The sequence below is a fragment of the Agromyces solani genome (assembly GCF_058349925.1).
In genome coordinates, this window is sequence record NZ_JBYRER010000002.1 from 506643 (window position 1) to 563208 (window position 56566).

The following is a 56566-nucleotide window of genomic DNA, read 5'->3' on the forward strand; positions in this document are numbered from 1 at the left end:
GATTCTCGACCCAGTGGCCTTCGCCCTCGGCCCAGCCGACGTCGAGCGCACCCCGGCCGAACGGGACGTCGACCGCGACGAGCCGGCGGATGCCGCTGGGGAGCGCCGGCCGCGTGGTGATCGAGCGCGAGGCGGCATCGGGTTCGAGACCGAGCAGGCCCGCGACGATCTGGCCGACGAGCGTGAAGGCGACCTCGGGGTAGCCTCCGTTCGCGCCCTGCTGCGCCACTTCGTGCGGTTCGTCGCGCCGAGCGTGGATGTCGCGCATCCAGGCGTACGCGGCATCGGGGCGTCCGTGCCGCAGGAAGACGTCGGGGAGGTAGGTCAGCGCCTCGACGTTCGCCGGAGCGCGCTCGGCATCGCGGCACGCGAGGTCGATCTCGTCGAGCACGACGGTGCACCGCGGATCGTCGTCCGACAGGAGGCCCTTCATGGGCAGGAACCAGGTCGCCTCCCTGAGCCAGTCGGCGACGGGCCGGCCGTCGGCCAGCCAGCCTGAGACGAGACCGCCGAAGGCGCCGTCGGCGGGCGTGCCCGGCGCGTCGCCGCGGCTCCACCGCTCGGTGAACTCCGCCATCAGGCCGGCGGCGGCCGTGTCGAACCGTCGGGATGCCGCGTGCTCGCCGAGCGCACCCTCGAGCGCCGCGGCGTGCCGGAGCGCGGCGTACTGCGCGGCGATGCCGTCCCCCGCCTCGAGCAGGTGCTCGCCGGGCCGCTCGTTGTAACTGGCGGCGCCGTCGAAGATGCCGGGGCCGGCCGCCTCGGCGACCCCGTTCGGGCGGACGCGGTCCCGCTCGGCGACGAATCCGTCGAGCGTCCGGCGCCAGTGGTCGCGGTGGCCGAGGAGTCCCCGGTCGCCCGACCACCGGTACAGCACGTGGATGAGCTCGACGAGTTCGAACACCGCCGGCAGCTCGCGGACGAACCGCTCCGGCCCGGCGTAGTCGATCGCGAGCGGCGTGAGGAGATCGAAGTTGAGTGCCCACACCGGCCAGCCGCCGTGCTCGGGCGTCGCGGTGCGGACGAACGAGTCGAGCATTCCGCGGTTCTCGCGTTCGAGTCCGAGCAGGTGCGCGCCGACCGCCTGATGCGCGAAGTCTCGGAGGTAGTACCCGCTGCGGAAGGCGTAACCGGCGTGATAGCACGCGCCGTACACGGCGCGGCGGTACGGCGGAGGCGTCGCCTCCGAGACGTCGAGCGGCCCGGAGACGCCGTCGGCGACGACGAAGCGCCGGGCCCTGGTGGAAGCCCACTCGAAGATCTCGGCGAGCGTCGCGTCATCGGTCTCGATGCGCACGCCGTTCACCGGATCGCTCCGGAGCCGACGGCGACGAGTTCGACGAGCCCGGCCTCCTGCGGACGGAGGACCGGGGTGGGCAGGCCCGCCGACATGAGGACGACGCCGGGGAGGACCGCACCGTCGGTCCACCACTCCGGCTGCGCGCGTCGCTCCGTCGGATCGGGCGAACCATCGGGGCGCACCCGGTGCACGCGGTAGTGCGCGGCCGGGTCGAGGCCCCGCAGGCGAATCGGTGATCCGGGAAGGTGGGTCGGCGTGTCGATCGACGCGATCGTGACGATCGCCCGGCTCCGGTCGTCGGACACGACGGCCTGTGCGACGATCGCCGGCTGCGCCTCCAGCCGCAGGAGCGTGCCGCGCTCGATGAGCGGGCGCAGGCGACGGAACTCGGCGATCCATCCGGCGAGTTCCGCGAGCTCGGGCGGGGCGGCTTCGCGCAGGTCCCATTCGATGCCGAAGCTGCCGATCATCGCGGTGATGGCGCGATAGGCGAGCGAGCTCGTTCGGCCCGACGTGTGCGCCGCCGCCGGCCCGACGTGCGCGCCGAGCAACTCCGGCGGCATCAGGAGGCTCGTCCACCGCTGGATGCGCTGCCGCTCGAGCGGGTCGTTCGAATCGCTCGTCCAGAACCGGTCGGTGTGCATGACCACTCCGAGGTCGATCCGGCCGCCGCCGGCGGAGCACGATTCGATCTCGAGCCACGGGCACGCGGTGCGGACCTCGTCCATGAGCCGGTACACGGCTCGGGTCTGCGCGTGCACGCCGGCGCGACCGTTCGTGCGATCGAGCGGCTCGACGAGGTCGCGGTTGTGGTCCCACTTGATGTAGTCGATGCGGTGCTCGGCCACCACGGCGACGATGCGCTCGAGCAGGTGGGCGAAGGCGTCGGGGTGGGCGACGTTGACGACGAGCTGCTGGCGGGCCAGCGGCGCGTCGCGGTGACGCGGGCCGAGGATCCAGTCGGGGTGCTCGCGGGCGAGGTCGGAGTCGGGGTTCACCATCTCGGGTTCGAACCAGATGCCGAACTGCATGCCCAGTCCGCGCACGAGTTCCACGAGCGGGCCGAGGCCGTCGGGCCAGGCCTCGGGCGAGACCGTCCAGTCGCCGAGCCCCGCGCGGTCGTGGCGGCGCGCCCCGAACCAACCGTCGTCGAGGACGAAGCGCTCGACGCCGACGCCCGCGGCGAGCTCGGCGAGCTCGGCCAGCGGCTCGAGGCGGTGGTCGAAGTACACGGCCTCCCACGTGTTGAGGGTGACCGGCCGTCCGACGGACGGGTGCTGCGGCCGCGAGCGCAGGGTGCGGTGGATGCGGGCGGATGCCTCGTCGAGCCCCGCGCCGTAGCTCGCGTAGAGCCACGGCGACCGGTAGTCGTCGCCGGGGCCGAGCTCGAGCTCGCCCGGCAGCAGCAGTTCGCCGCCGCCCAGCGCGGTCCGGCCGCCGTTCGAGCGGTGCGCCCACATGCGCTGGTTGCCCGACCACGCGACGTGGATCGCCCAGGCCTCGCCGCGCTCGTGGTCGAAGCCCGGCGTGCCGGCGGCGAGGAGCGTGGCGGCATCCTGCCCGGTGCGGCCGCGCCTGGCCTCGCGCAGGTGGGTGCCGTCGACGATGCCGACGCGCTGCGGCCGGCGCTCGCCGTTGTGCCGGCCGGAGAAGTCGACGAGCTCGGTCGCCCGCCCCGGCACGGGGAGGGCGAGATCGAGTCCGTCGAGCCGGTACGGCTCGGCACCGTCGTTGCGCACGAGCGCGGCCACCCGCACGAGGCCGGAGGCGAGGAGCTCGATCTCGATGCGGACGGCGAGGGCGCCCGAGGCATCCGTCGCCGTGGACACGAGTCGTTCGGCGACCGTCGCCGTGCCCACCTGCTCGTGGACCGTCTCGACCCCGACGAAGTCGGGGAACGCGCCGGTGCCGTCGCGGTGGTGGCCGGTGAGGCCCTGCGGTCCCATCCACGCCTGTCGTGGCTCGGCGAGGAGCCCGACCGGCGGGGGAGCGTCGAGCTCGTTGCCGACGCGCACGCCCCGGGCGAGCTCGGCGATCGCCGCGAGCCCGTCGTCGTCGAGCCGGTCGAGGGCGGGCCCCCAGTAGTGCACGACCGGCAGCGTGGCCGACGTGGTCTCGACGACCACGCTCACTCCGGCCGCCCTCAGGTGGAATCGTTCCGCGTCCATGTTTCCTCCATTGCAAACTTGCAAAGACATACTGCATATATACGAGTGGTATGTTACTGTCGCTTTCGTCGCGGATGACGCGATGCACCCGAGCACCACCGAGAAAGGACTGCGAACAATGAGGTTCACCCCCACGAGTCGGACTGTGCGCGTCGTCGCCGCGGCAGCAGCGGTCACGACCGCCGCGGCGCTGGCCGGCTGTTCGAGCGCGAGCGACGGAGACGCCGCGAACGGCGGCGAGGTCGGCGGCAAGATCACCGTCTGGACCTGGAACGCTCCGGGCGACGGCCTCGAGGCCGCGATCCCCGCCTTCCAGGAGCTGCACCCCGACGTCGAGATCGACGTGCAGGACGTCGGCAACCCGGCGATCTGGGAGAAGATCACGACCGGCATGGCCGCCGGCGGCCAGGGCCTGCCCGACGTGCTGAACATCGGCATCGACTACATGGGCAACTACGTCGAGAAGTTCCCCGGGCAGCTCGTCGACCTGCGTGAGTTCGGAGCCGACTCGCTCGAGTCCGACTTCCCGTCGGGCGCCTGGAAGAGCGGCTCGGGAGCCGACGGCGCCGTGTACGGCATCCCGTACGAGGTCAACGCCACGGGCTTCTTCTACCGCAGCGACATCTTCGAGCAGGCCGGCGTCGACATCGACTCCATCGAGACCTGGGACGACCTCATCGAGGCGGGCGTCGTCATCAAGGAGAAGACCGGCGTGCCGCTCTACAACCAGGACAAGGCGGCCACCGAGGCCGACTCGGCCGGTCTCTGGCAGCTGCAGACGGCGTTGCAGGACTCGTTCTACTTCGACGAGAACGGCGACATCACGATGAACGGCGACGCCGGCGTGCACTCGCTCGAGCTCATCAAGAAGGCCAACGACCTCGGCATCGTCGGCGACGTGCAGGGCAGCTGGGACAACCTGCTCGCGCAGCTGCGCGGTGAGAAGCCCACGGCGATCATGCCCGCCGGCGGCTGGATGGCCGGCGTCATGGAGAACGAAGCGCCCGAGATGTCGGGCAAGTGGGGTGTGCGGCTCCCTCCGGCCGTCGAGGAAGGCGGCATCACCGCGGCCGTCAACGGCGGCACCTACCTGTCGATCCCGACGGCGAGCAAGAACCAGAAGACGGCGTGGGAGTTCGTGAACTTCGCGCTCGGCACCCTCGAGGGCCAGAAGCTCGTCTACGAGGGCGGCGGCATGTTCCCCGGCTACAAGCCGATGCTCGAGTCCGAGGGCTTCGCGGCCCCGAGCGAGTACTTCGGCGGCCAGTCGCCGAACGCGATCTTCATCGCCGAGCTCGCCCAGGACACCCCGGTCCTCAACTACACGAGCGACTACGCCCGCGCGCTCAAGGCGTACACCGACGCCCAGACCCGGGTGCTGCTGTCGGGTGCCGACCCGCAGGAGGCGCTCGACGAGGCCGCCGACCAGGTGGCGCAGCAGACCGGCCGCAAGCTGGCCGACTGATCGAGCGGATGCCTCGGCCGGCCGCACCCGGCCGGCCGAGGCATCCCCGATGGAACGGATCGACGTGAACGCGCTGCTCGCGACCAAGACCGCCGCCCCGCCGGTGGAACCCGACACCCGCAGACCCGTGGATCGCCGCCGCAGGCGGCGCTCCTCGATCGGCCATCCACGGCTGACGCCCTACCTCTTCCTCCTGCCGACGATCCTGCTGTTCCTCGGCTTCAAGCTGTACCCGTACCTGTCGGCCTTCTGGACGAGCCTCACGTCGAACATCGGCGGCGTGATCACGTTCGTCGGCGTCGACAACTACGTCCGGCTGCTGCAGGACCCGCTCTTCTACACGGCGCTCGGCAACACCGCGCTCATCCTCGTCGTGCAGGTGCCCATCATGCTGTGCCTCGCGGTCGTGCTCGCCGTCGCGTTCAACTCCCTGCTGCTCAAGGCCCGCGCCTTCTTCCGCATGGCGTACTTCGTGCCGATCGTCATGGGACTCGTGGCCTACGGCATCCTGTTCAGCGCGCTGTTCGACTCGAGCGACGGCATCGTGAACGAGCTGCTCGGCGCCGTCGGCATCGGGCCGATCCCGTGGCTCGTCGACCCCTTCTGGGCCAAGATCTCCATCGTCATCGCGATGACCTGGCACTACACGGGACAGAGCGCGATCATCTACATCGCCCAGCTGCAGTCCATTCCCGGGGAGCTGTACGAGGCGGCCCAGGTCGACGGCGCCAACGCCTGGCAGCGGTTCCGCAGCGTGACGCTGCCCGGGCTGCGCCCGGCCCTGCTGCTGACGGTGATCCTGTCGACCATCGGCACCCTCCAGCTCTTCGACGAGCCCTACGTGCTCACGAACGGCGGGCCCGACAACGCGACCCTCACCGTCGGCATGTACCTGTACCAGAACGGCTTCAAGTACTTCGACTTCGGTTACGCCTCGGCCATCGGCTACGCGCTGACCGTCATCATCGCCGTCATCTCGCTCATCCAGTTCCGCCTGTTCCGCGAGAAGTCACCCAAGGAGAAGACCCGATGACCGACACCCTCGTTGGCGTGCGCGCGCGGCGCACGAAGTCGCTCCTGCTCACGACGGCGATCGCCGCGGGGGCGGTGCTCATGCTGCTCCCGTTCTACTGGCTGATCATCGCGACCACCTACCCGTCGCGGGAGATCTTCGCCTCGCCGCCGAACGTGCTGCCCGGCCCGGCGTTCTTCGACAACCTCTCGGGGCTCCTGAGCGACACGCTCTTCGGCCGTGCGATCGCGAACTCGGTCGTCGTGGCCTCCGTGTACACGGTGCTCGGGCTCGTGGTCTGCACGGCCGCCGGCTACGCCTTCGCGAAGTTCGAGTTCCCCGGCCGGAACGTCATCTTCGGCGCCGTGCTCGTCACGCTCGCCCTGCCGTCGCAGGTCACCCTGGTGCCGCTGTTCCAGATCATGGTGACCCTCGGCTGGCTCGACACGTACCAGGCGCTCATCCTGCCGAGCCTCGCCATGCCGTTCGGGATCTTCCTGATGCGGCAGACGATGCAGGCGGTTCCCGAGGAGCTGCTCCAGGCGGCCCGCGTCGACGGCGCGGGCGAGTTCCGGGTTTTCGCCCGCATCGTGCTGCCGACCGTCCGGCCGGCGATCGCCGCGCTCGCGATCTTCCTCTTCCTCGCGCAGTGGAACGAGTTCGTCTACCCGCTCGTCGTGCTGCGCACGCCCGAATCGTTCACCATCCCCGTCTCGCTCGCCTCGCTGCAGGGCATCGGCACGACCGACTACGGCCAGCTCATGACGGGCACGCTCCTGTCGGTGCTGCCCATCCTCGTGCTGTTCCTGTTCCTGCAGCGCCACTTCGTCGCCGGCATCCTCGCCGGTGCAGTCAAGCAATAGGAGTCCAAGCACGTGCTACTCGAAGACCACCAGCTCGCCCTCGTCGAGTGGATCGACCTGCCGCGAGGCATCCGGCTCGGCACCGGCGGCGGATGCCGCGTCATCGACACCGTCGTGGACGGCCGGTCGCAGCGCATCCGCGTGGAGGCCGTCGCCGGCGGCCAGGTGATCCTCCAGGCTCCGCTCGGCGACGCCGCGGGCTACTGGCATCCCGGACTCGATGCCGAACGCGGCCTGCCCGCGGACTGGGCGGGCGTCGACCGCTTCAGCGCCATCCGCTCCGCGCCGCTGGGCGCCCTCTACGACATCGACGGCACGAGCCGGCTCGCGTTCGGCGTCGGCTGGACGGCGGGCGAGGGCGAGCTGCAGTTCGGCGTCTCCGAGGAGGAGAAGAACTTCGTCGTGCGCCTGCCCGTCGACGCGCGAATGGCGGCGGCGTCGCCCGAGCTCGACCTGGTCGTCGTGCGCGAGGCCGCGCCGTACGAGCAGGCGGTGCGCGTCGTCGCCGACGCGCTCTACGAGGGCGTCGCCGTGCGCCCTGCTGCGCCCGCGGCGCTCGAGCCGGTCTACTCCACCTGGTACGCGTACTCGCAGGGCATCTCCGACGAGATCGTCTCGCGCGACCTGCCCGTCGCGCGAGAGCTCGGCTTCCGTTCGGTGTTCCTCGACGACGGCTGGCAGCGCTTCGGCGACGGCCGCTGGTACGCCGGATGCGGCGACTGGGTGCCCGACACGGCGAAGTTCCCCGATCTCGCCGGGTTCTCGCGCCGCGCGCACGAGCAGGGCCTCGACGTCGTCCTCTGGCTCGCGCCGTTGCTCATCGGCGAGCAGAGCGAGGCGTACGCGCGGCTCGCGGGCTTCGCGACCGAGTACTCGAGCGGGCTCCGCGCCTGGGTGCTCGACCCGCGCCATCGCGAGGTGCGCGAGCACGTCGTCGACACGTGCGCCCGCCTCGTGCGGGACTACGACCTCGACGGGCTGAAGATCGACTTCCTCAACAACGCGATGGCCTACGCGGGAGCACCGAGCCGGGGCGACCTCGACGACGTCGGCTTCGCGATGACGGAGCTCGCGCGCGGCGTGGCCGACGCGGTCGACCTCGTGCGGCCCGGCGCGCTCATCGAGTTCCGCCAGCCGTACGTCTCGCCGACCGTCGCGGCGTATGCCGATGTCGTGCGGGCGAACGACTGCCCGGCCGACGCCGACCAGAACCGGCGGTCGGTGCTCGACCTCCGGCTGCTCGCCCGCGAGCAGGTCGTGCACGCCGACCCCATCATGTGGGCGGGCGAGGCCGACGCAGCGGCGGTGAGTCGTCAGCTGCTCGGCGGGCTGTTCGGGGTTCCGCAGGTGTCGATGCCGCTCGCCGACCTGACCGACGAGCAGCGGCGCACGGTCGCCGAGCGGCTCGCGCAGTGGCGGGAGCTCCGCGACGTGCTGCTCGGCGGCGAACTCGCGCTGGGGCTCCCGAGCCGCGGATTCCCGACGGCGCAGGCGCGGCGCGACGGCGTGCTCGTCGTCGTCGACTACGAGTCGGCGATCGTCGAACTCGATCTCGAGGGGGTGCGCGAGCTCGTCGTGGTCAACGCATCCGCGATCGACGGCGTGCCGTATCGGGTCGTCGGCGGTCGGCGGACGGCGCTCGGCGAGGAGGCGGGAATGCTCGACGTGCCCGCTTGGGGGACGGCTCGCCACCGACTCGCCTGAGCCGGACCACCGCTCCCGGATGCCTCGGGCGCCGCGTCGCCCGACGTATTGGGTGCCGTGCGGCGCGGTGCCCGAGGCATCCGGCCCTGCGAGGTGGATCGCGCCGCCGACGCGAAGGGGCGCCGCAGCACGAGCTGCGGCGCCCCTTCGGCACGATGCCGGGAACTACAGCGTGTTGCCGAGCTTGAAGCCGTGCTCCTCGTCGCCCTTGCGGGTGTACGAGAAGCCGTCGGCGCCGATCGTCACGGCCATCTCCGACGAGTCGGTGCGCGCGACGACGGGCTGCGGGTTGCCGTCGAGGTCGAGCACGAGGGATGCCTCGGTGTACCACGAGGGCACGACCGGGTTGCCCCACCAGTCGCGCCGCTGGTTGTCGTGCACGTCCCACGTGACGACGGGGTTGTCGGGGTCGCCCGTGTAGTAGTCCTGCGTGTAGATCTCGACGCGGTGGCCGTCGGGGTCGCGCAGGTACAGGTAGAACGCGTTCGAGACGCCGTGGCGGCCCGGGCCGCGCTCGATCGAGTCCGACCGGCGCAGCGCGCCGAGCTTGTCGCAGATCGCGAGGATGTTGTGCTTCTCGTGGGTCGCGAACGCGACGTGGTGCATGCGGGGGCCGTCGCCACCGGTCATGGCGGTGTCGTGCACGGTCGGCTTGCGGCGCATCCAGGCGGCGTAGACCACGCCCTCCTCGTCCTGGATGTCCTCGGTGACGCGGAACCCGAGCGACTGCATGAAGTTCACGGCGCGCGGCACGTCGGGGGTGACCTGGTTGAAGTGGTCGAGACGCACGAGCTCGCCCGGCGTGTGCAGGTCGTAGCGCCACGAGAGGCGCTCGACGTGGGTGGTCTCGTAGAAGAACTCGTACGGGAACCCGAGCGGGTCCTCGACCCGTACCGAGTCGCCGATGCCCTTCGTGAAGCCCTCCGGGCGGCGCTCGACGCGGCATCCCAGCTCGGTGTAGAACGCGACCGCCTTGTCGAGGTCGTCGTTCGAGCGCACCCGGTACGAGAACGCGGCGACGGCCGCGAGCTCGCCGCGGCGCAGCACGAGGTTGTGGTGGATGAACTCCTCGGTCGAGCGGAGGTAGATCGTGTCCTCGTCCTCCTCGGTCACGTAGAGGCCGAGCACGTCGACGTAGAACTCGCGCGAGGCGGCGAGGTCGGTCACGACGAGCTCCATGTACGCGCAGCGCAGGATGTCGGGGGCGGGCACCGACGGGGTCGGCACCGGGTTGTCGGTGTGGATCGGGGCTTCCTGGGAGACGTAGAAGCCCGACGAGGTGAGGGTCATGTCGTCGCGGTTGGTCATTTCAGCGTCCTTGCGTGGGTGGTGCGGCGGGTCGGCGGTTCAGCGGGGGTCCGGGTCGTCGAGGTCGGATGCCTCGGGCGCGGCCTGCTTGCCGAAGGTGGGGTTGTGGGGGGCGCCGAGCGTGATGTGCACGCTCTGCTGGTCGGTGTAGAAGTCGATCGAGCGGTAACCGCCCTCGTGCCCGAGGCCCGATGCCTTGACGCCGCCGAACGGGGTGCGGAGGTCCCGCACGTTGTTCGAGTTGAGCCACACCATGCCGGCCTCGACCGACTGCGCGAAGTTGTGCGCGCGCTTGAGGTCGTTCGTCCAGATGTAGGCGGCGAGGCCGTACTTCGTGTTGTTCGCGAGCGCGAGCGCCTCCTCCTCGGTGTCGAAGGGAGTGATCGCGACGACCGGGCCGAAGATCTCCTCCTGGAAGATGCGGGCGTCGGGCGCGACGTCGGCGAACACGGTCGGGGCGACGTAGTTGCCGGTCGGGAAACCCTCGGGGCGCCCGCCGCCCGCGACGAGCCGGCCTTCGGTCTTGCCGAGCTCGACGTAGCTCATGACCTTCTCGTAGTGCTCGGGGTGCACGAGGGCGCCGACCTCGGTCGCCGGGTCGTGGGGGTGGCCGACCTTGACGCGCTTCGCCTGTGCGGCGTAGCGCTCGACGAACTCGTCGTAGACGTCGCGCTGCACGAGGATCCGCGAGCCGGCGGTGCAGCGCTCGCCGTTCAGGGAGAACACGCCGAAGATGCAGGCGTCGATCGCGAGGTCGAGGTCGGCGTCGGCGAACACCACGGCGGGGCTCTTGCCGCCGAGCTCCATCGAGAGGCCCTTGAGGTACGGGGCGGCGTTGCCGAAGATCAGCTGGCCGGTGCTCGACTCGCCCGTGAACGAGATGAGCGGCACGTCGGGGTGCTTCACGAGCGCGTCGCCCGCGTCTTCGCCGAGGCCGTTGACGAGGTTGAAGACGCCCTTGGGCAGGCCAGCCTCCTCGAAGATGCCGGCCCAGAGCGAGGCCGAGAGCGGGGTGAACTCGGCCGGCTTCAGCACGACCGTGTTGCCCGTCGCGAGCGCGGGGCCGAGCTTCCACGACTCGAGCATGAAGGGGGTGTTCCACGGCGTGATGAGGCCCGCGACGCCGATCGGCTTGCGGTTCACGTAGTTCATCTGCTTGCCGGGCACCTTGAAGGCGTCGTCGGACTGGGCGACGATCAGGTCGGCGAAGAAGCGGAAGTTCTCGGCCGCGCGGCGCGCCTGGCCGAGCGCCTGCGTGATCGGCAGGCCGGAGTCGAACGACTCGAGCTCGGCGAGGCGGGCATCGCGCGACTCGACGATGTCGGCGATGCGGTGCAGCACGCGCGAGCGCTCCCGGGGGAGCATCTTCGGCCACGGGCCCTCGGCGAACGCCCGGCGGGCGGCGGCCACGGCGCGCTCGATGTCGGCCTTCTTGCCGGCGGCGGCGTGGACGTAGGTCTCGTTCGTGACGGGGTTCAGCACCTCGAAGGTGTCGCCGTCGATCGAGTCGACGAACTCGCCGTCGATGTAGTGGCGGATGCGGTCGGGCAGGCCCTCGGGCGTGTAGTCGGTCATCTCATCTGCTTTCGGTGGGAGCGGTCGGTGGGTCTCAGCGAGCGGGTGCCGGTGCGGGATGCCGCAGCTCGGCCTGGTGCTCGAGCACGGCGTCGAGCGTGGCGTTGCGGTGGTTCCTCGCCGCGAGTTCGATCTCGAGCGGGTCGGCGCCCGCCTCGATCAGGGCGACGATGCGCTCGTGCTCGTCGACGGACTCGTGGGCCCGGCCCGGCACGAAGCTGAACGACGAGTCGCGCAGCACCTTCATGCGGTTCCAGCCTCGGTGGACGAGGTCGAGGATGTGCGGGTTCGGGCACTCCTCGTAGAGCACGGCGTGGAACTCGAGGTTGAGCTCGGTGAAGCGGTGCGGGTCGAAGTCGTCGAGCGAGCGGCGCATGCGCTCGTTGATCTCGCGGGCGCGGCGCAGGTGCTCGGGAGTGAGCGCCGGGGCCGACAGCGCGGTGGCGGCGCCCTCGACGAGCGCGAGCGTCTGCATCGTGTGCAGGTACTCGGTCTCCTTGATCAACGCGACCTGCGCGCCGACGTTGCGCTCGAAGCTCACGAGCCCCTCGGCCTCGAGCCGGCGGATCGCCTCGCGGACCGGCACGACGCTCACGTCGAGCTCGGCGGCGATCGGGCCGAGCACGAGCCGGTAGCCCGGCACGTAGCGCCCGTCGTCGATGCGCTCGCGGATGAAGCGGTACGCCCGCTGCGACTTCGACTCGGCGCTCATCGCGACGCCTCGCCGGATGCCGTCGCCCGCTCGGCCTCGTAGCGGGCGCGCCACTCGGCGTTCATGGGGAACAGCCCGTCGACGGAGGCCCCGGCGGCGACCTGCTCGGCCACCCAGGCGTCCTCCGCCTCCTGCGCGGCCGCCTCGGCCGCGACCTCGGCGGCGATCGCGGCGGGGATGACGAGCACCCCGTCGCCGTCGCCGACGATGACGTCGCCGGGCTGCACGGCCGCGCCGCCGCAGGCGATCGTGATATCGGTCTCCCACGGCACGTGCCGGCGGCCGAGCACGCTGGGGTGCGGCCCCTTGCTGAACACGGGGATGTCGAACTCGGCGACCGCGTCGAAGTCGCGCACCCCGCCGTCGGTCACGATGCCGGCGGCGCCCCGCACCTGGGCGCGGAGCGCGAGCACGTCGCCGACGGTGCCGGTGCCGCGCTCGCCGCGGGCCTCGACGACGAGCACCTCGCCCGCCTCGACGGTGTCGAACGCGCGCTTCTGCGCGTTGAATCCGCCGCCGAACTCCTTGAACAGGTCGGGGCGGAACGGAATGAACCGCAGCGTCTTCGCGGTGCCGACGATGCGATCGCCGGGGTGGTTCGCGAACACGCCCTCGATGAACACGTCGTGGTACCCGCGCTTGCGCAGCGCCGCCGAGATCGTCGCGACCGCGGCGCTCGAGAGGAGCGCTCGCACCTCGTCGGTGAGCACGCCGGTCGGTCGAGTAGCCGACGGAGCCTGCGGAGTCGGCGTATCGAGACCACCACGAGCGGCGCTCGCCGAGGCATCCCCGTCGTTCGCGGCGGGCGCGTCGAGCGGGCTGGCCGTGCCGGCGGCCACCGCCGCGGCGTGCTCGGACTCGCTGCCCCACGCCTCGATGCGCTGGGCGTCGTCGATCGCGGGCTTCGTGCCGAAGTCGCCGAACGGCACGTCGCCCTGCGTGACGGTCGTGACGAGGCGGCCGGTCGTGGGGGCGCCCGGAGCGAGCGGGGCGTCGACCTCGACCTCGACGACGTCGCCCGGCACGACGACCGACGAGCCCGCGGGCGTGCCCGTCAGGATGACGTCGCCCGTCTGGAGGGTCATGTGCTGCGAGAGGTCGGCGACGAGGCGCCCGAACGGGAACAGCAGGGTGTCGCTGGTGTCGAGCTGCACGAGCTCGCCGTTGACCCAGGTGCGCACGCGCCAGCCGTCTTCGCCGGCGACGGAGGCGGGGATGGCGGCGGGCCCGATGGGCGTGAAGCCGTCGCCGCCCTTGTTGCGCACGTTCGAGCCCTTGTCGGCGGCGCGGAGGTCGTAGAGGCCGAAGTCGTTGGCGGCGGTGACCTGGGCGACGTGCTTCCAGCCGTCTTCGGGCGACACCCAGCGGGCGGGCTCGCCGATGACGATCGCGATCTCGCCTTCGAAGGCGAGCAGCTCGGTGCCCGCGGGGCGCTCGATCGTGCCGCCGGTCGGCGCGAGGGAGGAGGCCGGCTTGAAGAAGTAGCTCGGCTGCGCGGGAGTGCGGCCCCGCTGCGCGGCCCTCGACGGGTAGTTGAGGTGCACGGCGATGATCTTGCCGGGGGTCGGGATACCGAAGGTCATTGACGTCCTCGTCTCGTGATATCAGAAATCATATACGATCTGGCCGGTTCTGGGAAGGTGCGTGATGGCGGCGAGTGCGCGGGTTCGCGACGAGCGGGCGGGGTGCGTGCGAGTGCGCGCGGGTTCGCGACGAGCGAGCGGGGTGCGTGCGAGTGCGCGCGGGTTCGCGACGAGCGAGCGGGTTGCGTGCGAGTGCGCGCGGCTTCGCGACGAGCGAGCGGGTTGGACGCCGCTCGCTCGTCGCGAACTCGCTCACCCATGCGTCGGTGCACCTCAGTAGCTCGCGCGCGGGGGCGTGCCCGAGGCATCCGAGTCAGGAGCCGGTCGGGTGATGAAGCGATCGGCGAGCGCCTCGGAGGCGCGCGCGAGGATCGCGACGTCGGCGCCGACCGCGGCGAACGACGCGCCGGCGGCGAGGTAGCGGTCGGCGTCCTCGGCGACGAACGCGTTGATGCCGACGGGCTTGCCGGCCGCGCGCGCGGCGCGGATCGCCGTGAGCGCCGCCTCGACCACGTCGGGGTGCGACGGCTGGCCGAGCAGGCCCATGGACCCCGCGAGGTCGGCGGGGCCGACGAAGATCGCGTCGACGCCGTCGACCGCGAGGATCTCGTCGACGTTCGCGACGGCGGTCGCCGACTCGACCTGCACGGTGAGGCTGATGGTCGCCGAGGCACGGTCGAGGTAGCCCTCGACGCGGTTCCAGCGCGATGAGCGGGCGAGCGAGGCGCCGACGCCGCGCACGCCGTGGTCGGTCGGGCCGGGGCGATGGCCCGAGGCATCCGGTTCGGAGGCGTGGGCGGCGGTGCCGGGATACCGGACCGCGCGCACGAGCTCGCGTGCGTGCTCGGCCGTGTCGACCATCGGCACGAGCAGGTTCTGCACGCCGAGGTCGAGGTACTGCTTGACGACGACCGTGTCGCCGATCGGCGGCCGCACGACCGGGGCGACGGGGTAGGCCGAGACGGCGTAGAGCTGGTTCAGGATCGTCTGCAGGTCGTTGGGCGAGTGCTCGGCGTCGATGAGCAGCCAGTCGACGCCGCTGCCCGCCGCGATCTCGGCGACGAGCGGGCTCGCGGAGCACACCCACATGCCGATCTGCGGCCGGTCTGCGGCCGCGACCCGGTCGATGAAGGTCTCGGGCAGGTTCAGGCGAATCGGCACGTGATCGCCCCCAGCTGTCCGTAGTCGGCGTGCACGGTGTCGCCGCGCTCGACCCACATGGGCCGGGTGAACGAGCCGGCGAGGATGATCTCGCCCGCCTCGAGCGACTGCCCGTGCTGGGCGAGCTTGTTCGCGAGCCAGGCGACGCCCATCGCAGGGTGGCCGAGCACGGCGGCGGCGACGCCCGACTCCTCGATCGTCTGGTTGCGGTACAGGAGCGCCCCGATCCAGCGCAGGTCGACCTCGTCGACCTTCACCGGGCGGCCGCCGACGACCATCGCGCCCATCGCCGCGTTGTCGCTGATGGTGTCGACGATCGTGCGGCCCTGCAGTTCGATGTGGGAGTTGAGGACCTCGAGGGCCGGCACGACGTAGGCGGTCGCGTCGAGCACGTCGAAGATCGTCGTGTTCGGGCCGGTGAGCGGCTTCGCGAGCACGAACGCCAGCTCGACCTCGATGCGCACGTTCGAGAACCGGTCGAACTCGATCTCGGCGCCCGATTCGAACACCATGTCGTCGAGGATGACGCCGTAGTCGGGCTCGGTGATGCCGGTCGCGACCTGCATGACCTTCGAGGTGAGGCCGATCTTGCGGCCGACGAGACGGGCGCCGTCGGCGATGCGCCGGTCGGCCCACACCCGCTGTACCGCGTAGGCGTCGTCGACGGTCATCTCGGGGTGCCTGGCGGTGAGCCGGGGGACGGTGGTGCGATCGCGATCGGCGGCGACCAGTTCGTCGGCGATCGAGTCGATGGCGGTTCGGTCAAGCACGCGGGCTCCACTTCGTCGTCGGGGCGTTCATCACAGATCGTATACGATCCGCCGCTCGCTGCACAGTGCCACGGCGCCCGCGTACACGCGGGTGTGTCGGGGCGGGATGCCTCAGCGGGAGTTCACCCGGATGATCTCGTGCTGGTACGGGGCGATGACCGAGCCCGAGATGCGGCAGTCGAGCAGCAGGAACGGGCGCTCGGCCACCGGACGCGCCGTCCACTCGGGGAGGGCGTCGAGGTCGGCGAGGGTGCGCACGACGACGCCCTGCGCGCCGAAGGCGGCCGCGGCCGCCGCGAAGTCGGCCTCGGGGATGCGCATCGGCGCCTCGGCGAGGCCCTTGAGCCCGTAGAGGTTCACCTCGGCGCCGTAGGCGGCGTCGTTCCAGATGACGGCGATGCCGCGCCCGCCCGCGGTGCGCACGGCAGTCTCGAGGTCGGCGAGGGCCATGAGTCCGCCGCCGTCGCCCGACGTGAGCACGATGGTCGAGTCGGGCTTGGCCGCCGCGGCGCCCGCGACGCTCGGAAAGCCCTGGCCGATCGACTGGAACGCCGTGCCGACCATCATCATGCGGTCGGGCGAGGCCACCGGCCAGTACATGTTCGCCCAGCCGATGAAGTGGCCGCCGTCGGAGACGACGACGCGGTCCTCGGGCAGCAGTTCGGCGATGCGGCGCGCGGTCGAGCGCGGGTCGAGCCGGCCGTCGGCGGCGAGGTCGTCGCCCTCGTCGTAGCGGCGCAGGGCCGCGGCGTCGACCGTCTCGCGCCAGCCGCTCGGCTCCGCGCCGAGCGCGTCGAGCTCGGCGACGATCGCCCGGGCGGCGAGCGCCGCGTCGCCGCGCACGTAGCCGCCGACGTGGGGGTGCGTCGCGGCGGGCGCGACGTCGACCTGGTACACGCGCGTGCCGGGTGCGAAGAGCTCGCCGAAGCGCATCGTGAACTGGTTGAGCGAGGCGCCGAACACGACCGCGACGTCGGCCTCGTGGACGAGCGCCATCGCCCCGTCGGCGCCGAATCCGCCGGTCACGCCGAGGTCGTACCGGGTGTCGGGGAACACGCCGCGTCCGAGTGCGGTCGACGCGGTCACCGCACCCGTCGCCGCGGCGAGCTCGCCGAGCGCCTCGCCCGCATCGGCGAGCCAGGCACCGCGGCCCGCGAGCAGGAACGGGCGCTTCGCGCCGGCGAGGGCGTCCGCGATGTCGGAGATCGTGCCGAGTGCGTACTCGCCCGCGGCCGCGAGCGGTGCGGGATGCTTCGGGGCCGGCGCCTCGACGAGGGGGCCCGCCTCGGCGGCGGCGACGTCGTAGGGGATCGCGAGCACGACGGGCACCCGGTAGTTGAGGGCGTGCTCGACGGCGATGACGGTCGTCGCTGCGGCGTCGGTGCGGCCGACGGTGTAGGTGCGCGCCCCCACGGCGGAGGCGAGCGCGATCTGGTCGACGTCCCACGGGCGCGGGCCCGAGGTCGGCTCGTCGCCGACGACGAGCACGAGGGGTACGCGGGCCTGCGCGGCCTCGGCGAGCGAGGTGAGCGTGTTGGTGAAGCCCGCGCCGTATGTCGAGGTCGCCGCCGCGAGCCGCTTCGAGGCGCGATAGTGCGCGTCGGCGGCCACGACGCCGCCCGCCTCGTGGCGGACCGCCGTGAACGCGGCACCCGTCTCCTTCTCGAGGGCGTCGAGGAACCAGGCGTTGCCGTTGCCCATCACGCCGAAGACGTGGTCGACGTGGGCGGCGAGGGCGTGGGCGACGTGCGCGGAGACGGTGGTGGACGAGGTCGCGGGCATGGCGAAGCCTTTCGAGACGGTGACGGAGGTGATCGATTCCGTATGTGTCTCGCGGCAGGGGCCCGCTTCGTGCCCATTTTTCGAGCACCGGCGCCGATCGCGAACTGCGTCGCGCGGCGCCTGGACGTGTCGAGTATACGGCGGGTCGGGGCTGACGGGCGGCGCGAGGTCGAATCGCCGCGGCTGCTCGGCGTCGTCCGCAGGACGGAGCGCCGGTGCCCTCAGGGGGCACCGGCGCTCCGAGGCATCCGCGCTCAGCCGTTGACGACCTGCGGCACCGACACTGCCTTCAGGCCCTCGACGCCGAACTCGAGGCCGTACCCCGACTGCTTCACGCCGCCGAACGGGACCATCGGGTGCACGCCGCCGTGCGAGTTGATCCACACGGTGCCGGCCTCGAGCCTCGCCGCGATCTCGCGGGCCCGGTCGCGGTCGGCCGACCACACCGAGGCGCCCAGGCCGACCTCGACGTCGTTCGCGAGCCGCACGGCCTCGTCGACGTCGGAGTACCGGATGATCGGCAGGGCCGGGCCGAACTGCTCCTCGAGGACGAGCGGGTTCTGCGGGTCGATATCGGCCACGAGCGTCGTCGGGTAGAAGTGTCCCGGCTGCTCGCGGTCGGGCTCGCCGCCGACGAGCACGCGGGCGCCCGAGGCCTTGGCCGCCTCGACCAGACGGTCGACGACGCCGAACTGCATGCCGTTCTGCAGCGGGCCGAGCACGTTCTGCTCGTCGAGCCCGACGCCCATCGGCATCTGCGCGGCCACCGCGGCGAGGGCCTCGCAGACCGCGTCGTAGACGTCGTCGTGCACGTAGAGGCGCTTCATGGCGGCGCAGGTCTGCCCCGTGTTGATGAACGCGCCCCAGAAGAGCCCCTCGGCGATCGCCGCCGGGTCGACGTCGGGCAGCACGATGCCCGCGTCGTTGCCGCCGAGCTCGAGCGTGAGCCGCGTGAGGTTGCCGGCCGAGGCCTCGATGATGCGCTTGCCGGTCGCGGTCGAGCCCGTGAACATGATCTTGCCGAACTCGGGGCGGGCGACCATCTCGGCGCCGACCGCGCCGTCGCCGGCGACGACCTCGAGCACGCCCTCGGGGAGCGCCTCGTTCATGACCGCCGCGAGGGCGAGGCCCGAGATCGTGGTGTACTCGCTCGGCTTCGCGACGACGGTGTTGCCCATGCGCAGCGCCGGTGCGATCTGCCAGATCGCGATCATCATGGGCCAGTTCCACGGGGTGATCGCCGCGACCGTGCCGACGGGGCGGTAGTGCAGCTCGGCGTAGGTCTCGCCGTCGTCGACGACGACCTCGCCCGGCAGCGGCGTCTCGGCCGTCGCGCGCAGCCAGCCGACGCACGCGCCGACCTCGAAGCGGGCGTTCGGGCCGTTGAGCGGCTTGCCCTGCTCGCGCGACAGCATGCGGGCGAGCGGTTCGGCGGCGGCCTCGATCGCATCGGCGACGCGGTGCAGGGTCGCACGGCGTTCGTCGTCGCCGAGCGCCGCCCAGCCGCGCTGGGCGGCGGTCGCACGGGCGATCGCGCGGTCGAGGTCGGCGGTGCCGTGAACGGGCACCGTGCCGATCACCTCGCCGGTGGCGGGGTCGTGCACCTCACGGCTCGGGCCGTCGGTCGGGGCGATCGCGGCGAGCAGCCCTGCTTCGCTGTCCATGGGTGTCTCCTTCTCGGGTTCGGTGGGGTCGGTTCGATCGGTGGTCGTGGTCAGTGCCCGCAGGCGCAGGCGTCGCCCGTGCCGCAGCAGCCCGAGGCATCCGCCCGGCTCGCATCGGGCAGGTCGAGCGCCGGGTTGCGGTCGAGGAAGCCGTGCGGCTTGAACAGGAAGCCCGAGTAGTCGACGGGCATGATCGGCCAGTCCTCGGGGCGGGGGAGGTGGGTCGGCCCGAACACGTGCCACAGCACGAGGTCGGTGCCGTCGAGGTCGCGGTCGGCCTGCTGCCACGCCGGGATTCCGGCGCCGCCCGCGTGCGCGTTCGGGTAGTCGCCCGCGGGGAACCGCTCGTCGGGCGAGTACGCGGTCGCCCAGAGGTGCTTCGTCGCGAAGTTCGCCCGGCCCCAGACGGTCGAGTCGGGCTGCGCGAGCAGCGTCGACTTGCCCTCGGGCACGAGCCAGAACGCGGTGGGACGGCCGACCGCGTTGCGCCGCGACGCGCTCGCGACCTGCCACACCCGCGATGTCGCGCCGTTGGCGAGGCGACCCGCCTCGGACTCGCGCGTGATCGGGGTGACCCGCCAGGTGAAGGCGTTGCCGTACGGGTTCTGCGGGCCGGTGGGCACGCCGACCGCGTCGATCTCGGCGAGCGTGTTGTCGTCGCCGTCGATCGAGACGTCGAGACGGGCGCAGAACAGGTGCTGGTGCACGGGGGCGAACAGGCCCGGCGCGATCTCGTTCGCGTGCGGATCGTCGTGCCCGGGTTCGCCGGCGCCCGCGAACACGATCCCGGTGGCCTTCGCCTCCATCTGGATCGTGCCGTCGAGGTAGAGGTACCAGAAGAAGCCGTAGTCGTAGTTGCCGATCGTCGCGAAGTAGCTGATCACGAGGCGGCGGCTCCGCCGCACCTCGGGCCGCTCGCCCATCTCGTTGTGCTTCCAGAGGATGCCGTAGTCCTCCTCGTGCATGCAGACGACGTTCGGCATGCGCACGGGGTTGCCGTGGTCGTCGGCGACGTGGGCGTCGAAGTAGTGGATGACGCCCAGGCAGTCGCAGCCGAGCTGCAGCGCGTTCGCGTTCTTGCCGAGGAGGTACTCGCCGGCGTCGAAGTAGCTGATCCAGAAGCGGGTGGGCGTGGTGTCGCCGTACGGGACGACCATCTCGGGCACGCTCGCGCGGGCGAGCACGGGGCGATGCTCGTCGCCGTCGCGGAAGGAGACCCGGTGGAGCACGAGCCCCTCGCGGGCGTTGAAGCCGACCCGGAACCGCCAGTTCTCCCACTCGACCGCGTTGCCGTCGACGTGGAAGCTCGGGCCCTCGGGCTGGGTGATCTCGATGGGCTTGAGGCTCGTGCGGGGGGCGCCGACCGACGCGGCGTCGTAGCGGCCGTCGAGGTCGGGCACCGGGGCGCCGTCGTGGTCCTCGACGCGGATGACCCGGCGCTCGGTGAGGTCGATGTGCACGACGAGACCCTCGACGGGGTGCGACCAGTGGTTGTCGCCGGGGGAGTCCTTGAGGAACGTGAGCGAGCGGATGACCCGCCGGCCGACCTCGTCGGCGCGGTTGAAGAAGCCCGGGGCGAGGGGGCCGCAGAACGCGAGCTCGATCTTGGCGCCGAGGCCGCGACGCTCCATCGCGGCGCGCCACTCGGGCGAGGTCTTCACGATCTCGGCGGCGAGCTCGTACTCCTCGAACAGGTACTGGGGCTGCCCGTACGGCGGATGCTGCGGGTCGAGCTCGCGCCACTCGTCGATGCCGCCCGTGGTGAGGTTCACCACCGCTTCGGCCGCGCGGCCGCTGTCGAGCTCGAGGAGCGTGTAGCGCAGCCGCCGCTCGACGGGGTCGCCCTCGGCGAAGCCCGCGACGAGCGCCTTGTCGGGCTCCTCGGGCATGACGTTCGGGAACCGGGTCTGCTCGCCGACTCGGCCGGCCTCGACGAGGATCTCGCGACCGCGCTCGAACTCCTCGGCGGTCGTCAGGTCGAGCGGATGCCGCACCTCGGCGGGGGCGACGGTGAGCAGTTCGTGGTGGTGCATGGATCCTCCAGGGTCGTGATCAGTCTTCGCGCAGGGGGCACGGGCGTCTTGTCGCTCCGGGCGCGGTGGTGTTCCATGCGCGCACGGTCGGCCGTGCGGAGCGGGCTCGGGGTTCGCCGGTGCGGGCTACCGCTCGCTGCGGACCGCGCTCGGCGAGCGGTCGAACTCGGCCCGGAACACGCGGCTGAAGTGCGCCGCGTCGGCGAAGCCCCACTCGCTCGCGATGCTCGAGATGGACCGGTCGTCGAAGGCGGGGTCGGCGAGGCGGCGGCGGCACTCCTCGAGACGACGGCGACGAACCCAGCCCGAGACGGTCGCCCCGTGCTCGTGGAACAGCGCGTGCAGGTGGCGCGGCGAGATAAAATGCGTCGCGGCGAGGCTGCCGGGGTCGAGCTCGGCCGAGCGTAGGTGGTCGTCGATGAAGCGCGTGATCTCCCCGAAGAGGCGCTGGCGGGGGCTCGTCGACACGCGCGACGCGGCCAGCTCGTTCGAGAGCAGCGCGGCGACGAGGTCGACGCTCGTCCGGGCGAGTCGGTGGCCACCCAGCCCCGTGACGAGGTCGAGGTTGCCGGCGAGGTTCGCGAGGTGGGGCACGACGACGTCGCCGAGCCCGCCCGCGCCGGCGAGCGAGGTCGCCGTGAGCTGGCCGACGGCGTCGTGCGGCAGGTCGAGCGCGTGCGCGGGGAACATGAGCACGAACGTGCTCGACCGCTCTTCGAAGGCGAGCGAGTACGGGTGATCGGTGTCGTAGATCACGAGCGATCCGGGCCGGAGCACCGTCTCGCGTCCGTGCTGCACGAGGAGGCCGGTGCCCTCGAGCTGCAGTCCGACCTTGTAGCAGCGACGCGGCGAGGACGCGATGAGCTTCGGGGTGCGTTCGACGAGGTGCTCGTCGGCGGAGACGATCGAGCAGTGGACGTCGCCCGCCGCAACGTGGCGGATGCCGCCGCCGAACGGATCGGGACGGTCGGTCGACACCCGGAGCGGCACGAAGGACTCGCTCACTGCCGTGCGGAATCGCGGGAAGTCCAGGCTTCCCGTCGTCGTCGTCGTCGCTCGACCCATCGCCACATTCCTCCTCGAACCGCCTCGATGGTTGCGAACACCATAGGACTATCCATTTGGATAGTCAAGGTCGGGTGGTGCCGTGGAGGCTGGCGATCGGTGCGATTCGGGCCGGTCGTCCGGTCAGGCTCGGCCGGCCGTCGCATGCTCCTCGACGAGGCGGCGGATGCGCGCGAGCACACGCTCGGCGTCGGCGTCGACGCCGAGGACGAGGCTCTTGAACACGAGTCCGTCGAGGGCGAACCAGATCACCTCGATGAGCTCGTCGTCGTCGATGCCGAGCTCGAGGAGACGATCGCGGGTGGCCCGACGATAGGTCTCGTAGTACTGCTCGACCGCGGGGCGCAACTCGGGCCGCCGGCGCGATTCGAGCAGCAGCTCGTACTGGAACGCCTGCACCGCCGTGCTGCGCGACGCGAGCGAGGCGAGCCCCTCGGCGAAGTGCGCCGTGTCGCCGGGGGCGCCCCGGCCGGCCATGTTCGTCTCGCGCAGGCTCTCGTCGACCGCGTACGACAGCGCCTCCGCGATCAGCTGGTCGCGGGTGCCGAAATGGTGGCGCACCAGGCCGTGCGAGACGCCCGCCTCGGCAGCCACCGAGCGATAGGTCAACGCCCGGAGGCCCGACTCGGCGACCACCGTGATCGTCGCTGCGAGCAGCGCCTGGCGCCCCGGCGTCGGCGACGCCGTCGGCGGAGCGGCCGGCTCGGAAGCGGGCGACGGGGGAGAGGGGCGTTCAGTGCTCACAGCGAGCACGATAGCGGGCCGGCGCGGTCGCGGGGCCGCCGTGCCGGGGCGGTCAAGCACCGTGCGCCGCCGGTCAAGACGGGGTGCCGGCGGCGGGGGAGTATTGCGTCTGCCCCGTCCCCCGTCGAACACTGGAGTTCACATGAGTGCGAGCACGCTCCCCGAGACGATCGACCCCGAGCGCCGTACCCGCGGCCGGCTCGGCGTGCCGGCGATCGTCGTGCTGATCATCGCCGCGTCCGCCCCGCTGACCGTCATCGCCGGCGGTGCGACCACCGCCTACTCCGTCACCGGCTCGATCGCGGTGCCCGTCGGGTACCTCGTGCTCGCCGCGGTCCTCGCCGTCTTCTCGATCGGCTACGCGGCGATGAGCCGGTTCATCACCAACGCGGGAGCGTTCTACGCCTACGCGGCCCAGGGCCTCGGTCGCCCGGTCGGCGTCGGCGTCGCGCTCATCGCGCTCGTGGCCTACAACTGCATGCAGATCGGCATCTGGGGCATGTTCGGTTTCCAGGTCTCGGTGTTCGTCGGCGAGAAGCTCGGCCTCGACGTGCCGTGGTGGGTCGGCGTCGTCGTGTTCATCCTCGTCGTCGGCCTCCTCGGCGTGAACCGGGTCGACCTCTCGGCCAAGGTGCTCGGCGTCATCGTCGTGCTCGAATTCGTCGTCGTGACCGTGTTCGACCTCGTCGCCTTCGCCGATCCCGCCGACGGGTTCACGGCGGCGCCCATCTCGCCGGCCTCGCTCCTGCTGCCCGGTATCGGCGCCGTGCTCGTCTTCGGCATCGCCGCGTTCATGGGCTTCGAGTCGGCCGCGATCTACGGCGAGGAGGCGAAGGACCCGAAGCGCACCGTCGCCCGAGCCACCTTCGCCGCCGTCATCATCATCGGCGTCTTCTACGCGATCTCGTCGTGGGCGCTCGCGCTCGCCGTCGGCACCGACAAGATCTCGACGGGTGGCATCACCCCGGAGGAGGCCGGCCCGCCGCTGTTCTTCGCGTTCGTCGCCGAGCGCCTCGGCCCGGTCATGGTCGACTTCATGTCGCTGCTGTTCATCACGAGCCTCTTCGCTGCGCTCGTGAGCTTCCACAACGCCGTCGCCCGCTACGGCTTCGCGCTCGGCCGCGAGGGCGTGCTGCCTGCCTGGTTCGCGAAGGTGCGCGAGCGCAGCGGGTCGCCGTGGGCCGGCTCGATCGCGCAGTCGATCGTCGCCCTCGCCGTCGTCGCGGTGTTCGCGATCGCGGGGGCCGGCAGCGAGCTCGGGCCGTTGTTCCCCGTCGTGACCCTCTTCAACTGGCTCACCAATACGGGTGCCCTCGGGCTCGTGCTCCTCATGGCCGTCGTCTCGCTCGCCGTCATCGGATACTTCCGCCGCGACCCGCGCGACGTCGGCGTCGGGTCGCGCATCGTGTCGCCGGTGCTCTCGTTCCTCGCGCTCACGACCGTGCTCGTGCTCATCGTGCTGAACTTCAACGTGCTGCTCGGGCAGACCGACTCCGACCTCACGACGTTCCTCCCGCCGGCGCTCATCGTGCTCGCCGGCGTGGTCGGCGTCGCCTGGGGGCTCGTGCTGCGCAGCCGTCGGCCCGAGGTCTACCGCCGCATCGGCCACGGTGCGGAGGGCGCGTCGGCCGAGCACCTCGGCTGACCGTCGCCGCCGTGCCGACCGCCGTGCTGACGGCAGCCGCGATCAGGGTCGCGTTCGCGACCGGCGCCTGCCTCGTGGCCGCCGCCCTCGCTGACGGCGCTCTCGATGCTCGTCATGGCGCTCGCCATGCCGCACGGCTGACGCGAGGCGTCACGGGCCACGCCCGCCACGGCATGATGGACGCATGAAGACCGTGCAGCTGCGCCGCTACCAGATCGTCCCGGGCGAGTACGAGGCGTTCGTCTCGTGGTTCGAGGAGAAGATGCCCCCGGTGCGGCGGGCGACGGGATTCGAGGTCGAGTTCGCCTACGGGGTCCCCGAGGCGAACGAGTTCGTGTGGGCCGTGAGCGTGCCCGGCGACCGCGCCGAGTTCGAGCGAATCGAGGCCGCCTACCTCGTCTCGCCCGAGCGGGCGGCGGCGTTCGAGGGCATCCCCGAGCGCATCGCCGGCAAGGAGATCGGCTACGTCGACGACGTGCGCATCGCCTGACCGACCCCGGGCGGTGTCGTCGAGCGTCGTCGTCGCCGCGTCGTCGCGCCCCGCGTCATCCGTTCGACGTCATGTACAGCAATCGCGCATGAATGTCCACGTATGATCGAGACATCCCCGGAAAGAATGCGGCCAGCGCTGCCCACCGGCAGACGCGGACGCACGACCCTGGTCGACGACGCCCGCGTCCGCTCGGCCGAGAAGGAAGACCGTGAGCCACGAGTTCGACGCCCGCCGTGCCGAATGGATCGCCAAGGAGGAGCTCGCCGAGCGGATGATTCCGCTCATCGGCGGCCTGTACCGCGACCACGGGGTGGTGACCTCCATCCACGGTCGCCGCCTGATCAACCGCTCGGCCATCGAGCTGCTGAAGGCCCACCGCTTCGCCCGCCAGGCCGGTGACGTCGAGCTCGAGCTGGACGACACCATGCGCGTGCTCGAGGCGCTCCGCGAGATCGAGCCGGGCCCGGCATCGATCGACGTCGCGCGCATCGTCAGCCGCTACGCCGACGCGCAGGCGCGAGGCGACGCACCCGCATTCGTCGACTTCGTGCGCACCGAGATCGCCCCCGTCGCGGGCGGCGCCGCCCCCGAGGCATCCGGCACCGATGTCGTGCTCTACGGCTTCGGCCGCATCGGGCGCCTGCTCGCCCGCATCCTCATCTCGCACGGCGGCAACCTCAAGGGCCTGCGCCTGCGCGCCGTCGTCGTCCGCAAGGGCAGCGACAACGACCTCATGAAGCGCGCGAGCCTGCTGCGCCGCGACTCCGTGCACGGCCCCTTCGCCGGCACGATCGAGGTCGACGAGGAGAACAACACGATCCTCGCGAACGGCACGCTCATCCAGGTCATCTACTCGAACGACCCGGCGACGATCGACTACACCGAGTACGGCATCGACGACGCGATCGTCGTCGACAACACGGGCCGCTGGCGCGACGAGGCCGGCCTCAGCCAGCACCTGCAGTCGAAGGGCGTCTCGCGGGTCCTCCTCACCGCGCCGGGCAAGGGCGCCATCAAGAACATCGTGCACGGCATCAACACCGACGACATCGTCGACGCCGACCGCATCCTCTCGGCCGCCTCGTGCACGACGAACGCCATCACCCCGGTGCTGAAGGCCGTCAACGACGCGTACGGCGTCGTGCGCGGCCACGTCGAGACGGTGCACTCGTTCACGAACGACCAGAACCTCATCGACAACTTCCACAAGGGCGACCGCCGCGGCCGTTCGGCGGCGCTCAACATGGTCATCACCGAGACCGGTGCGGCCAAGGCCGTCTCGAAGGCGCTGCCCGAGCTCGAGGGCAAGCTCACCGGTTCGGCGATCCGCGTGCCCACGCCCGACGTGTCGCTCGCGATCCTCAACCTGCAGCTCGAGCGGCCCGCCTCGAAGGACGAGCTCAACAAGTACCTCCGCCAGGTCTCGCTCACGTCGCCGCTGCGCCAGCAGATCGACTACATCGAGTCGCCCGAGGTGGTCTCGACCGACTTCGTCGGCAACAACCGCGCGGGCATCGTCGACGGCCTCGCGACGATCGCCGACGGCACCGACGCGGTGCTCTACGTCTGGTACGACAACGAGTACGGCTACTCGTGCCAGGTCGTGCGCGTGATCGAGGCGATGGCGGGATCACACCCGATCGTCTTCCCCGAGCGCCAGCCCGTCGTGCTCGAGCGCGAGGTCGTGCCCGTCGGCTGACCCTCGTTCGATCCCGGATGCCTCGTGCGCGCGCCCGCGCACGAGGCATCCGTCGTTCGTGGCCGGGCCTGCCGTACGGGCGGGCGACGGTCGCCCCTCCGCGCGGACGTAGGCTGGACCCATGAGCAGCGAAGCCGTGATCGTCGACGTCGTGCGCACCCCGGTCGGCCGGGGGAAGCCGGGCGGACTCCTCTCGGGCGTGCACCCGGTCGACCTGCTCGCGGGCGTGCTCGACACGCTCGTCGCGCGGAGCGACCTCGACCCCGGTCTCGTCGACGACGTCATCGGCGGCTGCGTGAGCCAGATCGGCGAGCAGAGCACCAACATCACGCGCAACGCCGTGCTCGCCGCGGGCTTCCCCGAGCACGTGCCCGGCACGACGATCGACCGCCAGTGCGGGTCGAGCCAGCAGGCCGCGACCTTCGCCGCGCAGGCGGTCATCGCGGGCAGCGCCGACATCGTGATCGCGTGCGGGGTCGAGTCGATGAGCCGCGTGCCGCTCGGCACGAGCACCGCGGGCGCCGACCCGTTCGGCTCGCGGCTGCGCCACCGCTACCCCGAGGGCCTCGTCAACCAGGGCGTCTCGGCCGAGCTCATCGCCGCGAAGTGGGGCTTCTCGCGCGACGAGCTCGACGAGTTCTCGGCACGCTCGCACGAACTGGCCGCGGCCGCCGCCGAATCGGGCGCGTTCGCGACCGAGGTCGTGCCCGTGCCCGGCATCGACACGCTGACCGACGAGACGGTGCGACCGGGCACGAGCGTCGAGTCGCTGGCGGGTCTCAACCCGGCGTTCCGCACCGAGGCGCTCGCGTCGCGGTTCCCGGAGATCGACTGGCGCATCACGCCCGGCAACTCGTCGCCGCTCACCGACGGCGCCTCGGCCGCGCTCATCATGAGCGCCGATCGCGCATCGCAGCTCGGGCTCGAGCCGCGGGCGCGCTTCCGCGCCTTCTCGGTGGTCGGCAGCGATCCGCTGTACATGCTCACGGGCGTCATCCCGGCGACGGCGAAGGTGCTCGAGCGAGCCGGCCTGACCCACGACGACATCGACGCCTACGAGGTCAACGAGGCGTTCGCGTCGGTGCCGCTCGCCTGGCTCGCAGACACCGGTGCGGATGCCGCGAAGCTCAACCCGCGCGGCGGCGCGATCGCGCTCGGGCACGCGCTCGGGTCGTCGGGCACCCGGCTGCTCACGACCCTCGTCAACCAGCTCGAGGCGACGGGCGGGCGCTACGGCCTGCAGACGATGTGCGAGGGCGGCGGCATGGCGAACGCCACCGTCATCGAGCGCCTCTGATCCGGACCCGATCCGCTCACGGCCCCCGCCGAACGCCCGACGTCGGATCATCGAGTGTCGCCGTTCCGACCGAGCGTCGCCGCGGCAGCGGCGACATCGGGTACGAACGGGGCCGATCGGCGACCACCACCAATCGACGATCGGCGACCACCACCAATCGAAAGGACAGCACATGGAACTCAGCGGCGCATCCGCGATCGTCACCGGAGGGGCCTCCGGCCTCGGGCGGGCGACGGCGCGGGCACTCATCGAGGGCGGCGCGTCGGTCGTGCTCGTCGACCTGCCCGGCCCGCGCGGTGAAGAGGCCGCGGCCGAGCTCGGCGAGCGGGCTCGATTCGTCGCGGCCGACGTCGCGAACGAGGCCGAGGTGCAGGCGGCGGTCGACGCGGCCTCGGCGCTCGCGCCGCTGCGGGTCGCCGTGAACTGCGCCGGCATCGTGACGGCGAACCGCACGGTCGGCCGCGAGGGCGCCGGCCCGCTCGACGCGTTCGAGCGCACCATCCGGGTGAACCTCATCGGCACGTTCAACGTGACCCGGCTCGCCGCCGCCGCGATGGCGCAGACGGAGTCGGTCACGGCCGCGGTGCCGGGCGGGCCCGCGACCGCCGAACGCGGCGTGATCATCAGCACCGCCTCCGTGGCCGCGTTCGACGGGCAGATCGGACAGGCCGCCTACTCCGCCTCGAAGGCGGGCGTCGCGGGCATGACCCTGCCGATCGCGCGCGACCTGTCGAAGCTGCTCATCCGCGTCATGACGATCGCGCCCGGCATCTTCGAGACGCCGATGATGGCCGGCATGCCCGACGAGGTGCGTGCCTCGCTCGAGGCGCAGGTGCCGCACCCGTCGCGGCTCGGTCACCCCACCGAGTACGCCGCGCTCGTGCGCTCCATCATCGCGAACCCGATGCTGAACGGCGAGGTGATCCGCCTCGACGGCGCCATCCGCATGCAGCCGAAGTAACGCGGCTCGCGAGCCGGGCGGCTCGCGGTGACGAGTCGCAGGAGCAGAACGGTCGACCGCACGCGTTCGGCGGCGAATCGCGCGCTCTGCGCCTGCGACTGGTGACGGTCGCCCGCGTACGTCGCGACGGGTGGATGCCTCGGGGCCGGCGATCGATCGATCGTCGGCCCCGAGGCATCCGTACCGTGCTCGCCGTCTCAGGCGGCGGTGATGCGCTGCTGCGACCTCGCCGCCTTGATGAATCCGTCGACGACGTCCCAGACGGCGCCGGCGATGACCGCGACGACGACGACCGCCGCGATGACGTCGCCCGCGTCGCCCCACGGCCACCCGATCGCCTCGAGCGCGGCGGGGTTCAGGAGCTGCCCCGTGGTGAAGAGCCAGAGCGCGGGCACGGTGAACGCGACCCCGAGCACCAGGTTGACGCCGGCGAGCCACCAGGTCCACCCCCAGGCGTAGACGGCGACCGCGAACGCCGCTTCGAGCGCGATGAGCACGAGGAAGTACGGCAGCCAGAAGCTCCAGAGTGCGGGATCGAGCAGCGGGATGGCGGCGAGCGAATCGACCCAGGGCAGGCCGAAGTGCTGCCAGACGAGCACGACGGCGAAGATGCCGAGGAACACGAGCGATCCGATCAGGTCGCCGAGTCGGCCGCGGCGACCCTCGTCGGCGATCTGCGGCAGCATCTCAGGGGCCCACTCGAGGTCGACGCCGCGCTGCCCTGGCCTGCCCGGGGTGCGCTCGAGGATGGCGAAGACGAGCGTCGTCCAGAACCCGAGGTGCACCGCGATCGACAGGGCGCTCGCGACGGCGCTGCCGATGACCTCGCCGATCTCGGCGCCCGAGAGCAGTTGTGCGAGCACGATCGCGGCCACCGCGATCGGCAGCACGACCGCGAGCAGGAACTTCAGCAGCCGCCACCACACGAGGAAGTACCGCGGGCCGATGAGCTGCAGCGGACGCCCGATGTACGCGGCGGCGAGGGCGGCCGGATCGCCCAGGGCGGTGAGCGCGGCGTGCTCGGCGTCGGCGGGGGTGCGCCCCTCGTCGACGAGTGCGTCGCTCGCATCGCCGATGCGTTCGCGCAGTTCGCGTTCGAGCTCCTCGCGCTGCGCCTCGGGGACGCTGCGCCCTGCGGCCCAGACGTAGCGGTCGGTCAGGCTGGTGCTGGTCATGATTCGTCTCCGTCGGTGAGGCCGGCGAGCGCGCGGTCGATGCGCCGCCAGTCGGTCATGAGGGTGTCGGCGAGCTGCTCGCCGGTCGTGCTCGTGCGGTAGAACTTGCGGGGCCGGGCCTCGTCGGTGTTCCACTCGCTCGTGAGCAGGCCCTGCTTCTCGAGCCGGCGCAGCAGTGGGTAGAGCGTGTTCGCGTCGACGAGGATGCCGAGGGCGTTGAGCGACTCGAGCAGGGCGTAGCCGTAGTCGGGCGTGCGAAGCCGCACGAGGCACGCGAGCACGACGGTGCCGCGGCGCAGTTCTTGCAGGTGCCCGGCGGTCGTCTCATCGAGGTTCATGCCACACACGATACTGTGCGACACACACTAATGCAAGAGAAACTTCATTGCGTGCGGATGCCTCGAGGTCGGCGCCCGGCGTCACCCCGGGTCGGCGCCGCCCGAGTTCCCTGTCTCGCGCGCAAGCACGCCGGCCGCGTCGAGGGTGCAGTCGTCGCCCGTCGAGCGGGCGACGAGTGCGCCTTCGGTGGGGGTGTGCCGTGCACGGGAACGTCGAGAGTGCAGTCGTCGCCCGTCGGCTGGGCGAGGACTGCACGCTCGGGGAGTCGCGAGCGTGCGAGTGCGAGCGCGTCGCGACGGTGACGCGCCTACTGCTCGGCGTGCGCCTCGAGGAATTCGTACACCGACGCGTCGTCGACGCCCGGGAAGGTGCCCGACGGCAGCGGCGAGAGCACGTGCGCGTGCAGGCGTGCGCTCGGCCAGGCCTGGCCCGCCCAGCGCTCCGCGAGGTCCGACGGGGCGCGGCGGCAGCACGACTCGTCGGGGCAGGTCGACACGGCGCGCAGCGTCGTCTCGCGGCCGCGGAACCACTTGGCCTGCGCGAACGGCACGCCGACGGTGATCGAGTACGCCGCGGCATCCGTTCGGCCGGTCTGCGTCGCGCACCAGAACGTGCCGGTCGGGGTGTCGGTGTACTGGTAGTTCTCCGTCGTGCGGTTGGTGTGCTCGAACGCCGTGCGGGCGCTCCACTTCTTGCAGACCCACTGCCCCTCGATCGAGCCGGTGACGTCGGTCGGCAGCGGCAGCCCGTCGTTCTCGTAGCCCTTGAGCAGTGCGCCGTCGCCGTTGACCCGCAGGAAGTGCAGCGTCATGTCGAGGTGGGTCGTCGCGAGGTTCGTGAACCGCAGCGCGGCCGCCTCGTGCGTCACCCCGAACGCGTCGCGGAAGTCCTCGATCGCGAGGCGCTTGTCCTTCTTCGCCTCCTGCAGGAAGGCGACCGACGCGTCCTGCGGCATGAGGCAGGCCGCGGCGAAGTAGTTGATCTCGAGCCGCTGCCAGAGGAACTCGTCGTAGCTCGCGGGCGGCGTGTGGCCGAGCAGCCGGTGCGCCATCGCCTGCAGCGCCATCGATCGCAGGCCGTGTCCGCCCGGGATCGAGGCCGGGGGCAGGTAGATGCGGCCGTTCGCGAGATCGGTGATCGAGCGCGTCGAGTCGGGCAGGTCGTCGACGTAGATGAGCTGGAAGCCGAGGCGTTCGGCCATGACGCTCACCTCGCGGTGCGTGAGGGCGCCCGAGCGGTGGCCCGACGCGCGCACCTGCTCCTCGGCGAGCGCCTCGATGTCGGGCAGGTAGTTCGCGCGTTCGCGCATGCGCTCCCGGAGCTCGGTGTTGGCGCGCCGAGCCTCTTCGGGGGTGGCGATCGCCTCCGACGCGCGACGCTGGAGCTCGCGGTGCAGGCCGACGATCGCCTCGAGCGTCTCGTCGGTGATGCCGCGCGAGGGCTTCACGGGCGGCAGTCCGAGACTCGCGTACAGGTGCCCGCCCTGGGCCCGGCCGAGTTCGAGCTCGAGGGCGGCTCGGCGGCTCGGCGCCTCGCGCGAGAGCAGGTCGGCGAGTTCGACGCCGAGGGCGGCCGCGAGCGCGTCGAGCGTCGAGAGCTTCGGCTCGCGCTTGCCGTTCTCGATGAGCGAGAGCTGGCTGCCGGCCATGCCGACCGCCTCGCCCAGCTGGTCGAGCGTGAGGCCGCGATCGCCGCGGAAGTGGCGGATGCGTTGGCCGAGGGTCGCGAGATCGGGGGAGCCTGCCTTCATCCGTTAAGAATATCGAAAGATCGCAGATTCTTAACACCCGAATTGGTCACCGGGATGTCTCGAACTGGCGCATTCTGGAAATACGAACCGATCCGGCGCCGTGCCGGGCACCACTTGGAAGGGACGATGATGACCATCTCCGGGCTCTCGACCGACACGGACGGCACCCAGGCATACGGCGACGGCCACGCGCAGCGCGGCACCACCGACTCGGCGCTCCGCGCATGGGTCGACGAGATCGCCGGCCTCACGAAGCCCGACGCCGTCGTGTGGTGCGACGGATCGCAGCACGAGGCCGACCTGCTCGAGCGCCAGCTCGTGGCCGAGGGCAAGCTCATCAAGCTCAACCCCGAGTGGCGCCCGAACAGCTACCTCGCCCGCACCGACCCGTCGGACGTCGCGCGCGTCGAGGACCGCACCTTCATCTGCTCGACCTACGAGGAGGACGCGGGCCCCACGAACAACTGGCGCGACCCGCGCGAGATGCGCGACGAGCTCACCGAGGTGTTCGACGGCTCGATGAAGGGCCGCACGATGTACGTCGTGCCGTTCTCGATGGGCCCGCTCGGCGGCCCGATCTCGCAGCTCGGCGTCGAGATCACCGACTCGCCCTACGTCGTGCTCTCCATGGGCATCATGACCCGCATGGGCGAGCAGGTGTACCGCCTCATCGAGGCCGGCGAGCCGTGGGTGCGCACGGTGCACTCGGTCGGCTACCCGCTCGTCGACGGCGTCGGCCACCGCCGCGCCGAGATCGAGTGGCCCTGCAACGACACGAAGTACATCGTGCAGTTCCCCGACTCGCGCGAGATCTGGTCGTACGGCTCGGGCTACGGCGGCAACGCCCTGCTCGCGAAGAAGTGCTTCGCGCTGCGCATCGCGAGCGTCATGGCCCGCGACGAGGGCTGGCTCGCCGAGCACATGCTGCTCATCAAGATCACGTCGCCCGAGGGCAAGTCGTACCACGTGGCCGCGGCGTTCCCGTCGGCGTGCGGCAAGACGAACCTCGCGATGCTGCAGCCCACGATCCCCGGCTGGAAGGTCGAGACGATCGGCGACGACATCGCCTGGATGCGTCCCGGCGACGACGGCCGCCTGTACGCGATCAACCCCGAGGCCGGCTTCTTCGGCGTCGCGCCCGGCACGGGCGAGTCGACGAACCCGACCGCGGTGCAGACCCTCTGGGGCAACACGATCTTCACGAACGTCGCGCTCCGCCCCGACGGCGACGTCTGGTGGGAGGGCCTGACCGACGAGGTGCCCGAGGAGCTCACCGACTGGGAGGGCAACCACTGGACGCCCGCCTCGGGTCGCCCCGCGGCCCACCCGAACTCGCGCTTCACGGTCGCCGCGGCGCAGTGCCCGCAGATCTCCGACGACTGGGACGCCCACGACGGCGTGCCGATCGACGCGATCCTGTTCGGCGGTCGTCGCGCGACGAACGTGCCGCTCGTCGCCGAGGCCCGCTCGTGGAAGCACGGCGTCTTCATGGGCGCGACCATCTCGTCGGAGAAGACCGCGGCCGCCGAGGGCACCGTCGGCGAGCTGCGCCGCGACCCGTTCGCGATGCTGCCCTTCTGCGGGTACAACATGGCCGACTACTGGGGCCACTGGGTGAAGATGGGCCGCGTGCTCGGTCAGAACGCGCCGAAGATCTTCCAGGTCAACTGGTTCCGCAAGGGTGCCGACGGCTCGTTCCTGTGGCCCGGGTTCGGCGAGAACTCGCGCGTGCTCGAGTGGATCGTGGGCCGCGTCGAGGGCACGGCCGACACGGTCGAGACCCCGATCGGCCTGCTGCCCGCCGCCGACTCGCTCGACCTCGACGGCCTCGAGATCAGCGACGAGACCCTCGCGCAGCTCTTCGACGTCGACCGCGACTCGTGGCTCGCCGAGTGCGACCTCACCGAGGAGTACTTCGCCCAGTTCGGCGACCGCGTGCCGGCCGCCCTCAAGGCCGAGCTCGCGAGCCTGCGCTACCACCTCGAGCACGAGTCGGCCCCGGTCGTCGAGTAGCGAAGCACGAACGCGCCGAGGGGGGCGGATGCCGGACGGCATCCGCCCCCTTCGGCGTCAACACGCGCGCCGGATCCGACCCGGGCCGCTTCGCCGGGGCTAGCGTGTGCGGCAGGAGGACGCCATGGAGTTCGGCCAGATCATCACGCGGGCGGGCGAGGTCATCGACGTCATCGGCGTGATCGCGATCGTCGTCGGCGTGCTCTATGCGATGGTGGATGCCGCGATCCGGCGCATCCGCAGGACCGGGCCGGTCTACGAGCGCTTCCGACGGGTGCTCGGCCGAGGCATCCTCGTGGGGCTCGAGCTCCTCGTCGCGGCCGACATCATCCGGACGGTCGCCGTGACGCCGACGCTCGAGTCGGTGGGCGTGCTCGGCCTCATCGTGCTGATCCGGACGTTCCTCAGCTGGTCCCTCGCCGTGGAGATCACCGGGCGGTGGCCGTGGCAGCGCGGAGGCGGCCCGACCCGCGACGACGAGTCCGGCGATGGCGCCGAGCAGGCGGCCGCGGCCGCGCGCTAGGTGCACCTGCCCGGACCGCCGCGCACGCGCCCGGATAGACTCGGCGGATGGCGCGCTTCGTCGTCGTCCTGCCGCTCTCGTCGCTCACCGTCGGCGACGAGTTCTCGGTCGCGCAGTGGCCGTTGCACGTGACCCTCGTCGAACCGTTCGAGACCGAGCTCGACGCCGACGCGATCGGCACGGCGCTCGCCGCCGTCGCCCGAGCTCCTGCACGACGACCGATCTCGGTCGCGGTCGGCGACGACGCGATGTTCGGCCCGCGCCGCGACATCCCCGTCTCGCTCGTGCGCGACGGCGGCGAGATCGCCGCCCTGCGCGCCGCGGCGATCGCGGCGCTGCGCGATCTCGGCATCGAACTCGTGCGCATGCGCCCCGACTTCCGCCCGCACGTCACCGCGAAGCGGCACGGACGGGTGCACCGCGGCGATCGCCTCGACCTCGGCACGATCTCGCTCGTGCGGCTCCGCCCGCCGGAGACCTCGCACCACGGCCGGATCATCGGGGTGTGGCCGTTGGACGGGGCCCCGGCGGGCGGAGGCTGAGGCGGCACGGCGGCGGATGCGCACCACGCCGGCGCCGGGCTCAGCCGGCGGTGTGCGGATCGTCGAGGTGGCCGACGAGGCGCAGCATCGCCGCGGGGGCGTACCGGAACTCCACGGTCCCGCTCGCCCCGGGCTCGGCCGGGCCCACCCACGTGCTCGAGCCCTCGTGCAGTCGCACCCAGCCGTCCTCGAAGAGCAGGTCGGTGCCGATGACGAAGGCCATCGCCGGGGTCTCGCCCTGGCGGACGGCGATCGAGCCCTCGAACACCTGGGACGCCTGGGCGTCGACCTCGGCGCGTGCCTGCACGCCGACGAGCGGTCGGGCGATCGGCGTCGCGAAGCCGGCTGCCTGGAACGGGCTCTGCTTGGCCGCGTCGGCGACGATGCCGAAGTTGACGCTCGTCGAGACGAGGCTGAGCGAGGCCTGCCCGTCGAGCACGAGCCGGCTCGACACGCTGAAGCGGTAGAAGAGGCGGCCGGATTCGCGAGCCGGCGGCAGCACCGCGGCACTCGCCCAGTTGCGCGACCAGGCGAGCGGACCGCGGTCGGCGTCGTGCTTCGGCGGGTCGTAGACGTTCGCGGTGAGGCGCACCGACCCGTCGGCGCGGGTGGGCGCGGCCTTCAGCGAGCTTCGCCCGCGGTCGTCGTCGGGCATGACGTCGCGCACGGCGGTGAAGGCCGGCAGCTCGAGCGGCTCCCAATGGCGCAGCCAGCCCTGGATGGCCGACTGAACCCGGTCGAACGAGTTGCCGAGGCCGGCGCGACGGATCGTGGCGGCGCCGTCGGCGGCCTCGGGCAGGTCGTCGACGAGGTCGACGGGGATGCCGTCGAAGGGGTCGAGGTCGCGTGCGGTGGGCACGGTGGCGATGGTCATGGCGGGTCCTCCAGGGGGCGTGGGCTCGGCGGCATCCGTGATCGGATGCGATGCCTCCACGCTAGGAAGCCGGTCGCGCCGGGCCATCCGAGCGAGCACTGAGGTTCGCCCGGGCTGACCCTGAACCCGCCGGGATGCCTCGGGGCCGACGTCACGGCTCCGAGGCGCGGTGCGGGGCCTCAGACGAGCAGCTGGTGCTCGGCGAGCTCGCGGTAGAGCGGCACGGTCGTGACGAGCTCCGAGTGGGTGCCCTCGCCGATGACCCGTCCGTCGTCGAGCACGACGATGCGGTCGGAGTCGATCACGGTCGAGAGCCGGTGCGCGATCACGATGAGCGTGCGCCCCGCGGCGACGGCGTCGATCGCCTCGCGCATCATGCGCTCGTTGACGCCGTCGAGCGACGACGTCGACTCGTCGAGCAGCAGGATCGGGGGCGCGGCGAGCAGGGCCCGGGCGATCGCGAGGCGCTGCCGCTCGCCGCCCGAGAGCATGATGCCGTCGTCGCCGACCGGGGCGCCGAGGCCGGCGGGGTCGCGGTCGAGCACGCCGCCGAGGTTGACCGCGCGCAGCACGTGCTCGCACTCGGCGTCGGTCGCGTCGGGCGAGCCGAGCAGCAGGTTCTCGCGCAGGGTGCCGGCGAGCACGGGGGCGTCCTGCTCGACGTAGCCGATCTGCGCCCGCAGCTCGGCGCGATCGATCGCGCGCAGGTCGAGCCCGCCCATGCGCACGGCGCCGACCGAGGGGTCGTAGAACCGCTCGATGAGGGCGAGGATCGTCGACTTGCCGGCGCCCGACGGCCCGACGAGCGCGATGCGCTGCCCCCGCGGAACCTCGAACGAGACGCCGCGCAGCACGGGCTGGCGCTCGGTGACGTCCGGTTCTGGCAGGTGCTCGTCGGGGGAGTCGTTCGCCGGGTCGGCCGGGTCCTGGCGGGTCGTCGCGTAGGCGAAGTGCACGTCGTCGAACGCGACGGCCGGCGCGTCGGGCAGCAGACCCTCGTTGGCGTCGCCGACGATGAGCGCGCGCGGTGCGAGCTCGCGGTCGTGCTCGTCCTCGTCGGGCAGGTCGAGGATCTCCTGGATGCGGCCGAGCGCGCCGAGCGCCGAGTTGACCGATGTGATCGCGCCGAACGCCTGCCCGAGCGGCAGGATCATCATGAAGAGGAACAGGATGAACGCGACGAGGTTCGCGACCGTGATCGCCCCCGACGCGACGCGGTAGCCGCCGACGCCGAGCACGACGAGGAACGACACCTGCATCGCGATGCCCGCGATCGGCACGATGAGCGCCGAGATCTTCGCGACCGCGACGCCCATGCGCCACGCGCCCTCGGCCTCGGACTCGACCGCCGCGATCTCGCGCTCGGTCGCGCCCGCGGCGCGGATGGTGCGCACGGCGCCGATCGCCCGCTCGACGCTCGCCGCGACATCCCCGACCTTGGCCTGGGCGGCGTGCGAGGCCTCGCGCACCCGCTGGGAGAGGAGGGTGACGGTCGTGATCGCGATGGCGACGACGAGCACCGTGAGCCCGAGCAGCACCGGGTCGAGGATGAGCATGGCGATGAGCGCGCCGATGAACGTCACGGTGCCGCCGATCGCCTCGACGAGGCCCTGGGTGAGCACGGCCCGCAGCATCGTCGTGTCGCTGCCGACGCGGGAGACGAGGTCGCCCGTGCGGCGGGTGTCGAACTCGGCGATCGGCAGGTTCAGCAGCTTCGAGATGAGCCGCTTGCGGCTCGACAGCACGACGCCCTCGCCCGTGCGCTGCAGCAGGTAGTGCTGGTAGCCCGAGATGACCCCGGAGATGACGACGAGGGCGATGAGCGCCCACACGACGCCGTTCAGGGGGTCGTCGGCCTCGACCATGTTGATGACGCGGCCGACGAGGAGCGGCTGCGCGAGGCTCGCGAGGGCGCCGACGACCGACAGCACGGCGACCCAGATGAGCACGGGGCGGTGCTCGAAGATGAAGGGCAGCAGCTGGCGGAACGTCGCGCGCGGGCCGGGCGGCTGCTCGCCGCGCCGGGCGAACGGCGAGGTGCGCCCGCGGCCGGCCTGGCGGGCGCCCGGCTGCGCAGGTCGTGCGGTGCGCCGTCGTGATTCGCGCTCGGCTCGGCGGGTGGGGGTCTCGCTGGTGCTCATCTTCACTCTCTGATTGCTCTCACGACCTGGTGACGGCGACGAACCGGATGCCTCGCGCCCCCGTCGCCGGCTCCGTCGCCGCATTGCAGCCTACGCGCCCCGACTGGGCTCGGTTCCCAGCTGCGCAGACGCCGCCGCCCGCTGCGGGCGGTCAGGAACGCCCGTACTTCTTGTGCACGGCCTGCTTCGAGACCTCGAGCGCGAGGGCGATGAGCTGCCAGCTCGATCCTGCGGCGCGTGCGCGCCGGACGGCGACGGCTTCGGCGCGATCGAGCTCGCGGTCGACCTCGACGCGCACGCGGCGGATCTCGCGCAGCGCGCGGTACGGGTCGTCGCCGTCGGCCGCGGCGATCGCGGTGCGGAGGGTTCGGTCGTCCATGGCGTCAACCGTAGTTGACGACGACGAATGCGTCAACCCGAGTTGACCGCGCCTCGGGAGGAGTTCGAACGGTCGGGGGGAGGGAATCTCGGATCGCGTCCTCCCGATCGTGCGATCTCCTCCCGATCGGTGTGCGGTTCCGCGACGTACGATCGCTCAGGACTCGGCGCCCGGAGCGGTGATGACGCGCGCGGCCTCCGCGTGCCCCGCGAGCACCGCCTCGAGGTCCGAGCTGCCGGAGAGCCTGGCGGCGAGGAAGCCGGCGGCGAAGGCATCGCCCGCCCCGGTGAGGTCGCGCGCACCGGGCACGGGCGCGACGGGGACCTCGGCGACGAGGACGCCCCGCGCGAACACCGTGGTCGGCTCCGGACCGTGCTTCACGACCGCCGTGACCGCGCCCCGCACGACCTCCGCCGCATCCGCGGCGGCGTCCGTGCCGCCCGTACCCGGCTCGGTCGTGCCCGCCGCGCGAGGGCCCGCCGCATCGAGCCCGAGCAGCGCCGCCTCGGTCTCGTTCGCGAAGAGCACGTCGGGCTCGAGCGAGCCGTAGAGCTCGAGCATCTCGGCGACGCCCACGCTCGTGAGCAGTCCCGTCGACGACGCGTCGACCGAGAGGCCCGCACCGCGCCGCCGCGCCTCGGCGACCAGCGCGAGCACCGCCGACCGCGCGGGCTCGCGCTCGAAGCCGTAGCTCGGCACGTGCAACCAGGCGACTCCGTCGAGCCACGCCGGCTCGACCGGCTCGAGCATCGCCGAGGCGCCCCGGTCGGGGAACATCGTGCGCTCGCCCGCCGGATCGACGATCACGACGACCGCCCCGGTCGTGCCCCGGCGTTGCACCCGCACGTCGGCGCCGCACGCCTCGAGGGCGCCGACGAGCGCGTCGCCCGCCGCATCGGGGCCGACGCAGCCGATGAACCTCGTCGCGACGCGCGGGGCCGCGAGTGCCGCCACGTTCGCCGCGCTGCCGCCGCGCGTGCGGAAGACCCGGGCGGCGGTGTCGGTGCCGTGCCGCACGGGCTCGGACACCCAGACGACGATGTCCTCCACGAGGTCGCCGACGACCACGAGCAGCGGCGGCGCCGAGTCATCCGCCTCGCCCTGGTGCCTGCCTGCCGGGTGCCGCCCGTCAGCGGGCGAGCGCACGTGCGATCTCCGCTCCGAGCGCGACGTTGCCGCGGTAGACCTCGAGATTGACCTCGAGGCTCAGCCCGCCGGTCGCCCGCTGGAACCGGTCGAGTAGGAACGGCGTCGTGTCGTGCCCCGTCACGCCGGCCGCCTCGGCTGCGGCGAGCGACTCGGCGAGCACCCGGTCGTGCAGCTCCGGATCGAGCTGCCGATCCGGCGCGACCGGGTTCGCGACGAGCACCGCCGCCCGCTGGCCGAGCTCGTCGCGCGCACGCGCGAGCGCGGCCGCCTCCGCGGGCGAGTCGACCCGGTAGTCGAGGCCGAAGCCCGAGTCGGTCACGGTGAACCCCGGGAAGCGGTTCGTGCGGTAGCCGACGACCGGAACGTTGAGCGTCTCGAGTCGTTCGAGCGTCGCGCCGATGTCGAGGATCGACTTCACCCCGGCGCTCACGAGCGTGATCGGGGTCTCGGCGAGCACGGGCAGGTCGGCCGACTCGTCGAAGCTCTCGCCGGCGCCGCGGTGCACCCCGCCGAGCCCGCCGGTCGACATGACGCGGATGCCGGCGCGGTCGGCGAGCCAGGCGGTCGCCGCGACGGTCGTCCCCGCGTCGAGCCGCTTCGCGCGGGCGATCGGCAGGTCGCGCACACTCGCCTTCACGACGTCGTCGGCCGTGCACAGCCGTTCGATCTCGGCGGCGGAGAGCCCGACGACCGCGACGCCGTCGACGACCCCGATCGTCGCGGGCACGACTCCGGCGTCGCGCACCTCGGCCTCGGAGCGCAGCCCGACGTCGAGGTTGCGCGGCCGCGGCAGGCCGTGCGTGAGGATGGTCGACTCGAGGGCGAGGACGGGCCGCCCCTCGTCGAGGGCGGCGCGCACCTCGTCGGAGACGCGGATGGCGGCGGTGGCGGGGTGCACGTCGGCGGGCATGCGGCCATGCTAGGTGCGACCGCCGGCAGGGCGCGGATGCCTCGCCCGATGCGGCACCGCACTGTTGCCGCGTGTGACGGCCCGCCGCGACATCCGTACGCGTCGCGCGTATCGTCGCCTGCACGAACCGATCACGAGGAGCCCTCATGTCGCACCGCGAGCCGCACGCCGTCACCGAGCCCCGCACGGGCGCGGCGATGGGCATGCGCGGCTGCGAGCACGCGAGCGTCTGCTCGAGCGATCGGCCCGGGCACGGCCTGCACGCGATGCAGCTGCGACTGGCGGCCGCGACGCCGTCGAAGTGGATCGACGCGATCGTCACGGCGATCGACGCCGACGGCTTCGCGACGGTCGAAGGGCTCGAGGGCGAGGCACGACGCGTCTGGCACCACGACGCGTTCGCGGGCGCGCTGCAGGCCGGCGACCCCGTCGCGGTGCACGCGGTCTACGGCGTGCTCGCCGCGGGCGGGCTGCGGTTCAGCGTCGCGGAGGCGTAGCCGCCACGGAGCGGTGGTCTCGATACAGCGCTTCGCGCCTACTCGACCGACCGAACGGGTGGTCTCGATACGGCGCTTCGCGCCTACTCGACCGACCGAACGGATGGTCTCGATACAGCGCTTCGCGCCTACTCGACCGACCTCATCCCATGGGCATCGCCCCGCTCATCGAGCCCATCATCTTCTCCATCGCGGCGGCGCACTGGTCGCACGCCATCGCGCACATGCGGCAGTGCTCGCTCATGTCGGCGTGCTCCATGCACTCGGCCGAGCAGGCGCGGCACATCGCGACCGTCGTCTGCATCATCGACGTCATCACCTGCGCGTCCATGCCGCGCATGCGCAGCATCATCCGCATCATGGTGTCGCAGACGTCGGCGCAGTTGGCGCACATCGCGGCGCACCGGCCCATGCCCTCGCCCGCGTCGGCGTCGGCGCACATGAGGCACGCCTGCATGCACGCGGAGAGGGCCTCCATACACTCCTGCATCATCGCGGCGTCCATGCCCTGCATCGGCATCTCCGCCGTCGACATGGCGTCCTTCATCATGTCCATCGTCATGTTCATCCGCGCACCCGTCCGCCCCGGGCGGCCGAGCGTCGACGGTGCCGACGGAGGAATCGGCGCCCTGCCGGTCATGCTACGCCGGGCGCTGCCGCGCCAGAAGGGGGCGCCGAACGCATGGTTTCAGGAGGAAGTGCGGGGCTCAGGACGATCTCGCGGCATTCGTCCTGAGCCGCCCACTTTCTCCTGAAACGGTGGACCCGGCGGGCCGGCGAACGTCTCGTGGGCAGCGCGGCCGGGTATGACGAAGGGCGGATGCCTCGGCTCGCGCGCGGCGCGAGACGAGGCATCCGCCCTTCGGGAAACGCGACGGGTCAGAGCACCGCCGACGACTCGAGGCCCGCCTCGTCGAAGTCGACGTCGCGGGTCTCCTTCGAGACGAGCAGCGCGATGAGCGTCAGCACGCCCATCACCGAGAGGTAGACGCCGACCCAGAACGGGCTTCCGCCGCCGGCGGCCCACAGCGCCGTGCCGATGAAGGGCGCGACGGCGGCGCCCAGGATCGAGGACACGTTGTACGAGATGCCCGACCCCGTGTAGCGCACGTTCGTCGGGAACAGCTCGGGCAGGAGCGCACCCATCGGCCCGAACGTCATGCCCATGAGCGCGAAGCCGATGACGAGCCATCCCATGACGCCGGCGAAGCCGACCGAGAGGAGCGGCACCCAGAGCAGGCCGAACACGATGATCGCCGACGTGACCCAGATGAGCGTCTTGCGGCGTCCCCAGCGGTCCGCCCAGGGGCCGGAGAGCATCGTGAATACCCCGAAGAACACGACGCCGCCGATGAGCATGAGCACGAACGTGTTGTACGAGTAGCCGAGGCCGGGCACCGGCGCGTCGACGGGCTTCGTGCCGTAGCCGAGCGAGAAGGTGGTCATCAGGTAGAAGAGCACGTACGTCGCGAGCATGAAGAACGTGCCGAGGATGAGCTGCTTCCAGTACCGCTTGAAGACGCTCGCGAGTGGCAGGCGCTCGATCCTGCCCCGCTTCGAGGCGTTGGCGAACGCCGTCGACTCGACGAGGCGGAGCCGCACCCACAGGCCGACGACCACCATCACGGCCGAGAAGAGGAACGGGATGCGCCATCCCCACTCGAGGAACTCGGCCGACGGCAGCGCGGAATTCGGGTCCTCCGACGGCAGCAGCGCGGCGATGACGAGGAACAGGCCGTTCGCGATGATGAATCCGATCGGCGCACCGAGCTGCGGGAACGTGCCGTACCAGGCGCGCTTGCCCTTCGGCGCGTTCTCCGTCGCGACGAGCGCGGCGCCCGACCATTCGCCGCCGAGCGCGAAGCCCTGCGCGATGCGCAGGATCACGAGGAGGAGCGGCGCGAGCCAGCCCACCATCGCGTAGGTGGGGAGGAGCCCGATGAGGAACGTCGCGATGCCCATCGTGAGCAGCGCGCCGACGAGCGTCGCCTTGCGGCCGACCCGGTCGCCGAGGTGGCCGAAGAACACGGCGCCGAGCGGGCGGGCGACCATCGCAGCACCGAACACGGCGAACGACGAGAGCAGCGCCGTGGTCGGGTCTCCGGCGGGGAAGAAGAGGTAGGGGAACACGAGCACGGCCGCGGTCGCGTAGACGTAGAAGTCGTAGAACTCGATCGTCGTGCCGATGAGGCTCGCGAGGATCACGCGACTGCGTGGATTGGCGGGTGCTGCGGGGGCGGCCGTGGCCGCGGTCGATGACGACATCGCTGCGAAGACTCCAGTGGTGGTGCGGGTGGCGCTGCACCCGGGGCACGTCGGTCTGGCGCTGGGCCGCGGGGCAGTCAAGGAATCGTCGCTTGTGGCAACCCGCATACGATACGGCAGGGATGCCTCGCCACCCCGCGATCGGGGGCCGTCGACGCCGACCGCTGCGACGAGCGGCGGTGATCGTGCGACGAACGGCGGGCTCCGGTCGGTCGAGGAGGCGCGCAGCGCCGTATCGGGGCCACCGGCTCGCGACATCCCCTTCAACCGAAGGTTCGACGCGGCGCAGCCGCCCGCCTCGTTAGGCTGTGCCCATGGATACCCTCTTCAGCGTTCTGCACGTCACCGCGGCCGTCTTCATCGTGGGGCCGATGGCGATCCTGCCGATGACCGCGATGCGCGCGGTGCGTGCCGGCAACGGCGCGCAGGTCGCCACGCTCGCGAAGTCGACGATGATCTTCAGCTGGCTGTCGCTCGCCGTCTTCGTGTTCGGCTTCGGCGCGATGAGCATGTCGGAGCACGACCTCTCCGTGACGACGCCGTGGATCCTCTGGTCGATCATCCTCTACGTCATCGCCTTCGGCCTGAGCCTGTTCGTCGTCGTCCCGGCCATGAACCGCGCCGCCGAGGCGCTGCAGGCGACGGGGGCGGATGCCTCGGGTGCGACGGCCGCCGAGGGCAAGGGCTACCCGGCGATCGCGGCCGGCAGCGGCATCGTGTCGCTCCTGCTCGTCGCCGTCGTCGTGCTCATGGTCTGGAAGCCGTAGGTCGGTCGAGTAGCGACGAAGGAGCGTATCGAGATCACCCCACCGAGTGGTCTCGATACGGCGCTTCGCGCCTACTCGACCGACTCTGCGGGGTCTCGATACGGCGCTTCGCGCCTACTCGACCGACTCTGCGGGGTCTCGATACGGCGCTTCGCGCCTACTCGACCGACTCTGCGGGGTCTCGATACGGCGCTTCGCGCCTACTCGGCCGACTTCGCGAGCGCGCCGAGGGCCCGCGCGGTCGCGATCGCGGCCTCGGCCGCCTCGCGGCCCTTGTCCTCCTTCGACCCCGGCAGCCCGGCCCGGTCGAGCCCCTGCTGCTCGTCGTCGAGGGTGAGCACGCCGAAGCCGACCGGCTTGCCGGTGTCGAGCGCGACCCGGGTGAGCCCGTCGGTCGCGGCCGACGACACGTACTCGAAGTGCGGCGTGCCGCCGCGGATGATGACGCCGAGCGCGACCACCGCGTCGGCGCCCGCCTCGAGCGCCGCCTTCGAGACGACCGGCAGTTCGAAGCTGCCCGGCACCCGCACGATCGAGTAGTCGGCGCCGGCGCCCTCGAGCGTGCGCGTGGCACCAGCGATGAGTCCGTCGGTGATCTCGTCGTGCCAGCTGCCGGCGACGATCACGACCTTCAGTCCGCTGCCGTCGATGTCGAGGATGGGGGATCCCTGTCCGCTCATGATGCGTGTCCTTCCAGGAGGGCTTCAGCCGCGGCATCCGCGAGCTGCTGGTCGTCGATGGCGTGCCCCATGCGGGACGCCTTGGTCGCGAGGTACCCCTGGTTCACCGCGCCGACGCCGACGACGAGCGGCAGCCGCTCGGTGACGTCGATGCCGTGCGCGGTGAGCTGGCGCACCTTCTCGGGGTTGTTCGTGAGCAGGCGCACCTTCTCGACGCCGAGGTCGGCGAGGATCGCGGTCGCCGCCGAGTAGTCGCGGGCGTCGATCGGCAGGCCGAGCGCGAGGTTCGCGTCGAGCGTGTCGAGCCCCTGTTCCTGCAGGCGGTAGGCGCGCAGCTTGTTGATGAGGCCGATGCCGCGGCCCTCGTGCCCGCGCAGGTAGACCACGATGCCGCCGTCGCGCTGGATCGCCTGCAGTGCGGTGTCGAGCTGGGGGCCGCACTCGCACTTGAGCGAGCCGAACGCCTCGCCGGTCAGGCACTCCGAGTGCACGCGCACGATCGCGCCCGCGGGATCGGCGGCGGGCTCGCCCGCGATGATCGCGACGTGGTCGGCGCCCGTCCCGCGATCGCGGTACGCCCGCACCCGGAACTCGCCGTGCACGGTCGGCAGCATCGTCTCGACCTCGAAGGCGACGGGCGAGGACTCGGGCACGGCCGCTGCGGCCGCCGCGTCGAGGTCCTCGCCGTCGTGCCACTCGCGCAGCCAGTCGATGAGCGCCGCGACCGTCGTCACCGGCAGCCCCTCGCGCTCGCCGAGGGCGATGAGGGCGGGCAGGCGCATCATCTCGCCGTCGTCCTCGACGAGCTCGCCGATGACGCCGACGGGGGAGAGGCCGGCCAGCCGCATGAGGTCGACGGCGGCCTCGGTGTGCCCGGCGCGCTCGCGCACGCCGCCGTCGACGGCGCGCAGCGGCAGGATGTGGCCCGGCCGGACGAGGCCCTCGGGAGTCGAGGAGGGGTCGGCGAGCACCCGGAGCGTATGCGCCCGCTCGGCCGCGGAGATGCCGGTCGAGTTGCGATCGGCGGCGTCGACCGAGACGGTGTACGCCGTGCCTCGCAGGTCTTCGTTGCGCTCGACCATGAGGGGCAGCGACAGGCGGTCGGCGACGGAGTTCGGCATCGGCGCGCACAGGTACCCGCTCGTGTGGCGCACCATCCACGCGATCCACTCCTGGGTCGCGAACTCGGCCGCCATGATCGCGTCGCCCTCGTTCTCGCGGGCCTCGTCATCGGCGACGATGACGGGCTTGCCCGCGCGCAGCGCGTCGAGCACTTCGGGCATCGTGGCGAGGCTCATGCCGCGTCTCCTTCGTTCGTGGTGGTGGGTTCGGCGGGTTGGGGAGCGCCCGACACCGGAGGACGCGTCTCGAACCCCACCGACGACGGCAGGGTGCGGTGGTCGCCGAACTGCAGCATGCGCGCCACCTGGCGCGCGACGATGTCGGTCTCGATGTTGACGAGGTCGCCCACCACGCGCTCGCCGAGGGTGGTCGCGGCGAGCGTCTCGGGGATGAGCGACACCTCGAACCAGTCGCCCGTCTCGTCGGCGCCGACGCTCGACACGGTGAGCGAGACGCCGTCGACCGCGATCGAGCCCTTGTCGACGACGAGCGGCGCGTGCTCGGGGTCGAGCGAGAAGCGCACGTAGCGCCATGCCTCGCCCGGGCGGATCTCGAGCACCCGGGCGGTGCCGTCGATGTGCCCCTGCACGATGTGCCCGCCGAGTCGGTCGCCCACTCGCGCGGCGCGCTCGAGGTTGACCGCGAGGCCCTCGTGGGCGTGGTCGAGGGTCGACATCGCGAGGGTCTGCGCCATCACGTCGGCCGTGAAGCCCTCGTCGTCGAACTCGACGACCGTGAGGCAGACGCCCGACACCGAGATCGAGTCGCCGTGGGCCACGCCCTCGACGGCGAGCGGCCCGCGGACGGTGAGCCGGGCGGCGTCGTCGGTGCGTTCGACGCGCGTGATGCGTCCGAGCTCCTCGATGATTCCGGTGAACATGTCAGTTCCCTCCAGGGTGGGTGGTCGGATGGGCGACGAGCAGCACGTCGTCGCCGAGCCGCTCGACGGCGGCGAAGCGGAAGCGGCGGGCCTCCGCGATGGTCGAGATGCCGAGATCGCCGACGGCGAGGCGGGGGCCCCCGAGCAGGGCGGGCGCGACGTAGACGAGGAGTTCGTCGGCGAGGTCGGCCGCGAGGAATGCGCTCGCGAGCGCGGGCCCGCCCTCGACGAAGAGCGAGCGGATGCCTCGGCGCTGCAGCTCCTCGAGATCGGCGGCGAGATCGGCGCCGGTCAGGAACACCGGCTCGTGCGGATGCCGGCGCACGGCGGCGTCGGCGGGGACGGGCCGGCGGCCGAAGACGACCGGGACGGGCTGCTCGTCGAGGAGGTGGCCGCGGTCGTCGCGCGCCGTGAGCGACGGGTCGTCGGCGAGCACCGTGCCGGTGCCGACGGCGATCGCGTCGGCGGCCGAGCGACGCCGGTGCACGTCGGCGCGGGCGGCGGAGCCGGTGATCCACCGGCTCGTGCCGTCGGCCGCGGCGGCGCGTGCGTCGAGCGTCGCGGCCCACTTCACGATCACCCGCGGGCGACGGCGGCGCGCCGCGAGGAGCCAGTCGTCGAGGAGCGCCTCGACCTCGTCGGCGAGCACGCCCGGTACGACGTCGACTCCGGCGTCGCGGAGCCGGTCCGCACCGCCCGAGGAGTGGTCGCCGGGGTCGGCGACCGCGTACACGACGCGGCCGATGCCGGCCTCGATGAGGGCGACCGCGCAGGGGCCGGTGCGGCCCGTGTGGTTGCAGGGTTCGAGCGTCACGACGGCGGTGGCGCCGCGGGCGGCGTCGGGATCGAGCTTGGACAGCGCGTCGACCTCGGCGTGCGCGGTGCCGGCGCCCCGGTGCCAGCCCTCGGCGATGACATCGCCGGCGGGGGAGAGGATGACGCAGCCGACTCGGGGGTTCACGCCGCGGGCCGGGCCGAGCTCGGCGAGCTCGAGCGCGCGGCGCATCGCCGAGGCATCCGCCCCGTGCCGTTCATCGACCGTCGTCATTCCCTCGTCCTGTTCCGAGGCTCCGGGAATGCTCGGTCGGCCGCGGTTCGATCACCGCGGCGTCGACGGCGCGCACGGCGCTGCCGACACGTGCCGCCTCCCATCCGGACTTTCACCGTCGGTACCGGAATTCCACCGGTTCAACCGTGCACGGCCGATCTCCCGATCGATCGCGCCCGGCTCGCGGACTGTCACCGCCGGCTCGGAATTACACCGACCCCGGAGCACGTTTCTCGTGTTCGATCATAGGTCAACGCCGGTGCGTCCCGACTATTCCCGTGTCACACTGCGGGGGCCGTCTCCACGAGCGCCCGCGCCGTGCCCTCGTCGACGATGAGGTCGGTGAGGAGACCTGCGGCGAGGGCGCCGCGCAGGCCCGCGAGCTTCGCGCGGCCCGACACGACGCAGATGCGCCGCGGTGCGCGACGCAGCACCGAGAAGTCGGGGCCGGTCGCACGTTCGTTCAGCGCGATGCCCTCGGTCGAGCCGTCGGCCCGGTAGAACACCGTCGCGACGTCGCCGACGGCGCCCTCGCGGCTCAGGCCCTCGTAGTCGGCCCGCTCGAGGTAACCGCCCTGGTACACGTGGCTCGGCACCTCGGCGAACGGCGAGCCGATGCCGAAGAGCGCGAGGTCGAGCCGCCCCTGCAGCTCGAGCAGGCGCTGCGTCGAGCGCTCGCGCCAGAACGCCCGCTTCGTCTCGGGGTCGTCGAAGAACGCCGGCACGGGGAACTGCTGCACGCGCGCGCCGAACGCGTCGCCGAACCGGCGCAGCAGCTCGCTCGCGTAGACGATGCCGGTCGTGCGCACGTTGCCCGCGCCGTTGAGCTGCACGATCTCGGTGTTGTGCGTGGCCTTCGGCACGAGATGGCGGCTCATCGCCCCCATCGTCGAGCCCCACGCGACGCCGATGAGCTGGTTCGAGTCGACGAAGCGCCCGAGAATCCGTGCAGCCGAGAGGGCGACGCGATCGAGTCGGTCGACGTCGCTCGCGTGGTCGGGCACGGGGATGACGTGGGCCGCGACCTCGAACCGCTCGAGGATCTCCTGCTCGATGCGGCTCGGCAGGTCGAGCGGGGAGTGGATGGAGATCTCGACGAGCCCGCTCGCCCGCGCGTGGCTGAGCAGTCGTGACACCGAGGATCGCGAGGTGTGCAGCTCGTGGGCGATGGCATCCATCGTGAGGTCCTGCATGTAGTACAGGTGCGCCGCGCGCAGCGCATCGCGGGTCTTGCCGGGCACCGCCTCGTCGACGTCGACCGTCGCGAGCAGCTCCTTGTCGATCATCCGATCCTCCTTGCACGTATGTGCACGCGCCTTGCAAGTTCGTTCTGCCGTGTTCACGATGTATTCATCCACACCGGGCAGGCTGATGCAAGCCCGCCGTTCCCGCTCGAGAGGACAGCGATGTCGACGCATTCGACGAATCGGAACCACCGGCGGGCACCGCTCGACGGTGCCGCATCCACCCGCGACGAGGTCGCCGCCCTCCGGGCTCGCCCGCGGGCTGCCGTGCTCGTCATCGGCGGCGGCATCAACGGCATCGCGACGTTCCGCGACCTCGCGTTGCAGGGCGTCGACGTCGTGCTCGTCGAGCGCGGCGACTTCGTCTCCGGGGCGTCCTCGGCCTCGTCGCACATGATCCACGGCGGCATCCGCTACCTCGAGAACGGCGAGTTCCGCCTCGTCAAGGAGTCGGTCGAGGAGCGCAACGGGCTCATCCGCATCGCCCCGCACTACGTCAAGCCGCTCGAGACCACGGTGCCGATCTTCTCGACCTTCTCGGGCATCCTCTCCGCTCCGCTGCGCTTCCTCACCCACAAGTCGGGCAAGCCCACCGAGCGCGGCGCCGCGCTCATCAAGACCGGGCTCACGATCTACGACTCGTTCTCGCGCGACGGCGGCGCCGTGCCGCGCCACCGGTTCCACGGCGCGAAGCGCTCGCTCGCAGAGCTCCCCGCCCTGAACCCGGGCGTCAAGTACACGGCGACCTACTACGACGCGAGCATGCACGACCCCGAGCGGCTCGCACTCGACGTGCTCTTCGACGGGCTGGCCGCCGGCGCGCACGCCCGCGCGGTGAACTACGTCGAGGCGATCGGCCACGACAGCGCCGGCGTGCGGCTGCGCGACGCGACGACGGGCGAGGAGTTCTCGGTCGCCGCGGACGTCGTCGTCAACACGTCCGGGCCGTGGACCGACCTCACGAACGCCGAGCTCGGCCGCGAGACCCGGTTCATGGGCGGCACCAAGGGCTCCCACATCGTGCTCGACCACCCCGAGCTCCTCGCCGCAACCGCCGGCCGCGAGATCTTCTTCGAGCACGAGGACGGCCGCATCGTCCTCATCTACCCGCTCAAGGGGCGGGTCATGGTCGGCACGACCGACCTCGAGCACGACATGCGCGAACCCGCGATCTGCACCGAGGCGGAGGTCGACTACTTCTTCGACCTCATCGCGCACGTTTTCCCAGCCATCGCGGTCGACCGCTCGCAGATCGTCTACCGCTTCTCCGGCGTGCGGCCGCTGCCCCGCCACGACGACACCCAGCCCGGCTTCGTCTCGCGCGACTACCGCATCGAACGGGCGGATGCCTCGGACCGGCCCTGCACGACCGTGCTGAGCCTCGTCGGCGGCAAGTGGACGACCTTCCGTGCCCTCGCCGAGCATCTCTCCGACGAGGTGCTCGCGCTGCTCGGCCGCGAGCGGGTCGTGTCGACCAAGGGGCTCGCGATCGGCGGCGGCGCCGGCTACCCCTCGACGGACGACGCACGACGAGTCTGGCTCGTCTCGCACGGCGACGAGGTCGGCCGGGCCCGTGCCGAGGAGCTGCTGGAGCGCTACGGAACCCGGGCGGCGGCGTACCTCGCCGACATCGAGGGCGAGCCCGAGACCCCGCTCGCCGGGAACGCCGGCTACACCGGTCTCGAGATCGCCTGGCTCGTACGCCACGAACGCGTGGTGCACCTGCAGGACGTCGTGCTGCGTCGCACGAGCCTGGCCTTCACGGGCGCGCTCACCGCCCCGTTGCTTGCCGAGCTCGCCGGCATCGTCGGCGCCGAACTCGGCTGGGACGCCGAGCGCGTGAGCGCCGAGGTCGCCGCGACGACGGCGCTGCTCGCCGAGCGGCACGGGGTGCGGCTGAGCCTTCCGGCTTCGGTCGAGTAGGCGCGGAGCGCCGTATCGAGACCGCGGAGCGGCGGTCTCGATACGGGCGCTCGTCCGTCGAGCCCTCCTCGACCGAAGGACGCCGAATCTGCACGGATGTGCACGTGGAAACGCCTCGCACCGGGCATTCCGACGGGTACGTTTCATCGGGGCCGAACGCGGCCCGCGGTTCGAAACGGGCGGATGGAGGCATCCGCTCGCCCTCTTGAAAGAAGGTCAACGTGGACAATCTCGGTCTCGTCTTCCTCTCGGAAGTCGTCGGCACCGCCATGCTCGTGCTGCTCGGCTGCGGCGTCGTCGCCAACGTCGCGCTCGCGAGGAACAAGGGCCACAACGGCGGGTTCCTCATGGTGAACATCGGCTGGGGCCTCGCGGTCTTCGCCGGCGTCATCGTCTCGTACTCGTCCGGCGCCCACCTCAACCCGGCGGTCACGCTCGGGCTCACGGCGAACCTCCTCGGCAAGGGTGAGACGGACTTCGTCCCCGGCGTCCCGATCGACGGGGCGTCGATCGCGACCTACATCACGGCGCAGATGGTCGGCGCCTTCATCGGCGCGGTCATCTGCTGGCTCGCGTACAAGCAGCACTTCGACGCGGAGCCCGAGGCCGGCAACAAGCTCGGCGTCTTCTCCACCGGCCCCGCGATCCGCTCGTACGGCTGGAACCTCGTCACCGAGATCATCGGCACCTTCGTGCTCGTGTTCGTCATCATCGGCTTCACGAACGGCGGCACCCCGGCCGAGCTCGGCGCGATCCCCGTCGCCTTCCTCGTGATCGGCATCGGCGCGTCGCTCGGCGGCCCGACGGGCTACGCGATCAACCCCGCCCGCGACCTCGGCCCGCGCATCGCGCACGCCCTGCTCCCGATCAAGGGCAAGGGCGGCTCGGACTGGTCGTACTCGTGGGTGCCCGTCGTCGGCCCGGTCATCGGCGGCGTCCTCGCCGGCTGGGCGGCACTCGTGCTGCTCCCCGTCCTCGGCTGACCCCGGGTCATCCACCCCACCCCCACCATTCACTGACAGCAACGGAGTTCTCAGATGGCTGACTACGTCCTCGCGATCGACCAGGGCACCACCTCGTCGCGCGCGATCATCTTCGACAAGGCCGGATCGATCGTCTCGACCGGGCAGCTCGAGCACGAGCAGATCTTCCCCCGCGCCGGTTGGGTCGAGCACGACCCGGCCGAGATCTGGCGCAACACCGGCGAGGTGATCGGCCAGGCCCTCGGCAAGGTCAACCTGACCCGGCACGACATCGCCGCGGTCGGCATCACCAACCAGCGCGAGACCACGGTCGTCTGGGACAGGACGACCGGCGAGCCCGTGTACAACGCGATCGTCTGGCAGGACACCCGCACCCAGGCGATCGTCGACCGGCTCGCGGCCGACGGCGGCGTGGAGCGGTTCAAGGAGAAGGTGGGCCTGCCGCTCGCGACCTACTTCTCGGGCACGAAGGTCGTCTGGATCCTCGAGAACGTGCCGGGTGCCCGCGAGAAGGCGGAGGCCGGCGACCTGCTGTTCGGCACGACCGACACGTGGGTGCTCTGGAACCTCACGGGCGGCGTCGACGGCGGCGTGCACGCGACCGACGTGACGAACGCGAGCCGCACCATGTTCATGGACCTCGAAACCCTGCAGTGGGACGACGAGATCCTCGCCGCGTTCGACGTGCCCCGATCGATGCTGCCCGAGATCAAGTCGTCCTCGGAGGTCTACGGCGTCGCGAACGAGCACTCGCTGCTCCGCGAGACCCCCATCGCCGGCATCCTCGGCGACCAGCAGGCGGCGACCTTCGGGCAGGCCGCCTTCGCCACCGGTGAGGCGAAGAACACCTACGGCACGGGCAACTTCCTCATCTTCAACACCGGCGAGGAGATCGTGCACTCGAAGAACGGGCTGCTCACCACCGTCGGCTACAAGCTCGGCGACCAGCCGGTGCACTACGCCCTCGAGGGATCGATCGCGGTGACGGGCTCGCTCATCCAGTGGCTGCGCGACAATCTCGGCCTGATCTCGTCGGCCGCCGAGGTCGAGGCGCTCGCGAACTCGGTCGAGGACAACGGCGGCGCCTACTTCGTACCCGCGTTCTCGGGGCTGTTCGCTCCGTACTGGCGACCAGACGCCCGCGGCGCGCTCGTCGGGCTCACCCGGTTCGTGAACAAGGGGCACATCGCCCGCGCCGCGCTCGAGGCCATCGCCTTCCAGACCCGCGATGTGATCGAGGCCGTGAACGCCGACGCCGGAGTCGACCTCACCGAGCTCCGGGTCGACGGCGGCGCGACGGCCAACGACACGCTGCTGCAGTTCCAGGCCGACATCCTCGGCGTTCCCGTCGTCCGGCCGGTCGTCGCCGAGACGACCGCCCTCGGCGCCGCCTACGCCGCGGGCCTCGCCGTCGGGTTCTGGTCGAGCCTCGACGAGCTCGCGCAGAACTGGCAGGAGGACCGCCGCTGGACGCCCGCGATGGACGATGCCGAGCGCGAACGACTCGATCGCAACTGGAAGAAGGCCGTGTCGAAGACCCTCGATTGGGTCGACGACGACGTCATCTGACGTCGAACGCTCCCACCGCAGGTTACGGTGGGTTCTCGGGCCGGGCGCATGGGGGTGCGCCCGGCCCACTCTCGTGCCGGGCGCCGACCGCGGGTCAGGCCAGGTGCCGGCCGAGCACGGTCGCGAGCTCGGCGAGCGAGGCGATCTCGACGACGCCCGCCTCTGAGGCCGCCGCGGCGTCGCCGGATTCGGGGCGCGCGCCGGTGCGATTGAGCCAGACGCCGACGAGGCCGGCGCGAGCCGCCCCGATCGCGTCGGTGACGAGCCGGTCGCCGACGTAGGCGGCACGACCGACGGGTGCGACGTCGTCGAAGCGGGCCACCGCGAGCTCGAAGATCGCCGGATCCGGCTTCGCAACACCGGCCTCGCCGGAGGCGATCACGAGCTCGAACCGGTCACGCAGGTCGAGCCGATCGAGCTTCGAGAGCTGCAGGTCGAGTTCGCCGTTCGTGATGACCCCGAACCGCACGCCGGGCAGCGCCGCCTCGACGGCGTCGAGGGCGGGAAGGGCGTCGTCGTGCAGCGACCACGACTCGCGGTAGCGCTCGAAGTAGCGGGAGAACCAGGCGCTCGCGGCGAGGTCGTCGAGTTCGTCGTCGTGAGCCAGCGCGAAGTCGCGCGCGCGGGCCCGGCGCTGCCCCTCGTAGGTCGCCCGCCCGGCGAGGTACTCGTGGTAGTGCTGCTCCTCGAGCTCGTGCCAGAGCTGTTGCGCCGAGACGTCGTCCCCGGTGTATGCCCGCTCCCGCATGTGCAGCACGATGGCGATGGCGACCGCCTCGCGGTGGGCCATGAGCGTGTCGTCGAGATCGAAGAGGACGAGCGGGGACCTCGGCTCGGAACCTGCGCCCGGATCGTCGGCACCGGGCTCGTGCCGGAGTTCGTCGGCGGTCACGCGGCACCGCCGGCTGCGGTCACCCCACCGAGGAGGGACTGCCAGCTCGCGACGGCGTCGGCCTCGGGCAGGCGGCCGCGCTCGGCCGACCAGCCGGGCAGGTCGACCCCGTCGCGACCGGGCACGGTCGTCGACTCCGTCGTGGTGTTGCGGAAGCCGGCGGCCCGGGCGACCATCGCCGATGCGACGTTGCCCCGGTTGGCCCGCCAGGTGATGCGATCGGTGCCGGGCAGTTCGGCGAAGGCCCAGTCGCACACCGCGAGGAGCGCCTCGGCCGTATACCCGGAGCCGCGGTGATCGGCGCCGAGCCAGAAGCCGACCTCTCGGGCACCCGTGCGCAGGCCGATGACGCCGAGCAGCGGGCCGCCCGACTCGGCGCGGATCGCCCACGTCAGTTCAGTGCCCGCCTGCCACGCCCCGGGCACGTACTCCTCGAGGAATCCGCGGGCGTGCGCGTCGGTGTAGGGCCACGGCGTCGTGAGGAACTGCTCGAACAGCGGATCCTTGCAGTACCGCGTCACGCGCTCGGCATCGCCGGCGACGGGCAGGTCGAGCACGAGCCGTGGCGTGCGCAGGGTGATCGGCTGCATGTCAGCGCTTCCGCACGAAGCCGACTCGGTCGTAGACGTCGCGCAGCACCTTCTCGGCGCGCTCTGCGGCGCGGTCGGCGCCGATCGCGAGCAGTCGGTCGAGTTCGGCCGGGTCTTCGAGCAGTTCGAGCGTGCGCGCACGGATCGGCGTGAGCCGGTCGACGACGACCTCGGCGAGCTCCTTCTTGAGGTCGCCGTACCCGCGACCGGCGTAGCGGGCCTCGAGCTCGGCGATCGACTCGCCCGAGAGCGAGGCGTAGATGTCGAGCAGGTTCGAGATACCGGGCTTCGTCTGGGGGTCGTAGCGGATCTCGCGCTCGGCGTCGGTGACCGCGCTCTTGAACTTCTTCGCGGTCACCGCGGGGTCGTCCATGAGCTTCACGAGTCCGGCCTCGGAGGCCGCCGACTTCGACATCTTCGCCGTCGGGTCCTGCAGGTCGTAGATGCGCGCCGACTCCTTCGCGATGAACGCCTCGGGCACGACGAACGTGTCGCCGTAGCGCGAGTTGAACCGCCCGGCGATGTCGCGGGTGAGTTCGAGGTGCTGGCGCTGATCGTCGCCGACCGGCACGAACTGCGTGTCGTAGAGCAGAATGTCGGCGGCCATGAGCACCGGGTAGGTGAACAGGCCGACGGTCGTCGCGTCGGCGCCGTGGCGGCTCGACTTGTCCTTGAACTGGGTCATGCGGCTCGCCTCGCCGAAGCCCGTCATGGTGCCGAGCACCCACGCCAGTTCGGTGTGTGCGGGCACGTGCGACTGCACGAACAGGGTCGACCGCTCGACGTCGACGCCGGCGGCGAGGTACTGCGCGGCGGTGCGGCGCACGTTGTCGTGGAGCGCCTTCGGGTCCTGCTGCACGGTGATCGCGTGCAGGTCGACGACGCAGTAGATGGGGTCGTACTCGTCTTGCATGGCGACCCAGTTCACGAGGGCGCCGAGGTAGTTGCCGAGGTGCAGCGAGTCGCTCGAGGGCTGCATGCCCGAGAAGACGATGGGACGGTTGTTGTTCATGGAGGTCCTCAGGAAGAAGTGGAGAGCAGGTCAGATGGCGTAGTCGACGACGACGGGAGCGTGGTCGGACCATCGCTCGTCGTAGGCCGCGGCGCGATCGACGACGTACGAGACGACCGTCTCGGCGAGGGCCGGGGTCGCGAGCTGGTAGTCGATGCGCCAGCCGGTGTCGGTGTCGAACGCCTTGCCGCGCTGCGACCACCACGTGTACGGGCCGGGCACCTCGCCCGCGTCGCGGCGGCCGACGTCGACCCAGCCGAGCCCGGCGCCCGCGTTGTAGGCGGGGTCGTCTTCG

Annotated in this window: 49 protein-coding genes and 1 riboswitch (2 of these 50 only partly in view); of the genes, 17 read left to right on the forward strand and 32 right to left on the reverse strand. The window is 71.7% G+C overall.

Features of this window, described 5'->3' with window-relative positions:
* Positions 1–1297 carry the 5' portion of a hypothetical protein gene (locus AC3RJ7_RS10095; RefSeq protein ID WP_491455703.1) on the reverse strand. Its footprint begins 209 nt before the window's first position, so the window shows 1297 of its 1506 coding nt (coding positions 1–1297); it begins with the start codon at positions 1295–1297; its stop codon lies off the left edge, out of view.
* Between the two features lie 5 nt (positions 1298–1302).
* Entirely contained in the window at positions 1303–3468 is a 2166-nt protein-coding gene (locus AC3RJ7_RS10100; RefSeq protein ID WP_491455704.1) for an alpha-galactosidase, read from the reverse strand.
* A gap of 118 nt (positions 3469–3586) precedes the next feature.
* Between AC3RJ7_RS10100 and AC3RJ7_RS10105 the strand changes: the two genes are divergently transcribed.
* Genes AC3RJ7_RS10105 through AC3RJ7_RS10120 form a run of 4 tightly spaced genes read left to right on the forward strand, consistent with a single transcriptional unit; the run spans position 3587 to position 8512 of the window.
* The gene (locus AC3RJ7_RS10105) at positions 3587–4933 is read left to right on the forward strand and encodes an ABC transporter substrate-binding protein (RefSeq protein WP_491455705.1); all 1347 of its coding nucleotides are present in this window, start codon (positions 3587–3589) and stop codon (positions 4931–4933) included.
* 49 nt (positions 4934–4982) lie between these two features.
* Positions 4983–5966, forward strand: a complete 984-nt coding sequence (locus AC3RJ7_RS10110) for a carbohydrate ABC transporter permease (protein ID WP_491455706.1) — start codon at positions 4983–4985, stop codon at positions 5964–5966.
* Entirely contained in the window at positions 5963–6808 is an 846-nt protein-coding gene (locus AC3RJ7_RS10115) for a carbohydrate ABC transporter permease (protein ID WP_491455707.1), read from the forward strand. Before AC3RJ7_RS10110 ends, AC3RJ7_RS10115 begins: the two co-directional genes overlap by 4 nt.
* Before the next feature lie 12 nt (positions 6809–6820).
* On the forward strand, positions 6821–8512 hold the full coding sequence (locus AC3RJ7_RS10120; RefSeq protein WP_491455708.1) for a glycoside hydrolase family 36 protein: 1692 nt from the start codon (positions 6821–6823) through the stop codon (positions 8510–8512).
* Positions 8513–8677: 165 nt separating this feature from the next.
* On the opposite strand, the gene hpaD is transcribed toward AC3RJ7_RS10120, so the two are convergent.
* The 11 genes from hpaD to AC3RJ7_RS10175 all read right to left on the reverse strand — a co-directional run bounded on the left by hpaD (position 8678) and on the right by AC3RJ7_RS10175 (position 22909).
* Complete coding sequence (gene hpaD / locus AC3RJ7_RS10125; protein WP_491455709.1) at positions 8678–9820, reverse strand: 3,4-dihydroxyphenylacetate 2,3-dioxygenase; 1143 nt, start codon at positions 9818–9820, stop codon at positions 8678–8680.
* A gap of 39 nt (positions 9821–9859) precedes the next feature.
* Positions 9860–11395 (reverse strand): 5-carboxymethyl-2-hydroxymuconate semialdehyde dehydrogenase, encoded by a 1536-nt coding sequence (hpaE, locus tag AC3RJ7_RS10130; protein WP_491455710.1) that lies wholly within the window; start codon positions 11393–11395, stop codon positions 9860–9862.
* Between the two features lie 34 nt (positions 11396–11429).
* A complete protein-coding gene (locus AC3RJ7_RS10135; RefSeq protein WP_491455711.1) occupies positions 11430–12107 on the reverse strand; it encodes a GntR family transcriptional regulator in 678 nt (225 codons plus the stop codon).
* The gene (locus AC3RJ7_RS10140; RefSeq protein WP_491455712.1) at positions 12104–13690 is read right to left on the reverse strand and encodes a fumarylacetoacetate hydrolase family protein; all 1587 of its coding nucleotides are present in this window, start codon (positions 13688–13690) and stop codon (positions 12104–12106) included. The genes AC3RJ7_RS10135 and AC3RJ7_RS10140 overlap by 4 nt, the downstream gene beginning before the upstream one ends.
* A gap of 273 nt (positions 13691–13963) precedes the next feature.
* Positions 13964–14851 (reverse strand): HpcH/HpaI aldolase family protein, encoded by an 888-nt coding sequence (locus AC3RJ7_RS10145; protein ID WP_491455713.1) that lies wholly within the window; start codon positions 14849–14851, stop codon positions 13964–13966.
* Complete coding sequence (hpaH, locus tag AC3RJ7_RS10150; protein ID WP_491455714.1) at positions 14836–15621, reverse strand: 2-oxo-hept-4-ene-1,7-dioate hydratase; 786 nt, start codon at positions 15619–15621, stop codon at positions 14836–14838. The genes AC3RJ7_RS10145 and hpaH overlap by 16 nt, the downstream gene beginning before the upstream one ends.
* A gap of 111 nt (positions 15622–15732) precedes the next feature.
* Positions 15733–17403 carry a thiamine pyrophosphate-binding protein gene (locus AC3RJ7_RS10155; protein WP_491455715.1) on the reverse strand — a complete coding sequence of 557 codons (1671 nt, stop codon included), beginning with the start codon at positions 17401–17403 and terminating at the stop codon, positions 15733–15735.
* Between the two features lie 254 nt (positions 17404–17657).
* Positions 17658–19067: an aldehyde dehydrogenase family protein gene (locus AC3RJ7_RS10160; RefSeq protein WP_491455716.1), complete on the reverse strand. Its 1410-nt coding sequence runs from the start codon at positions 19065–19067 to the stop codon at positions 17658–17660.
* Between the two features lie 50 nt (positions 19068–19117).
* Positions 19118–21100, reverse strand: coding sequence for a primary-amine oxidase (locus AC3RJ7_RS10165; protein WP_491455717.1), 1983 nt, complete (start codon positions 21098–21100; stop codon positions 19118–19120).
* 126 nt (positions 21101–21226) lie between these two features.
* On the reverse strand, positions 21227–22165 hold the full coding sequence (locus AC3RJ7_RS10170; protein WP_491455718.1) for an AraC-like ligand-binding domain-containing protein: 939 nt from the start codon (positions 22163–22165) through the stop codon (positions 21227–21229).
* Positions 22166–22288: 123 nt separating this feature from the next.
* Positions 22289–22909, reverse strand: coding sequence for a TetR/AcrR family transcriptional regulator (locus tag AC3RJ7_RS10175; RefSeq protein WP_491455719.1), 621 nt, complete (start codon positions 22907–22909; stop codon positions 22289–22291).
* A gap of 142 nt (positions 22910–23051) precedes the next feature.
* Here AC3RJ7_RS10175 and AC3RJ7_RS10180 point away from each other — a divergent pair, with 142 nt between their 5' ends.
* The 5 genes from AC3RJ7_RS10180 to AC3RJ7_RS10200 all read left to right on the forward strand — a co-directional run bounded on the left by AC3RJ7_RS10180 (position 23052) and on the right by AC3RJ7_RS10200 (position 29004).
* Positions 23052–24554 (forward strand): APC family permease, encoded by a 1503-nt coding sequence (locus AC3RJ7_RS10180; protein WP_491455720.1) that lies wholly within the window; start codon positions 23052–23054, stop codon positions 24552–24554.
* A 184-nt stretch (positions 24555–24738) separates the two neighbouring features.
* Positions 24739–25044, forward strand: coding sequence for a hypothetical protein (locus AC3RJ7_RS10185; RefSeq protein WP_491455721.1), 306 nt, complete (start codon positions 24739–24741; stop codon positions 25042–25044).
* Positions 25045–25318: 274 nt separating this feature from the next.
* Positions 25319–26746, forward strand: coding sequence for a glyceraldehyde-3-phosphate dehydrogenase (locus AC3RJ7_RS10190; protein WP_491456157.1), 1428 nt, complete (start codon positions 25319–25321; stop codon positions 26744–26746).
* Between the two features lie 121 nt (positions 26747–26867).
* Positions 26868–28043, forward strand: coding sequence for a thiolase family protein (locus AC3RJ7_RS10195; protein ID WP_491455722.1), 1176 nt, complete (start codon positions 26868–26870; stop codon positions 28041–28043).
* 172 nt (positions 28044–28215) lie between these two features.
* Positions 28216–29004, forward strand: a complete 789-nt coding sequence (locus AC3RJ7_RS10200) for an SDR family NAD(P)-dependent oxidoreductase (protein ID WP_491455723.1) — start codon at positions 28216–28218, stop codon at positions 29002–29004.
* Positions 29005–29201: 197 nt separating this feature from the next.
* On the opposite strand, the gene AC3RJ7_RS10205 is transcribed toward AC3RJ7_RS10200, so the two are convergent.
* The 3 genes from AC3RJ7_RS10205 to AC3RJ7_RS10215 all read right to left on the reverse strand — a co-directional run bounded on the left by AC3RJ7_RS10205 (position 29202) and on the right by AC3RJ7_RS10215 (position 32268).
* On the reverse strand, positions 29202–30179 hold the full coding sequence (locus AC3RJ7_RS10205; RefSeq protein WP_491455724.1) for a permease prefix domain 1-containing protein: 978 nt from the start codon (positions 30177–30179) through the stop codon (positions 29202–29204).
* The gene (locus AC3RJ7_RS10210; protein ID WP_491455725.1) at positions 30176–30517 is read right to left on the reverse strand and encodes a PadR family transcriptional regulator; all 342 of its coding nucleotides are present in this window, start codon (positions 30515–30517) and stop codon (positions 30176–30178) included. The genes AC3RJ7_RS10205 and AC3RJ7_RS10210 overlap by 4 nt, the downstream gene beginning before the upstream one ends.
* A gap of 308 nt (positions 30518–30825) precedes the next feature.
* Positions 30826–32268: a helix-turn-helix domain-containing protein gene (locus tag AC3RJ7_RS10215; protein WP_491455726.1), complete on the reverse strand. Its 1443-nt coding sequence runs from the start codon at positions 32266–32268 to the stop codon at positions 30826–30828.
* Positions 32269–32397: 129 nt separating this feature from the next.
* On the opposite strand from AC3RJ7_RS10215, the gene AC3RJ7_RS10220 reads away from it, so the two are divergent.
* The 3 genes from AC3RJ7_RS10220 to AC3RJ7_RS10230 all read left to right on the forward strand — a co-directional run bounded on the left by AC3RJ7_RS10220 (position 32398) and on the right by AC3RJ7_RS10230 (position 35346).
* Positions 32398–34281 (forward strand): phosphoenolpyruvate carboxykinase (GTP), encoded by a 1884-nt coding sequence (locus tag AC3RJ7_RS10220; protein ID WP_491456158.1) that lies wholly within the window; start codon positions 32398–32400, stop codon positions 34279–34281.
* A 124-nt stretch (positions 34282–34405) separates the two neighbouring features.
* Positions 34406–34804, forward strand: a complete 399-nt coding sequence (locus tag AC3RJ7_RS10225) for a DUF1622 domain-containing protein (protein ID WP_491455727.1) — start codon at positions 34406–34408, stop codon at positions 34802–34804.
* A 47-nt stretch (positions 34805–34851) separates the two neighbouring features.
* Positions 34852–35346, forward strand: a complete 495-nt coding sequence (locus tag AC3RJ7_RS10230; RefSeq protein WP_491455728.1) for a 2'-5' RNA ligase family protein — start codon at positions 34852–34854, stop codon at positions 35344–35346.
* A 40-nt stretch (positions 35347–35386) separates the two neighbouring features.
* On the opposite strand, the gene AC3RJ7_RS10235 is transcribed toward AC3RJ7_RS10230, so the two are convergent.
* The 5 genes from AC3RJ7_RS10235 to AC3RJ7_RS10255 form a co-directional block, all read right to left on the reverse strand.
* On the reverse strand, positions 35387–36220 hold the full coding sequence (locus tag AC3RJ7_RS10235) for a hypothetical protein (RefSeq protein WP_491455729.1): 834 nt from the start codon (positions 36218–36220) through the stop codon (positions 35387–35389).
* A 179-nt stretch (positions 36221–36399) separates the two neighbouring features.
* On the reverse strand, positions 36400–38361 hold the full coding sequence (locus AC3RJ7_RS10240) for an ABC transporter ATP-binding protein (RefSeq protein WP_491455730.1): 1962 nt from the start codon (positions 38359–38361) through the stop codon (positions 36400–36402).
* 151 nt (positions 38362–38512) lie between these two features.
* Entirely contained in the window at positions 38513–38740 is a 228-nt protein-coding gene (locus tag AC3RJ7_RS10245; protein WP_491455731.1) for a hypothetical protein, read from the reverse strand.
* 156 nt (positions 38741–38896) lie between these two features.
* The gene (locus tag AC3RJ7_RS10250) at positions 38897–39886 is read right to left on the reverse strand and encodes a carbohydrate kinase family protein (RefSeq protein ID WP_491455732.1); all 990 of its coding nucleotides are present in this window, start codon (positions 39884–39886) and stop codon (positions 38897–38899) included.
* On the reverse strand, positions 39870–40799 hold the full coding sequence (locus AC3RJ7_RS10255) for a pseudouridine-5'-phosphate glycosidase (RefSeq protein WP_491455733.1): 930 nt from the start codon (positions 40797–40799) through the stop codon (positions 39870–39872). The genes AC3RJ7_RS10250 and AC3RJ7_RS10255 overlap by 17 nt, the downstream gene beginning before the upstream one ends.
* Positions 40800–40945: 146 nt before the next feature.
* Between AC3RJ7_RS10255 and AC3RJ7_RS10260 the strand changes: the two genes are divergently transcribed.
* A complete protein-coding gene (locus tag AC3RJ7_RS10260; RefSeq protein WP_491455734.1) occupies positions 40946–41296 on the forward strand; it encodes a hypothetical protein in 351 nt (116 codons plus the stop codon).
* 142 nt (positions 41297–41438) lie between these two features.
* On the opposite strand, the gene AC3RJ7_RS10265 is transcribed toward AC3RJ7_RS10260, so the two are convergent.
* Positions 41439–41936 carry a four-helix bundle copper-binding protein gene (locus AC3RJ7_RS10265; protein WP_491455735.1) on the reverse strand — a complete coding sequence of 166 codons (498 nt, stop codon included), beginning with the start codon at positions 41934–41936 and terminating at the stop codon, positions 41439–41441.
* A 239-nt stretch (positions 41937–42175) separates the two neighbouring features.
* The gene (locus AC3RJ7_RS10270) at positions 42176–43561 is read right to left on the reverse strand and encodes an MFS transporter (protein ID WP_491455736.1); all 1386 of its coding nucleotides are present in this window, start codon (positions 43559–43561) and stop codon (positions 42176–42178) included.
* A 314-nt stretch (positions 43562–43875) separates the two neighbouring features.
* Here AC3RJ7_RS10270 and AC3RJ7_RS10275 point away from each other — a divergent pair, with 314 nt between their 5' ends.
* Positions 43876–44328, forward strand: a complete 453-nt coding sequence (locus AC3RJ7_RS10275) for a DUF2269 family protein (protein WP_491455737.1) — start codon at positions 43876–43878, stop codon at positions 44326–44328.
* Between the two features lie 200 nt (positions 44329–44528).
* Here the strand turns inward: AC3RJ7_RS10275 and ribH are convergent, their stop codons facing one another.
* The 5 genes from ribH to AC3RJ7_RS10300 form a co-directional block, all read right to left on the reverse strand.
* Positions 44529–45008 carry a 6,7-dimethyl-8-ribityllumazine synthase gene (ribH, locus tag AC3RJ7_RS10280; RefSeq protein ID WP_491455738.1) on the reverse strand — a complete coding sequence of 160 codons (480 nt, stop codon included), beginning with the start codon at positions 45006–45008 and terminating at the stop codon, positions 44529–44531.
* A complete protein-coding gene (gene ribA / locus AC3RJ7_RS10285; RefSeq protein WP_491455739.1) occupies positions 45005–46306 on the reverse strand; it encodes a GTP cyclohydrolase II in 1302 nt (433 codons plus the stop codon). Before ribA ends, ribH begins: the two co-directional genes overlap by 4 nt.
* Positions 46303–47010, reverse strand: coding sequence for a riboflavin synthase (locus AC3RJ7_RS10290; RefSeq protein WP_491455740.1), 708 nt, complete (start codon positions 47008–47010; stop codon positions 46303–46305). Before AC3RJ7_RS10290 ends, ribA begins: the two co-directional genes overlap by 4 nt.
* Position 47011: 1 nt before the next feature.
* The gene (gene ribD / locus AC3RJ7_RS10295) at positions 47012–48058 is read right to left on the reverse strand and encodes a bifunctional diaminohydroxyphosphoribosylaminopyrimidine deaminase/5-amino-6-(5-phosphoribosylamino)uracil reductase RibD (RefSeq protein ID WP_491455741.1); all 1047 of its coding nucleotides are present in this window, start codon (positions 48056–48058) and stop codon (positions 47012–47014) included.
* Between the two features lie 86 nt (positions 48059–48144).
* Positions 48145–48290: riboswitch (FMN riboswitch) on the reverse strand.
* A 49-nt stretch (positions 48291–48339) separates the two neighbouring features.
* Positions 48340–49344: a sugar-binding transcriptional regulator gene (locus tag AC3RJ7_RS10300; RefSeq protein WP_491455742.1), complete on the reverse strand. Its 1005-nt coding sequence runs from the start codon at positions 49342–49344 to the stop codon at positions 48340–48342.
* 120 nt (positions 49345–49464) lie between these two features.
* Here AC3RJ7_RS10300 and AC3RJ7_RS10305 point away from each other — a divergent pair, with 120 nt between their 5' ends.
* The 3 genes from AC3RJ7_RS10305 (at position 49465) to glpK (ending at position 53777) form a co-directional block, all read left to right on the forward strand.
* A complete protein-coding gene (locus AC3RJ7_RS10305) occupies positions 49465–51225 on the forward strand; it encodes a glycerol-3-phosphate dehydrogenase/oxidase (protein ID WP_491455743.1) in 1761 nt (586 codons plus the stop codon).
* A gap of 221 nt (positions 51226–51446) precedes the next feature.
* Complete coding sequence (locus AC3RJ7_RS10310; protein ID WP_491455744.1) at positions 51447–52208, forward strand: MIP/aquaporin family protein; 762 nt, start codon at positions 51447–51449, stop codon at positions 52206–52208.
* A 54-nt stretch (positions 52209–52262) separates the two neighbouring features.
* Positions 52263–53777, forward strand: a complete 1515-nt coding sequence (gene glpK, locus AC3RJ7_RS10315; protein WP_491455745.1) for a glycerol kinase GlpK — start codon at positions 52263–52265, stop codon at positions 53775–53777.
* Positions 53778–53871: 94 nt separating this feature from the next.
* Here the strand turns inward: glpK and AC3RJ7_RS10320 are convergent, their stop codons facing one another.
* The 4 genes in view from AC3RJ7_RS10320 to AC3RJ7_RS10335 are tightly spaced (at most 30 nt apart) and all read right to left on the reverse strand, a layout consistent with a single transcriptional unit that may run on beyond the window.
* The gene (locus AC3RJ7_RS10320; protein ID WP_491455746.1) at positions 53872–54669 is read right to left on the reverse strand and encodes an HAD family hydrolase; all 798 of its coding nucleotides are present in this window, start codon (positions 54667–54669) and stop codon (positions 53872–53874) included.
* A complete protein-coding gene (locus AC3RJ7_RS10325) occupies positions 54666–55259 on the reverse strand; it encodes a GNAT family N-acetyltransferase (RefSeq protein ID WP_491455747.1) in 594 nt (197 codons plus the stop codon). The genes AC3RJ7_RS10320 and AC3RJ7_RS10325 overlap by 4 nt, the downstream gene beginning before the upstream one ends.
* Before the next feature lies 1 nt (position 55260).
* A complete protein-coding gene (gene trpS / locus AC3RJ7_RS10330; protein ID WP_491455748.1) occupies positions 55261–56271 on the reverse strand; it encodes a tryptophan--tRNA ligase in 1011 nt (336 codons plus the stop codon).
* Between the two features lie 30 nt (positions 56272–56301).
* Positions 56302–56566: the 3' end of an exodeoxyribonuclease III gene (locus AC3RJ7_RS10335; RefSeq protein WP_491455749.1), read on the reverse strand. 575 nt of this gene lie beyond the right edge of the window; only the last 265 of its 840 coding nucleotides appear in the window; the start codon falls outside the window, past its right edge — the gene reads right to left on this strand; its stop codon occupies positions 56302–56304.

Bases quoted from the DNA above. Each gene is read 5' to 3' on its own strand.
- AC3RJ7_RS10100 (WP_491455704.1), bottom strand. From the start codon at position 3,468: ATGGACGCGGAACGATTCCACCTGAGGGCGGCCGGAGTGAGCGTGGTC.
- AC3RJ7_RS10105 (WP_491455705.1), top strand. From the start codon at position 3,587: ATGAGGTTCACCCCCACGAGTCGGACTGTGCGCGTCGTCGCCGCGGCA.
- AC3RJ7_RS10110 (WP_491455706.1), top strand. From the start codon at position 4,983: ATGGAACGGATCGACGTGAACGCGCTGCTCGCGACCAAGACCGCCGCC.
- AC3RJ7_RS10115 (WP_491455707.1), top strand. From the start codon at position 5,963: ATGACCGACACCCTCGTTGGCGTGCGCGCGCGGCGCACGAAGTCGCTC.
- hpaD (WP_491455709.1), bottom strand. From the start codon at position 9,820: ATGACCAACCGCGACGACATGACCCTCACCTCGTCGGGCTTCTACGTC.
- hpaE (WP_491455710.1), bottom strand. From the start codon at position 11,395: ATGACCGACTACACGCCCGAGGGCCTGCCCGACCGCATCCGCCACTAC.
- AC3RJ7_RS10135 (WP_491455711.1), bottom strand. From the start codon at position 12,107: ATGAGCGCCGAGTCGAAGTCGCAGCGGGCGTACCGCTTCATCCGCGAG.
- AC3RJ7_RS10140 (WP_491455712.1), bottom strand. From the start codon at position 13,690: ATGACCTTCGGTATCCCGACCCCCGGCAAGATCATCGCCGTGCACCTC.
- AC3RJ7_RS10155 (WP_491455715.1), bottom strand. From the start codon at position 17,403: ATGCCCGCGACCTCGTCCACCACCGTCTCCGCGCACGTCGCCCACGCC.
- AC3RJ7_RS10160 (WP_491455716.1), bottom strand. From the start codon at position 19,067: ATGGACAGCGAAGCAGGGCTGCTCGCCGCGATCGCCCCGACCGACGGC.
- AC3RJ7_RS10165 (WP_491455717.1), bottom strand. From the start codon at position 21,100: ATGCACCACCACGAACTGCTCACCGTCGCCCCCGCCGAGGTGCGGCAT.
- AC3RJ7_RS10170 (WP_491455718.1), bottom strand. From the start codon at position 22,165: ATGGGTCGAGCGACGACGACGACGACGGGAAGCCTGGACTTCCCGCGA.
- AC3RJ7_RS10180 (WP_491455720.1), top strand. From the start codon at position 23,052: ATGAGTGCGAGCACGCTCCCCGAGACGATCGACCCCGAGCGCCGTACC.
- AC3RJ7_RS10185 (WP_491455721.1), top strand. From the start codon at position 24,739: ATGAAGACCGTGCAGCTGCGCCGCTACCAGATCGTCCCGGGCGAGTAC.
- AC3RJ7_RS10190 (WP_491456157.1), top strand. From the start codon at position 25,319: ATGATTCCGCTCATCGGCGGCCTGTACCGCGACCACGGGGTGGTGACC.
- AC3RJ7_RS10195 (WP_491455722.1), top strand. From the start codon at position 26,868: ATGAGCAGCGAAGCCGTGATCGTCGACGTCGTGCGCACCCCGGTCGGC.
- AC3RJ7_RS10200 (WP_491455723.1), top strand. From the start codon at position 28,216: ATGGAACTCAGCGGCGCATCCGCGATCGTCACCGGAGGGGCCTCCGGC.
- AC3RJ7_RS10205 (WP_491455724.1), bottom strand. From the start codon at position 30,179: ATGACCAGCACCAGCCTGACCGACCGCTACGTCTGGGCCGCAGGGCGC.
- AC3RJ7_RS10210 (WP_491455725.1), bottom strand. From the start codon at position 30,517: ATGAACCTCGATGAGACGACCGCCGGGCACCTGCAAGAACTGCGCCGC.
- AC3RJ7_RS10215 (WP_491455726.1), bottom strand. From the start codon at position 32,268: ATGAAGGCAGGCTCCCCCGATCTCGCGACCCTCGGCCAACGCATCCGC.
- AC3RJ7_RS10220 (WP_491456158.1), top strand. From the start codon at position 32,398: ATGACCATCTCCGGGCTCTCGACCGACACGGACGGCACCCAGGCATAC.
- AC3RJ7_RS10225 (WP_491455727.1), top strand. From the start codon at position 34,406: ATGGAGTTCGGCCAGATCATCACGCGGGCGGGCGAGGTCATCGACGTC.
- AC3RJ7_RS10230 (WP_491455728.1), top strand. From the start codon at position 34,852: ATGGCGCGCTTCGTCGTCGTCCTGCCGCTCTCGTCGCTCACCGTCGGC.
- AC3RJ7_RS10235 (WP_491455729.1), bottom strand. From the start codon at position 36,220: ATGACCATCGCCACCGTGCCCACCGCACGCGACCTCGACCCCTTCGAC.
- AC3RJ7_RS10240 (WP_491455730.1), bottom strand. From the start codon at position 38,361: ATGAGCACCAGCGAGACCCCCACCCGCCGAGCCGAGCGCGAATCACGA.
- AC3RJ7_RS10245 (WP_491455731.1), bottom strand. From the start codon at position 38,740: ATGGACGACCGAACCCTCCGCACCGCGATCGCCGCGGCCGACGGCGAC.
- AC3RJ7_RS10255 (WP_491455733.1), bottom strand. From the start codon at position 40,799: ATGCCCGCCGACGTGCACCCCGCCACCGCCGCCATCCGCGTCTCCGAC.
- AC3RJ7_RS10260 (WP_491455734.1), top strand. From the start codon at position 40,946: ATGTCGCACCGCGAGCCGCACGCCGTCACCGAGCCCCGCACGGGCGCG.
- AC3RJ7_RS10265 (WP_491455735.1), bottom strand. From the start codon at position 41,936: ATGACCGGCAGGGCGCCGATTCCTCCGTCGGCACCGTCGACGCTCGGC.
- AC3RJ7_RS10270 (WP_491455736.1), bottom strand. From the start codon at position 43,561: ATGTCGTCATCGACCGCGGCCACGGCCGCCCCCGCAGCACCCGCCAAT.
- AC3RJ7_RS10275 (WP_491455737.1), top strand. From the start codon at position 43,876: ATGGATACCCTCTTCAGCGTTCTGCACGTCACCGCGGCCGTCTTCATC.
- ribH (WP_491455738.1), bottom strand. From the start codon at position 45,008: ATGAGCGGACAGGGATCCCCCATCCTCGACATCGACGGCAGCGGACTG.
- ribA (WP_491455739.1), bottom strand. From the start codon at position 46,306: ATGAGCCTCGCCACGATGCCCGAAGTGCTCGACGCGCTGCGCGCGGGC.
- AC3RJ7_RS10290 (WP_491455740.1), bottom strand. From the start codon at position 47,010: ATGTTCACCGGAATCATCGAGGAGCTCGGACGCATCACGCGCGTCGAA.
- ribD (WP_491455741.1), bottom strand. From the start codon at position 48,058: ATGACGACGGTCGATGAACGGCACGGGGCGGATGCCTCGGCGATGCGC.
- AC3RJ7_RS10300 (WP_491455742.1), bottom strand. From the start codon at position 49,344: ATGATCGACAAGGAGCTGCTCGCGACGGTCGACGTCGACGAGGCGGTG.
- AC3RJ7_RS10305 (WP_491455743.1), top strand. From the start codon at position 49,465: ATGTCGACGCATTCGACGAATCGGAACCACCGGCGGGCACCGCTCGAC.
- glpK (WP_491455745.1), top strand. From the start codon at position 52,263: ATGGCTGACTACGTCCTCGCGATCGACCAGGGCACCACCTCGTCGCGC.
- AC3RJ7_RS10325 (WP_491455747.1), bottom strand. From the start codon at position 55,259: ATGCAGCCGATCACCCTGCGCACGCCACGGCTCGTGCTCGACCTGCCC.
- trpS (WP_491455748.1), bottom strand. From the start codon at position 56,271: ATGAACAACAACCGTCCCATCGTCTTCTCGGGCATGCAGCCCTCGAGC.